The 57,671-nt window shown below is 37.3% G+C and carries 57 protein-coding genes and 1 pseudogene (1 of these 58 running past the window's edge); 21 read left to right on the plus strand and 37 right to left on the minus strand.

The window, feature by feature from the left end; genetic code table 11:
• The first annotated feature begins 75 nt into the window (after positions 1–75).
• Positions 76–984, plus strand: coding sequence for a glycerophosphodiester phosphodiesterase (locus ACP3VS_RS02015; protein ID WP_197149238.1), 909 nt, complete (start codon positions 76–78; stop codon positions 982–984).
• 532 nt (positions 985–1,516) lie between these two features.
• Here the strand turns inward: ACP3VS_RS02015 and ACP3VS_RS02020 are convergent.
• The gene (locus tag ACP3VS_RS02020; RefSeq protein ID WP_031418901.1) at positions 1,517–1,963 is read right to left on the minus strand and encodes a YlbF family regulator; all 447 of its coding nucleotides are present in this window, start codon (positions 1,961–1,963) and stop codon (positions 1,517–1,519) included.
• Positions 1,964–2,054: 91 nt separating this feature from the next.
• Between ACP3VS_RS02020 and ACP3VS_RS02025 the strand changes: the two genes are divergently transcribed.
• Positions 2,055–2,549: a PaaI family thioesterase gene (locus tag ACP3VS_RS02025; RefSeq protein WP_012293134.1), complete on the plus strand. Its 495-nt coding sequence runs from the start codon at positions 2,055–2,057 to the stop codon at positions 2,547–2,549.
• Here the strand turns inward: ACP3VS_RS02025 and ACP3VS_RS02030 are convergent.
• Both ACP3VS_RS02030 and ACP3VS_RS02035 read right to left on the minus strand, forming a co-directional pair.
• A complete protein-coding gene (locus tag ACP3VS_RS02030) occupies positions 2,533–4,002 on the minus strand; it encodes a UDP-N-acetylmuramoyl-L-alanyl-D-glutamate--2,6-diaminopimelate ligase (RefSeq protein ID WP_031418899.1) in 1,470 nt (489 codons plus the stop codon). The genes ACP3VS_RS02025 and ACP3VS_RS02030 overlap by 17 nt on opposite strands.
• A 148-nt stretch (positions 4,003–4,150) precedes the next feature.
• A complete protein-coding gene (locus tag ACP3VS_RS02035; RefSeq protein WP_012293132.1) occupies positions 4,151–5,290 on the minus strand; it encodes a CAP domain-containing protein in 1,140 nt (379 codons plus the stop codon).
• 146 nt (positions 5,291–5,436) lie between these two features.
• On the opposite strand from ACP3VS_RS02035, the gene ACP3VS_RS02040 reads away from it, so the two are divergent.
• Positions 5,437–5,838 carry a YugN family protein gene (locus ACP3VS_RS02040; protein ID WP_012293131.1) on the plus strand — a complete coding sequence of 134 codons (402 nt, stop codon included), beginning with the start codon at positions 5,437–5,439 and terminating at the stop codon, positions 5,836–5,838.
• 149 nt (positions 5,839–5,987) lie between these two features.
• The gene (gene ytvI, locus ACP3VS_RS02045; protein ID WP_080717426.1) at positions 5,988–7,049 is read left to right on the plus strand and encodes a sporulation integral membrane protein YtvI; all 1,062 of its coding nucleotides are present in this window, start codon (positions 5,988–5,990) and stop codon (positions 7,047–7,049) included.
• 15 nt (positions 7,050–7,064) lie between these two features.
• Here the strand turns inward: ytvI and ACP3VS_RS02050 are convergent, their stop codons facing one another.
• The 7 genes from ACP3VS_RS02050 to cyoE all read right to left on the minus strand — a co-directional run bounded on the left by ACP3VS_RS02050 (position 7,065) and on the right by cyoE (position 13,673).
• Positions 7,065–7,526: a DUF420 domain-containing protein gene (locus ACP3VS_RS02050; RefSeq protein ID WP_012293129.1), complete on the minus strand. Its 462-nt coding sequence runs from the start codon at positions 7,524–7,526 to the stop codon at positions 7,065–7,067.
• Positions 7,527–7,566: 40 nt separating this feature from the next.
• Positions 7,567–8,490: a cytochrome c oxidase assembly factor CtaG gene (gene ctaG / locus ACP3VS_RS02055; RefSeq protein WP_012293128.1), complete on the minus strand. Its 924-nt coding sequence runs from the start codon at positions 8,488–8,490 to the stop codon at positions 7,567–7,569.
• A 182-nt stretch (positions 8,491–8,672) separates the two neighbouring features.
• Positions 8,673–9,017, minus strand: a complete 345-nt coding sequence (locus ACP3VS_RS02060) for a cytochrome C oxidase subunit IV family protein (RefSeq protein WP_012293127.1) — start codon at positions 9,015–9,017, stop codon at positions 8,673–8,675.
• Complete coding sequence (locus tag ACP3VS_RS02065; RefSeq protein ID WP_008173951.1) at positions 9,017–9,643, minus strand: cytochrome c oxidase subunit 3; 627 nt, start codon at positions 9,641–9,643, stop codon at positions 9,017–9,019. Before ACP3VS_RS02065 ends, ACP3VS_RS02060 begins: the two co-directional genes overlap by 1 nt.
• Positions 9,643–11,526: a cytochrome c oxidase subunit I gene (ctaD, locus tag ACP3VS_RS02070; RefSeq protein ID WP_012293125.1), complete on the minus strand. Its 1,884-nt coding sequence runs from the start codon at positions 11,524–11,526 to the stop codon at positions 9,643–9,645. The genes ACP3VS_RS02065 and ctaD overlap by 1 nt, the downstream gene beginning before the upstream one ends.
• Positions 11,527–11,566: 40 nt before the next feature.
• Positions 11,567–12,655, minus strand: coding sequence for a cytochrome c oxidase subunit II (gene coxB, locus ACP3VS_RS02075; RefSeq protein WP_036167341.1), 1,089 nt, complete (start codon positions 12,653–12,655; stop codon positions 11,567–11,569).
• 100 nt (positions 12,656–12,755) lie between these two features.
• A complete protein-coding gene (gene cyoE / locus ACP3VS_RS02080) occupies positions 12,756–13,673 on the minus strand; it encodes a heme o synthase (protein ID WP_416277496.1) in 918 nt (305 codons plus the stop codon).
• Positions 13,674–14,009: 336 nt separating this feature from the next.
• Between cyoE and ACP3VS_RS02085 the strand changes: the two genes are divergently transcribed.
• Complete coding sequence (locus ACP3VS_RS02085; protein ID WP_012293123.1) at positions 14,010–14,933, plus strand: COX15/CtaA family protein; 924 nt, start codon at positions 14,010–14,012, stop codon at positions 14,931–14,933.
• A 50-nt stretch (positions 14,934–14,983) separates the two neighbouring features.
• Here the strand turns inward: ACP3VS_RS02085 and ACP3VS_RS02090 are convergent, their stop codons facing one another.
• The 4 genes from ACP3VS_RS02090 to ACP3VS_RS02105 form a co-directional block, all read right to left on the minus strand.
• Positions 14,984–15,172: a hypothetical protein gene (locus tag ACP3VS_RS02090; protein ID WP_012293122.1), complete on the minus strand. Its 189-nt coding sequence runs from the start codon at positions 15,170–15,172 to the stop codon at positions 14,984–14,986.
• 605 nt (positions 15,173–15,777) lie between these two features.
• Positions 15,778–19,212 (minus strand): pyruvate carboxylase, encoded by a 3,435-nt coding sequence (pyc, locus tag ACP3VS_RS02095; RefSeq protein WP_012293121.1) that lies wholly within the window; start codon positions 19,210–19,212, stop codon positions 15,778–15,780.
• 12 nt (positions 19,213–19,224) lie between these two features.
• Positions 19,225–20,406, minus strand: a complete 1,182-nt coding sequence (locus ACP3VS_RS02100; RefSeq protein ID WP_012293120.1) for an FtsW/RodA/SpoVE family cell cycle protein — start codon at positions 20,404–20,406, stop codon at positions 19,225–19,227.
• A gap of 62 nt (positions 20,407–20,468) precedes the next feature.
• On the minus strand, positions 20,469–20,750 hold the full coding sequence (locus tag ACP3VS_RS02105) for a YlaN family protein (protein WP_012293119.1): 282 nt from the start codon (positions 20,748–20,750) through the stop codon (positions 20,469–20,471).
• A gap of 182 nt (positions 20,751–20,932) precedes the next feature.
• On the opposite strand from ACP3VS_RS02105, the gene ACP3VS_RS02110 reads away from it, so the two are divergent.
• Together ACP3VS_RS02110 and ACP3VS_RS02115 are read left to right on the plus strand one after the other, a co-directional pair.
• The gene (locus tag ACP3VS_RS02110; RefSeq protein ID WP_426388331.1) at positions 20,933–21,433 is read left to right on the plus strand and encodes a peptidyl-prolyl cis-trans isomerase; all 501 of its coding nucleotides are present in this window, start codon (positions 20,933–20,935) and stop codon (positions 21,431–21,433) included.
• An 11-nt stretch (positions 21,434–21,444) separates the two neighbouring features.
• On the plus strand, positions 21,445–21,648 hold the full coding sequence (locus tag ACP3VS_RS02115) for a YlaI family protein (protein WP_012293117.1): 204 nt from the start codon (positions 21,445–21,447) through the stop codon (positions 21,646–21,648).
• Positions 21,649–21,699: 51 nt separating this feature from the next.
• On the opposite strand, the gene ACP3VS_RS02120 is transcribed toward ACP3VS_RS02115, so the two are convergent.
• The 5 genes from ACP3VS_RS02120 to typA form a co-directional block, all read right to left on the minus strand.
• Positions 21,700–22,494: an ABC transporter permease gene (locus tag ACP3VS_RS02120; RefSeq protein WP_012293116.1), complete on the minus strand. Its 795-nt coding sequence runs from the start codon at positions 22,492–22,494 to the stop codon at positions 21,700–21,702.
• The gene (locus ACP3VS_RS02125; protein WP_012293115.1) at positions 22,487–23,254 is read right to left on the minus strand and encodes an ABC transporter ATP-binding protein; all 768 of its coding nucleotides are present in this window, start codon (positions 23,252–23,254) and stop codon (positions 22,487–22,489) included. Before ACP3VS_RS02125 ends, ACP3VS_RS02120 begins: the two co-directional genes overlap by 8 nt.
• Positions 23,254–24,246: an ABC transporter substrate-binding protein gene (locus tag ACP3VS_RS02130; RefSeq protein WP_031418889.1), complete on the minus strand. Its 993-nt coding sequence runs from the start codon at positions 24,244–24,246 to the stop codon at positions 23,254–23,256. The genes ACP3VS_RS02125 and ACP3VS_RS02130 overlap by 1 nt, the downstream gene beginning before the upstream one ends.
• Before the next feature lie 230 nt (positions 24,247–24,476).
• Positions 24,477–24,875 (minus strand): YlaH-like family protein, encoded by a 399-nt coding sequence (locus ACP3VS_RS02135; RefSeq protein ID WP_031418888.1) that lies wholly within the window; start codon positions 24,873–24,875, stop codon positions 24,477–24,479.
• 29 nt (positions 24,876–24,904) lie between these two features.
• Positions 24,905–26,749 (minus strand): translational GTPase TypA, encoded by a 1,845-nt coding sequence (typA, locus tag ACP3VS_RS02140; protein WP_008173982.1) that lies wholly within the window; start codon positions 26,747–26,749, stop codon positions 24,905–24,907.
• A 138-nt stretch (positions 26,750–26,887) separates the two neighbouring features.
• Between typA and ACP3VS_RS02145 the strand changes: the two genes are divergently transcribed.
• Positions 26,888–27,073 carry a DUF5325 family protein gene (locus ACP3VS_RS02145; RefSeq protein ID WP_012293112.1) on the plus strand — a complete coding sequence of 62 codons (186 nt, stop codon included), beginning with the start codon at positions 26,888–26,890 and terminating at the stop codon, positions 27,071–27,073.
• A 39-nt stretch (positions 27,074–27,112) separates the two neighbouring features.
• Here the strand turns inward: ACP3VS_RS02145 and ACP3VS_RS02150 are convergent, their stop codons facing one another.
• On the minus strand, positions 27,113–27,907 hold the full coding sequence (locus ACP3VS_RS02150; RefSeq protein ID WP_012293111.1) for an inositol monophosphatase family protein: 795 nt from the start codon (positions 27,905–27,907) through the stop codon (positions 27,113–27,115).
• A 237-nt stretch (positions 27,908–28,144) separates the two neighbouring features.
• A complete protein-coding gene (locus ACP3VS_RS02155) occupies positions 28,145–28,342 on the minus strand; it encodes a hypothetical protein (RefSeq protein WP_012293110.1) in 198 nt (65 codons plus the stop codon).
• Between the two features lie 125 nt (positions 28,343–28,467).
• Here ACP3VS_RS02155 and ACP3VS_RS02160 point away from each other — a divergent pair, with 125 nt between their 5' ends.
• Entirely contained in the window at positions 28,468–29,103 is a 636-nt protein-coding gene (locus ACP3VS_RS02160; protein WP_031418885.1) for a YktB family protein, read from the plus strand.
• A gap of 101 nt (positions 29,104–29,204) precedes the next feature.
• Here ACP3VS_RS02160 and ACP3VS_RS02165 read toward each other — a convergent pair whose 3' ends face one another.
• The gene (locus ACP3VS_RS02165) at positions 29,205–29,492 is read right to left on the minus strand and encodes a UPF0223 family protein (RefSeq protein WP_012293108.1); all 288 of its coding nucleotides are present in this window, start codon (positions 29,490–29,492) and stop codon (positions 29,205–29,207) included.
• Between the two features lie 20 nt (positions 29,493–29,512).
• Positions 29,513–30,472 (minus strand): NAD(P)H-dependent flavin oxidoreductase, encoded by a 960-nt coding sequence (locus tag ACP3VS_RS02170; protein WP_031418882.1) that lies wholly within the window; start codon positions 30,470–30,472, stop codon positions 29,513–29,515.
• Positions 30,473–30,616: 144 nt separating this feature from the next.
• On the opposite strand from ACP3VS_RS02170, the gene ACP3VS_RS02175 reads away from it, so the two are divergent.
• Both ACP3VS_RS02175 and ACP3VS_RS02180 read left to right on the plus strand, forming a co-directional pair.
• Entirely contained in the window at positions 30,617–32,086 is a 1,470-nt protein-coding gene (locus tag ACP3VS_RS02175) for an aminotransferase class I/II-fold pyridoxal phosphate-dependent enzyme (RefSeq protein WP_031418880.1), read from the plus strand.
• 451 nt (positions 32,087–32,537) lie between these two features.
• Positions 32,538–33,134 (plus strand): annotated as a pseudogene (locus tag ACP3VS_RS02180) (methyltransferase domain-containing protein).
• A 47-nt stretch (positions 33,135–33,181) separates the two neighbouring features.
• Here ACP3VS_RS02180 and ACP3VS_RS02185 read toward each other — a convergent pair.
• Entirely contained in the window at positions 33,182–33,859 is a 678-nt protein-coding gene (locus ACP3VS_RS02185; RefSeq protein ID WP_012293104.1) for an LrgB family protein, read from the minus strand.
• Positions 33,852–34,298, minus strand: coding sequence for a CidA/LrgA family protein (locus tag ACP3VS_RS02190; RefSeq protein WP_031418876.1), 447 nt, complete (start codon positions 34,296–34,298; stop codon positions 33,852–33,854). The genes ACP3VS_RS02185 and ACP3VS_RS02190 overlap by 8 nt, the downstream gene beginning before the upstream one ends.
• A gap of 322 nt (positions 34,299–34,620) precedes the next feature.
• Here ACP3VS_RS02190 and ACP3VS_RS02195 point away from each other — a divergent pair, with 322 nt between their 5' ends.
• The 5 genes from ACP3VS_RS02195 (at position 34,621) to ACP3VS_RS02215 (ending at position 40,185) form a co-directional block, all read left to right on the plus strand.
• Positions 34,621–36,243 (plus strand): ATP-binding protein, encoded by a 1,623-nt coding sequence (locus ACP3VS_RS02195; RefSeq protein WP_230586121.1) that lies wholly within the window; start codon positions 34,621–34,623, stop codon positions 36,241–36,243.
• Positions 36,236–36,925 carry a response regulator gene (locus tag ACP3VS_RS02200; RefSeq protein ID WP_031418872.1) on the plus strand — a complete coding sequence of 230 codons (690 nt, stop codon included), beginning with the start codon at positions 36,236–36,238 and terminating at the stop codon, positions 36,923–36,925. The genes ACP3VS_RS02195 and ACP3VS_RS02200 overlap by 8 nt, the downstream gene beginning before the upstream one ends.
• 125 nt (positions 36,926–37,050) lie before the next feature.
• Positions 37,051–38,070: a tripartite tricarboxylate transporter substrate binding protein gene (locus ACP3VS_RS02205; protein WP_031418871.1), complete on the plus strand. Its 1,020-nt coding sequence runs from the start codon at positions 37,051–37,053 to the stop codon at positions 38,068–38,070.
• 94 nt (positions 38,071–38,164) lie between these two features.
• Complete coding sequence (locus tag ACP3VS_RS02210) at positions 38,165–38,641, plus strand: tripartite tricarboxylate transporter TctB family protein (protein WP_012293099.1); 477 nt, start codon at positions 38,165–38,167, stop codon at positions 38,639–38,641.
• A gap of 17 nt (positions 38,642–38,658) precedes the next feature.
• Positions 38,659–40,185 (plus strand): tripartite tricarboxylate transporter permease, encoded by a 1,527-nt coding sequence (locus tag ACP3VS_RS02215; protein ID WP_012293098.1) that lies wholly within the window; start codon positions 38,659–38,661, stop codon positions 40,183–40,185.
• Positions 40,186–40,237: 52 nt separating this feature from the next.
• Here ACP3VS_RS02215 and ACP3VS_RS02220 read toward each other — a convergent pair whose 3' ends face one another.
• The 5 genes from ACP3VS_RS02220 to pdhA all read right to left on the minus strand — a co-directional run bounded on the left by ACP3VS_RS02220 (position 40,238) and on the right by pdhA (position 46,041).
• Positions 40,238–41,020: an SDR family NAD(P)-dependent oxidoreductase gene (locus ACP3VS_RS02220; RefSeq protein WP_012293097.1), complete on the minus strand. Its 783-nt coding sequence runs from the start codon at positions 41,018–41,020 to the stop codon at positions 40,238–40,240.
• A 121-nt stretch (positions 41,021–41,141) separates the two neighbouring features.
• On the minus strand, positions 41,142–42,557 hold the full coding sequence (lpdA, locus tag ACP3VS_RS02225; protein ID WP_012293096.1) for a dihydrolipoyl dehydrogenase: 1,416 nt from the start codon (positions 42,555–42,557) through the stop codon (positions 41,142–41,144).
• A 5-nt stretch (positions 42,558–42,562) separates the two neighbouring features.
• Entirely contained in the window at positions 42,563–43,897 is a 1,335-nt protein-coding gene (locus ACP3VS_RS02230) for a dihydrolipoamide acetyltransferase family protein (protein WP_012293095.1), read from the minus strand.
• Between the two features lie 47 nt (positions 43,898–43,944).
• Entirely contained in the window at positions 43,945–44,922 is a 978-nt protein-coding gene (locus ACP3VS_RS02235; RefSeq protein WP_012293094.1) for an alpha-ketoacid dehydrogenase subunit beta, read from the minus strand.
• A gap of 3 nt (positions 44,923–44,925) precedes the next feature.
• Positions 44,926–46,041 (minus strand): pyruvate dehydrogenase (acetyl-transferring) E1 component subunit alpha, encoded by a 1,116-nt coding sequence (pdhA, locus tag ACP3VS_RS02240; RefSeq protein ID WP_012293093.1) that lies wholly within the window; start codon positions 46,039–46,041, stop codon positions 44,926–44,928.
• A 394-nt stretch (positions 46,042–46,435) separates the two neighbouring features.
• Here pdhA and def point away from each other — a divergent pair, with 394 nt between their 5' ends.
• A complete protein-coding gene (gene def, locus ACP3VS_RS02245; RefSeq protein ID WP_012293092.1) occupies positions 46,436–46,993 on the plus strand; it encodes a peptide deformylase in 558 nt (185 codons plus the stop codon).
• A 58-nt stretch (positions 46,994–47,051) separates the two neighbouring features.
• Here the strand turns inward: def and phnX are convergent, their stop codons facing one another.
• From phnX to ACP3VS_RS02270, 5 genes are read right to left on the minus strand one after another with little or no spacing between them, the layout of a single operon-like run.
• Positions 47,052–47,861, minus strand: a complete 810-nt coding sequence (gene phnX / locus ACP3VS_RS02250; protein WP_012293091.1) for a phosphonoacetaldehyde hydrolase — start codon at positions 47,859–47,861, stop codon at positions 47,052–47,054.
• A complete protein-coding gene (locus ACP3VS_RS02255; protein WP_012293090.1) occupies positions 47,851–48,951 on the minus strand; it encodes a 2-aminoethylphosphonate--pyruvate transaminase in 1,101 nt (366 codons plus the stop codon). Before ACP3VS_RS02255 ends, phnX begins: the two co-directional genes overlap by 11 nt.
• A gap of 13 nt (positions 48,952–48,964) precedes the next feature.
• Positions 48,965–49,951: an extracellular solute-binding protein gene (locus tag ACP3VS_RS02260; protein ID WP_426388334.1), complete on the minus strand. Its 987-nt coding sequence runs from the start codon at positions 49,949–49,951 to the stop codon at positions 48,965–48,967.
• Positions 49,948–51,579 (minus strand): ABC transporter permease subunit, encoded by a 1,632-nt coding sequence (locus ACP3VS_RS02265; protein WP_012293088.1) that lies wholly within the window; start codon positions 51,577–51,579, stop codon positions 49,948–49,950. The genes ACP3VS_RS02260 and ACP3VS_RS02265 overlap by 4 nt, the downstream gene beginning before the upstream one ends.
• On the minus strand, positions 51,572–52,324 hold the full coding sequence (locus ACP3VS_RS02270; protein WP_031418862.1) for an ABC transporter ATP-binding protein: 753 nt from the start codon (positions 52,322–52,324) through the stop codon (positions 51,572–51,574). The genes ACP3VS_RS02265 and ACP3VS_RS02270 overlap by 8 nt, the downstream gene beginning before the upstream one ends.
• Before the next feature lie 151 nt (positions 52,325–52,475).
• Here ACP3VS_RS02270 and ACP3VS_RS02275 point away from each other — a divergent pair, with 151 nt between their 5' ends.
• A complete protein-coding gene (locus ACP3VS_RS02275) occupies positions 52,476–53,243 on the plus strand; it encodes a DeoR/GlpR family DNA-binding transcription regulator (RefSeq protein ID WP_426388372.1) in 768 nt (255 codons plus the stop codon).
• 52 nt (positions 53,244–53,295) lie between these two features.
• Here the strand turns inward: ACP3VS_RS02275 and ACP3VS_RS02280 are convergent, their stop codons facing one another.
• A complete protein-coding gene (locus ACP3VS_RS02280; RefSeq protein WP_012293085.1) occupies positions 53,296–54,066 on the minus strand; it encodes a Cof-type HAD-IIB family hydrolase in 771 nt (256 codons plus the stop codon).
• 433 nt (positions 54,067–54,499) lie between these two features.
• Here ACP3VS_RS02280 and ACP3VS_RS02285 point away from each other — a divergent pair, with 433 nt between their 5' ends.
• The 3 genes from ACP3VS_RS02285 to ACP3VS_RS02295 all read left to right on the plus strand — a co-directional run bounded on the left by ACP3VS_RS02285 (position 54,500) and on the right by ACP3VS_RS02295 (position 57,510).
• Positions 54,500–54,709, plus strand: a complete 210-nt coding sequence (locus tag ACP3VS_RS02285) for a DNA-dependent RNA polymerase subunit epsilon (RefSeq protein ID WP_012293082.1) — start codon at positions 54,500–54,502, stop codon at positions 54,707–54,709.
• 5 nt (positions 54,710–54,714) lie between these two features.
• Complete coding sequence (gene rnjA, locus ACP3VS_RS02290; RefSeq protein ID WP_012293081.1) at positions 54,715–56,385, plus strand: ribonuclease J1; 1,671 nt, start codon at positions 54,715–54,717, stop codon at positions 56,383–56,385.
• A 321-nt stretch (positions 56,386–56,706) separates the two neighbouring features.
• Positions 56,707–57,510: a serine/threonine protein kinase gene (locus ACP3VS_RS02295; protein ID WP_012293080.1), complete on the plus strand. Its 804-nt coding sequence runs from the start codon at positions 56,707–56,709 to the stop codon at positions 57,508–57,510.
• Positions 57,511–57,559: 49 nt separating this feature from the next.
• Here ACP3VS_RS02295 and ACP3VS_RS02300 read toward each other — a convergent pair whose 3' ends face one another.
• On the minus strand, positions 57,560–57,671 hold the 3' portion of the coding sequence (locus tag ACP3VS_RS02300) for a TetR/AcrR family transcriptional regulator (protein ID WP_031418856.1). Its footprint extends 722 nt past the window's final position; 112 of the gene's 834 nt are visible here — the last part of the coding sequence; its start codon lies beyond the right edge, outside the window; its stop codon occupies positions 57,560–57,562.

The following is a 57,671-nucleotide window of genomic DNA, read 5'->3' on the forward strand; positions in this document are numbered from 1 at the left end:
ACGAACGTTGGGAGCTAGTCATTGAAACAATGAATTCACCATTACTTTAGAAAAAAATTGTTAAGGAGGACGAATATGGGGAAGAAAACTAAAATAGCAATTGCAATCGCAGCTGCAAGTGCGGCAGCTTGGGCGGGTAGTAAAGCTATTTCTAAACCACAGCAACGTGAAGGTAAACAAGCATTACAGTTTGATCGCACAATCATTCTTGCACACCGAGGCGGAGCTCATTTAGCACCCGAACATACTATGATCGCCTTTGACAAAGCAGCTCAGCTAGGCGTTGATGGATTTGAAATAGACGTACGATTAACAAAAGACGAAGAAATTATTGTTTTCCACGATGAAACAGTTGAACGAACAACAGATGGCTACGGCCTTATAGCTGATATGACATTGGCAGAAATCAATGCCTTAAACCACGGCTATCAATTTGAAGATTTGGATGGAGCCTTCCCTTATCGTGAGGATAAATTACAAGTAGTAACATTACGTGAGCTACTTGAGACTTACCCACATATGTTAATCAATATCGATATTAAAGATGCCCCTGAAACTTATGAAGGAAGTCTAATGCCTTCTAAGCTCTGGCGTTTAATTGAAGAACTTGGCGCAGAGGATCGTGTTGTTGTAACAAGTTTTTATGGTGAGCAAATAGATCGTTTTAACTTATATGCTCAAAATCAGGTGGCGCTTGGTGCAGGTGAATCAGATGTAAGAAAAGCATTTGCTTCCTTCTCCAGTCAATTCGGACATTTATATCATCCAAAAGTAGATGTGTTCCAAATTCCTCCTAAATCAGGGGTTATCGCTTTAGATTCTCCAAAATTTATTCAGTTTTTAAATAATCTCAACATTCCAGTTCACTATTGGACAATCAATGACATAGAGACGATGAAAAAATTAATTACTAACGGCGCTAAAGGGATTATTACGGATCGTCCTGATATAGCCGTAGAATTATTTCAAACTCAAGAGTCTTAACAAGGATTATCCTATGGAAAGCTAATGTTTTAAATAAACGCCTTCCTTCTTACTATTGATAAAAGCCATCGAGATACACGATGGCTTTTGTTATATTAAGTAATGTCTTTCATTGATAGACTGATTCTTCATGTTGTAATACCGCATCCGTTCAGTAGCCTTCTTAAGAATATATGGTCTGGCACTAATTGCGGCATGCCCACTGCCCATAAGAAAATTTGGTCATATGACTCTAAATCTCTATCCCATTTTCAGGTTTCATATTAGCCCTCTCTAAGTGATAATGCCCCTGGAAAGATGTCCACTCGTATTGAAAGCGACCATCTAATAGATCCCCCTTATTAAGTGCATGTGCATCTATAACTGCTGGTACTACCTCTTTTCATATACCATCTTCTGGTACGACTGCAATCCTATGTTTTTCATGTATATTGCCTCCTGCCATAATTGTATAGAAAAAGACTGTAAACAAACTCAGTTTTACTTCGAGTTGTGTACAGTCTAGTAGAGATGTGTTTTAACACATCTTCATTTACGCTGAGCATGAGCATGAACCGCCCGAGCCACATCCTCCTCCGCAAGATGAACCAGATGCAAAGAATGGATTGCTTACAGGAACTTTTACCGCTTCAGAGACTGTTTTCCCTACAAGTAGGCTAATCTCATCAAGCAAGTCCTGAAAATCGTTTTCAGCAATTTTTAAGGCAGAAACCTTTTCATTTAAGTCAAGCGCCCTCTTCTGTTGGCGAATCGACTTCATAATTGTATGGTAGTCCGGATGATATTTTCCGAAACGTTGTACATCTTCGTACTGTTCTTTCATGCGATTAAACGCGTAAATAGCTTCTACAATTTGTGTATCACTATAAACGGCATCATACGCTTGTCGGAGCGCCATCGCAGGTTCTGAGGAAAGAATCATCTCACAAAGCGCTTCCGCCTCATCTAAAATGAATACCCAGTCAGAGGTCATCATCATTTTTAATTCCCCCAATCTCTTTCCCATCATAACAGATTTTATGGTAATTTTACATTAATGAGATTATTAATGAAAGAGGTTTTTCCAATTGATGACAACATCCAAAGAAAAAATCGATCTATTATTAGGGGCAATTTTACAAGATAGTACGGAGGAAGATGAAGAAGTTCTTTTACATCTTTTAACCGGGCTCCGAGAAAAACAACAAGGCATTCATCGTCGCTTTATTAACGCTGCCTTACACATGGTTGGCAAGTTTGAGCCTGAAGTCAGTGAGGTTCGTATTCCCATTACACCAGTTATTCATAACACGATAAAGGTGCCACACGGCGGCATTATTGCGACTATAGCCGATGCGGCAATGGGTGGACTTGCTTCCCGTTCTGTACCAGAAGGATTTAATGTAGTAACTACAAATATGAATGTCACGTATATTGCCACAACAACGAATAAAGAATTAATTGCGCGTGGTCGTTTTGTTCATAAAGGGCGGCAAACACTTGTAATGGAATGCGATATTGAAGATGAGACAGGGCGCAAGCTAGCCATTGCTACGGGATCATTCTTTGTTATTCAGCGTCGGTAAGTAAACCTGTAAAATAGTCTTTGATACACTGTTGATCGGAAAAAGGGAATTTTTGATTTTTAATTTGCTGTGTTTGTTCATGCCCTTTTCCGGCAACAAGGACAATGTCCCCTTTTTTTGCCTTCGCTAACGCTTGATGGATTGCCACTTTACGGTCTAAATAAATTTCATAGTATTGTTGCTCTGTAAAACCAGCAATAATACTTTCATTAATTATGATTGGATCTTCATCTCGAGGATTATCTGTTGTTAAATAGATAACGTCTGCATATTTGCTTGCTACAGCGCCCATAGCAAAGCGTTTCGCTTTATCTCGATTTCCTCCACAACTAAAGACAAGATAAATCGTTTTCGAACGATCGAAGGTTTGTAACACCGCTTGGAGCGCTTCAGCAGTATGAGCATAATCTACATAAACATCAATTCCAACTGGGTTATCGATCTTCTCGAGCCTACCTTCTGGAAGCTTTAAGGACCACATATGTTCGATTATATCATCTATTGGAATTCCTAAGCGCCATACTGCCATCAATGCTGCAACCGTATTTTGCACATGATACTTCCCTACAAATGGGATTTCTACAATATGCTCACTCGCAGATGTTTGTAAGCAAAGCACTGTTTTGCCAACTGTTTCACTGACAATTTGGATATGTAAATCATTGTGATTATCAAAGCCAAATGAGCAGGATTTTTTCTTATCATAAATTCCAACAGAACGGCAAAAGTTATCATCGCCGTTTAATACTAACTTTTTAGATAAGTCAGCTAATCTTTTTTTCGCACGTTTATAGGCTTCTAATCCCCCATGATCTTCTAAATGATCTTCTGATAAGTTTAAAAACACTCCACAATCAATATCACAATGATCAAGTCTATGTTGCTGTAATCCCATTGAAGATGCTTCTAACACTACATGTGAGACACCTTTGCGTACACATTGTTTTAATATCGGATGTAATTCTTTAGCCTGCAATGTGGTAAGCTGCTCATAAGATGTTTGTTGCTTTTCGCCATCAAGATAAAACCCAATCGTTCCTATAACCGCTGCTTTTTTATGTAGAGCGTTTAAAAGTTGACTGACAAAGTGACTCACTGTGGTCTTCCCATTTGTCCCCGTTATTGCAATAACACTTAATGCTTCTGCCGGAAAAGCCGCTAGCTTTGCACTTGCATACGATAGAAATAAGGCTGTATTAGGAACCCATACAAAAGGAATTTCTTTATCAATAATGGGTAAAGAAATACTTTCCTCCGAGACAATTGCGGCTGCTCCACGGGCCAATGCTTCTTTGACAAAACGACTTCCTGAAGTTTTTTTGCCTTTTCGTACAATAAAAATGTCGCCAGGTTGTACGGCCTGTGCATAATCCTCTACGCCTGTAATTTCTGTTCGAATCGAACCTCCCGTCACGCTACATGGCCAGTCTTTCAATAACTCTGCTAATTGCAAGCCTCTTCCCCCTTTCAGTTCTCTATCATATGACGGCCTTTGTAACGGTGTGACGAAAAATGTTGAAGCCAATCGGAGCACTAACAAGCACAAAAAAATGAAGACAAGTCCATTCAGCGAAGGCTTGTCTTCATGTAAATTTATTATTTTATGGTGATTGGTCCTTATTCTCTTCCTCTACAGGTTCCTCACTTTCAGTGTCTTCATTATTTGACTCCTCATGATCCACCTTCTGTGAAGCAGGTTCTAGATAAATTTGTGTATAATAATCAACGAAAACGCCTGAACCAACTTGTGAATATTTATCATTTAGAAGAACTTTTCGATGTTCTGGTGAATTTGTCCAGCCATGCATTGCCTCAATCGCATCAAAATAGGCAGTTGCTAGATTTTCATTAGCATCGCTATAGTCAATGTTCTGTGCTTGTAACCTCTTTTTAAGATCTCCATAAGTGGGGGATTCATGTGATAAAAAATTTTGTACCTTCATATCTTCGCTATGCATTCTCGCTGTATTTTCCAATGATTCATTCATTTCTACAGGCAGCAACCCATGATGCTTTCTCGTTACATTTAGTAAATCATCGAGCTGTTTGGCATTCGCCCTATCAATTTCTTGCTGTAAAAATGAAGAAGGCGGTGTACGTCTAACAAGCTCTCCTTGATAACTCATTTCATATGGCTGGTGAAGGACAAGTGTTTCACTATCGGTATATCGGATCCCCTGTAACTCACTTGTTTCTCGATCAATATAAAGCTGAGCATAGAGTCCATCAAATTTGACCAGTAATCTTGTTTGCATATCTTCTTCATTCATCGAGAATATGTAAATATTATCACCAACATTGGCGGCTACCTCATAATCAATAATCGTCATGCGATAAATTTCATCGCGTTTTTGTCCTACTTTAAAAGGGAAAGCATTGATATCTTGCCCTGCTATGTAAACTTGCGTGACAACGTTATTTTCAACGCCAATCATAAAAAAGGTAGAAATATCTTTATTATAGACCCACCATTCATACCCAAACGAGGAGGGTTCCTTTCTTCCTGGTACCCCATATTGTTCCAAAACAGTTTGTGTGCCTTTCCCTATTAATGTTGAAATACCCGTTTGTGGACGTGTCATTGCTCCTATATCAGGCTGTTTTAGTTCTGTTTGAGGGATTATATTAGAATTGGTATTCGGGCCTTCTAGTGGTTCATTTTCCTTAGGGGTATTAAAAAACATAAAGCCGATTAATGCTATCGCACCACAAATCATTAATATGCGGAATAAAGCTTTCATATAGGACTCCTTTCATCACCATTATTGTAAGTTATTATATCAATTGTAATTGGGTTGACACAATGTTGTCATTGCAACAATGTCGAATATGCTCTATTATAAAAATGAGCGTATACTTTGTACGAGAACCTAAAGGAGGATTATACATGTATTTTGAAAATACTAACCTTGAAAATTTAACAGCTGATCAAGAGCTACTTGTCAGCATTATGAAAAAACATGGTTTAGAATGTGATGGCGGTTGGGATTATGAACGTATGACATTCGATAAACGTTTCGATACTCGTGAAGGTCGCTATTACCTACGCGTTTTCGCATATGCCATTTCTGGTGATGTTGGTGCTCACGATGCCATCCTTACTTTAATGAAGCCAGCACTTGGTAAGTACTATTATCCACATGGTGTTGAATATGGGGATGATGAAGTTTACCCAGCACACCTAGTGAAAAAATGTGAAGAAATCTTAAAAAAGGTTAAATTAGAATTAGATCAATTCTCAATCGAGCCTACAAATAAAAATAACTTTGAACCTGTTAACGCACGCTAATCTTTATTAACTGAAAAAGTGATAGCAAGTATCGCATTAAATAGCTTCATTGTTACGAAAAGACTGGTAGCCCAGTCTTTTTTATTTTGAGTAAAAATTTGATTTCTTCTCATACTACCTATATCTATAAGAAGATGTAGGTGAGAAAAATGTTGTCCTTTTTTAATCGTCCTTTTTTTCGTCATCCCATAATCGTTATCGCAATTGGGGTCTTTCTTCTCTGGTTCATTTCAATATCATTGCCGATCTTACTTGCCTACTTAACCGCCTTACTTTTAGAACCTATTATAGTTCGGATGAGCAAACGTTTTCGAAAAAAGCGTAAAATAGTGGTCTCGATCTTTTTTATATTTTTTTTAAGTATATCTTTATTATTATGTACGCTTATTATTTATATAAGCTGGAAACAATTTTCATCTTTTATAATTCATATTCCAGATTATCTGAATCAACTTTCTGCACTATGGATTCAAATGCAATCTAAATTGAGTAACCATACCTACCATTTACCTGTAGAGCTAGTTTCACAAATTCAATATATGATTGCAAGAGCTTTAGTTTCCACTGAAAATTTTGCACTCTCTTTAACAAACATCGATGTCTGGTCAGCCTTATTAACGTATATCCCTACACGATTATTTGATATTTTTGTCTATTGGATCGTCTTATATATGTTACTTTTGGAATTGCCAACCATCAATCAAAAAATATTAATGCCCATCCCTTTCCATTACCATCAGAAAATTGTATTTATTGGGCAACGAGTAAAACTAGCCTTATTTGGATTTTTGAAAGCACAATTGCTAGTAGGATTAGGCATTTTTGCTTTAGCTATCGCTGCCTTTTATTTTCTTAAAACGCCATTCCCTCTATTGTTAGCATTGCTGCTTGTCGTCTTGGACTTTATTCCTTTTCTAGACTCCTTTATTTTATTAGTCCCTTGGGCAATCTATCAAGTTTTTGCTGGCGACTATCTTTATGCCGTTGTATTAATTGTATTAACAGTAGGTCAATTTTTAGTTCGTCGTATGATTGAGCCTAAAATAATAGGTGATAAAATTGGACTTTCTTCTCTTTCAACTTTTATTGCCATGTTTATTGGATTCAAAATTTTTGGATTTTTAGGTATTTTAATTGGTCCATTACTTTTTGTAGTGGTACTCTCATTACTTCAGCCAACGACAAAAAACCTCCCACCTATAGAAAAATGAGGTGGGAGATTTTTATTATAAGCCTAAAATAGCTTTAATAACGGATGTTGTTTCGCCTGGTTCAAATAAAACATACAATAATAAATAAACAAGGACACCTGTTATAGCGACGAAGAACCAAATAATACTTGTAATTGGTCCGATACGACGGTGTAATTTTAGGTTTGTTTTAAGACCTGAAATAATACTAACTATCCCAAACACGGCACCAGATGTTGCTAAAATAATATGGAATATCAAGAAGAACGTATAATATGGTTTTAAATGTTCTCCACCACCAAAGGCAGTATTTCCAATAAACACCGTACGTGAAGCATAAATAATAAAGAAGATAAGAGCAGCAACACCTGCAGCAAGCATTACCTTTTTATGCCCTTCTACATTTCTTTTTATAATTAAGCCCCATCCTATTGCTACTAGTACGGCACTAATGACGATAAACGATGTACTAATAGTAGGCAAAATTTGCAATTCCATTATCAAAACCCCTTATACAAAGTAAATTTCTATTTTATAATTAATGTTGCTGTTGACTTTCCCACTTTTTTTGATGGGCTGCTAATGCATCAGCTGTAATTTTATCTGGATCCTTTTGTTCAGCACGATACCATTTTGTAAAGATGGCACCAAGTAATACACCAAAAATAAGCTCTTGTATGATTTTCATTAGTACGCCACCTAACTGCTGGTCAGCAACAGGTTTCATGTCTGTAAATAACTCAGGTCCTGATAATGATAGCCCCGATAACGTAGAAGCTGGAACACAGAGCTCCATTGCCTTTAACCAAGCTTCACCATTCGTATACGTTTCATACATGGCATTAGGCGCAAATATGATTAATCCGCAGGCAGGAGTAATTAAAACGGCATTTGCAATAATATAGCCTAATTTATGCAAGGGCTTCATTTGAGCTCTACCTGGGATATTTTGAATTAAAGGCCAGTACATAAATACAGCAGATAGGAATAAGACAAATGTATAGGTACCATGTAGCGTTTCATTTAATTTAATATAATCTAATACATCTGGTAAATGATAGAAGGAAAATAGACCAATAAACACAAACACGGCAACAACTGGTAGTGTTAATACTTTAAATATAGTTCTAACAACAGGTGCTTCAATGGCAACCTTCCAAACCCACCAAGGTATTCCTTTAATTAAGAAAATCGGTACTAGTAATAATAAAATAGCCATTTGAACCATATGCATTGTAAACATAATATGAGCCATTAAATCAACTGGAGATCCTTTAATGATATAAATGGTAATCATGGCTAATACGAAATAGATTGCTTGTCCCTTTTTTAAAGGTTCACTTTCTTTAAAATCCTGACGCCACTTTACTGTGACTAAAAAATAGATGATTGTTATAAAAACAAGAACCCCTATTAAATATGGGCTCCATAATGCTTGGAAACCAAATATACTAAGTGGCATATAGAACGCACTCCTTTAAACTTCAGTACTCCTATTATAAAACGCTTACAGCTATACTGCAATGAACGAAAGGTGAACAAATGTTAAGATTGCCAGTGTTTGCTTCTTTTTGCAACTATCACTAAAATTTAAAATAAAAAAAGCACGTTCGTACAAAGTAACGAACGTGCTTTATTTGGTGATTACCACCAAATAATTGTTAAGAATGCTAAGAAGAATGTAAATGCAATTAAAATCCCCATCCACATGAAGAAACCAATAACGCCACCGAAGTGTGTTTTTTTGTCTTCTAAGTGCATGAAAGAATACAGTTGAAGTACAACTTGAACACCCGCTAATAATAAAACGAATGGCATAATTAAGTATTTAGAAAAATCAGCTGCAACTACTGCGAAAGCGATAAAAGTAAAGAAAATCATAATCGCAAAGTTGAGTACTTGTTTACGCATATGAACGGCATTATGATGACGATCATACTCATATTGTGCCTGTGATTTAGCAACTATAGGTGTATCGTGTGAAGACATTATCCGATCACTCCCATCAAGTAAACTACTGTAAAGATGAATACCCAAACAACGTCGATAAAGTGCCAATATAAAGCAGCTACGAAGAATTTAGGTGCATTGTATAAGTTTAAACCACGTTTAGCATTACGAATCATTAAAGTTGCGATCCATACAAGTCCTAAAGTTACGTGGAAACCATGTGTACCAACTAAAGAATAGAACGCAGTTGCGAATGCAGACTGGTTAAATGTAAAACCAAGATGTACATAGTGTTGGAACTCATAAATTTCAAGAGCTAAGAAACCAAGACCTAAAGCTAAAGTAATTGCTAACCAAGTTTGCATTCCTTTAAAGTTAAAGTTACGCATATGGTAAATTGCATAAACAGATGTTAGTGAAGATGTTAAAAGTAACATCGTCATAGCAAATGCTAATGGTAATTCAAATAAACCTTGAGTTGTGAACTCCATGCCAGCTGGCCCTTTGTTCTTAAGCGCTAAATAAGTAGCGAATAAACTTGCGAAAAGTACAACTTCACAGGCAAGGAAAATCCAGAAACCAACGACTTTGTTTTTACCTTCCAGCGTTGCTTGTTCAGGATGATCTGGCCAAGTATGAGGAGTAAATTTAGTATTGAAATCCATTATTTATTTCCCCCTTTGCCATAAAGTTGTTCTTCAATTTCAAGAATTTCTTCTTTGTGTAAATGGAAGCCGTGATCATCTTTAACAGAGCGGACAATCATTGCGCCAAATGTAATTGCAAGACCTGCAATTAAAACATAAATTGACCAAGGTTTATCTGCATCAGGATTATAAAGTGCACCGAATGCTGCAATAAACATACCTAATGAAATAACGAATGGAATCGCTGAGTTATTTGGCATATGAATATCGCCTAGTGGCTCAGCAAATGTAACTTCTTTGTTACCTTCTTGTTTTTCAATCCACCATGGATCTAAACCACGAACAAGAGGTGTTTGACGGAAGTTGTAGAATGGAATTGGTTGTGGAATTGACCATTCTAATGTACGTCCATCGCCCCATGGATCGCGACCTGCTGGTTTGCCTTTGATAGACATTAAGCAGTTGATTACCATTAAGATAACCCCTACACCCATCATTAATGCACCGATTGTAGAGATATAGTTGAATTGATCCCAACCTTGACCTTCCATGTAAGTGAATACACGACGTGGCATACCCATTAAACCAAGGAAGTGTTGAACGAAGAACGTTAAATGGAATCCGATAAAGAATATCCAGAAAGTAATTTTACCAAGCGTTTCGTTTAACATACGGTTGAAGAAAATTGGCCAGTAGAAATGTGCTGAACCAAATAATGCAGTAACGATACCACCAACGATTACGTAGTGGAAGTGAGCTACGATAAAGTAAGAATCATGTAATTGGTAGTCAAGAGGTGCAGATGCTTGCATTACCCCTGTAACACCACCCGCAACGAATGACGGAATGAAACCAAGTGCATAAAGCATTGGTGTTGTAACTTTAATAGATCCACCCCAAATCGTTAGGATCCAGTTGAATACCTTCATACCTGTTGGAACGGCAATTGCCATTGTTGCAACGGCGAAGATAGCGTTTGCTGTTGGTCCAAGACCAACTGTAAACATATGGTGGGCCCAAACCATGAACCCTAAGAAACCGATTAAAATTGTTGCGAATACCATTGAAGAGTATCCGAATAAACGTTTACGAGAGAACGCTGGGATAATCTCAGAGAATAATCCGAACGCAGGTAATACTAAGATATATACTTCTGGGTGTCCGAAGATCCAGAATAAGTGTTCCCAAATAACTGTGTTACCACCCATTGTATGGTCAAAGAAGTTACCACCGAACATACGGTCAAATAACATCATTAATAAACCAATTGTTAATGGAGGGAATGCGAATAAAATTAATGCACTTGATACAAGAGCTGTCCATGTGAATAATGGCATACGCATGAATGTCATACCAGGAGCACGCATCGTGATAATCGTAACGATAAAGTTAAGACCCGAAATTAACGTACCTGCACCTGAAATCTGTAAACCAAGTACATAGAAGTCAATACCATGCCCTGGAGAATATAAAGATAGTGATGCATAAGAAGTCCAGCCCGCATCAGGAGCGCCACCCATAAAGAATGACAGGTGAAGGAATACTGCACCTAGGAAGAATAACCAGAACCCTAATGAGTTAAGGAACGGGAATGCAACGTCACGTGCACCAATTTGTAATGGTACAAGCATGTTCATAAATGCGAATAGTAATGGAGTAGCAGCTAGGAATAACATCGTTGTTCCGTGCATTGTTAATAATTCATTGAAAAAACCAGCTGACACGAAATCGTTATTTGGTTTCATTAACTGAATACGCATTAATAACGCTTCAAAACCAGCGATAGCGAAGAACAATGTACCGGCTAATAAATACATAACTGCTAACTTTTTATGGTCAACAGTAGTAATGTAATCCCAGACAGTTGCTCCAAAGCCCTTTTTCTGTGTGTATGAGCTCACAACTTTTACCTCCCTCAAAATTTGTTACATAGAACGGAAATTATTTTTCAACTGATAAGCCCATGATATAAGTTGCAAGAGCTTCAATTTCTTCGTCAGATAAATTGCCGTATATAGGTGCAGTACCTTCAGCATTCATCATCAAGTTACCTGGTTTAAATTCCTCAGGGTTTTTAATCCAAGCTTTTAAGTTTTCTTCATTGTGTTCTAAGAAACCAGCAACACGGTTACGGTCACCAAACGTAGTTAAGTTTGGACCTGGTGTACCGCCTGCTCCTGAACCAGAGATAGCATGACAGCCTAAGCAGCTGTTAGCAAAAGTTGCTTCGCCAAGATCTGATGATGCTTTGTCAGCAGTCTGTCCTTCTGTTGCTTTCATGGCATCAACCCATGCGTCAAATGCATCTGGGCTTAAAGCTTTTACTTTAAAGTCCATTAAAGCATGTGAAGGTCCACATAATTCAGCACATTTACCATAAAATACGCCATCTTTTAGGTCTTTAGATTCTTTATCAAATACTAAATAGAATTTGTTTAAGTTTTCTACGTTTGTATCCATTTTACCGCCTACAGCAGGAATCCAGAATGAGTGCTTAACATCGGCAGCTTTTAAATTAAAGTAAACTTTTTCACCTGTTGGTACTACTAGCTCTTGAGCCGTTATAATACCTTGGTTAGGATATTCGAACTCCCACCAGTACAATTTTGCTGTTACATTGATTGTTAGGGCAGTTTTGTTCCCCTCTTCATCTACCTCATCCATTGCAGCAACATCTGCAAATTTATAAGTAGTTGTAACAACTGGTACAGCGATAATTAATAATAGAATAATTGGTATAACTGTCCAAATCACTTCTAACGTATGACTACCCTCTACTTGCTTAGGGATAACATTTTCACCAACGCGTGAACGACGGTATTTCAGGAATGCAAGTAAATAAATAACGGATACTATTACCACTACTAGCGTCATAATTACAGTAGTTAACAGTAATAAATTTAATTGTTGTTTACCTACTTCTCCAGATGGTTTTAGTGTAGAAAGATAATCTTCACCACAACCTGAAAGGAAAACCATCATCACTGCTAGAAGTGAAAAAAGACGCCATTTTTTAAGCCCTTTCATCATAGCTTAATTAAACCCCTCTTTCTTTGTTGTATTTTCATGTGTACATAGGACATTAGTTCTGTCTATATGAATTCTTTTAAAAAAGAAAGAATTCCTAAATTTAGCTAAACACCGCAAATATTATGATGGATACAAATAGTATGGTCATATGATTCAATGAATAAATAAACATTCTGTTTGCCCATTTCATATCATCTTTTGCTGTAAAGCCTTTCAGAGCTAGTATTAACCAACCCAAGTTCAATGCAGTAGCAAGAGTTAAAAAGCCAATTCCAAGCTCCGGTAAAAGGAAAGGTAACGGTAATAATAAAAGAATCCAGAATAACATTGAGTACTTTGTACGTTTAAATCCCTTTATAACTGGTAGCATTGGTATTTTAGCTGCACGATATTCCTCTGTACGTTTCATAGCAAGCGCGTAGAAATGTGGTGGTTGCCATGCAAACATAATTAGAAATAAGGCAAGTGCTCCTGGACCTAAAGCAGGCTCAACTGCTGCGAATCCAATAATAGGAGGAATAGCCCCTGAAATGCTTCCTACAACCGTGTTACTAACATGCTTTCTCTTTGACCACATTGAATACAGAACGACATAAGCAAATATTCCTGCTAGTCCCCACATGCCGGCTGCAAACGATGCCGCAAATAACAAAATTTCACCTACAATTAAAAATGAGAGGGCAATGGTCAATACAAAATTTGGCTTGAATCTGCCAGTCACTGTCGGTCTTGCCTTCGTTCTTTTCATGATCGGATCTATATCTTGATCAATAAAGTTATTCATTGCACCTGAGCCACCAATGATTAATGCCGCACCCAGCATGGTGAATAAGATGACATCCAGTTCTTGCAAGAAGTGTCTACTAGTAAATTGAAAAGCCAGCCACATCCCTGTAAACGTTGTGACAAGATTCGAGTTTACAATGCCAATTTTTATTAGTGCTAAGAAATCTTTTACAACTGATGTTGTTTCTGGACCAGTATTTCTAGTAGCCGCCAGCGTACGACCGTTTGACATACTACCTCTCCTTTCATTTTTGTAAGCATATTCCGCTAACAATAACTATAGCGAAATTTGCGATTGATTTCTAGACATTAAGTGAAATTTAGATGAAGTTGTAAAAATTAGTTTTGTCTAGAAATATAATTAAAAACAACATATCTATAGTAAATCATTTTCTAAAATGAATTGTGAAGGTTAAAGCACGAAATTATGAACAATTTGTGAAATGGAATCGACATCTAGTACTCCCTTCCCTTTACAAGTTGTTTTTTAAACGTATTTTCGATATTATCTAGTAGCAGAAACATTACGTTCTTGTAATGTTGATAGATAAAGTAGGTGACTCATTTTATGCAACACAATAGATATTTAAAGTGGTTTGCTGTTGCCGCTACGGTAGGGATGCTCCTTATTTTATTAGGTGGGGCTCTCGTTACGAAAACAGATAGTGGCTTAGGCTGTGGTCGAAACTGGCCTGATTGTAATGGATCTCTTATTCCAAAGGAGATTACACCGGAAGTCCTTATTGAATTCTCACATCGTCTTGTTACTGGAGTCGTATCTATTTCAATTCTTGTGTTAACAGTTTGGACATGGCGTAAGCTCGGACATATTCGTGAAGTAAAACTTTTAGGTTTTTTAGCAATGTTTTTCTTAATTGCGCAGGCTCTTATTGGAGCTGCTCAAGTACTATGGGGGCAAGGTGATTTCATCTTAGCACTTCATTTTGGTATTTCTCTTATTTCCTTTGCCGCGGTTCTGCTTCTCTCTATGATTGTATTTGAAGTCGATCGGAAATTTGATGCCGATAACGTATTTATTGGTAAAAAGTTACGTTGGCATACAATTGCTGTCACAATTTATTCTTATTTGGTCGTTTATACCGGTGCGTTAGTTCGACATACAGATTCGAGCTTAATTTGCCCAGACTGGCCATTTTGCTATAACGAAACACCATTAGCATCTCCAAATAACATGTACGAATGGGTGCAAATGGGACATCGTTTAGCTGTTCTTATTATTTTCATTTGGATTGCATACATAACTTGGCACGCTGTGAAAGAATATAAAAATCAACGTGTGGTTTACTATGGTTGGATCATTGCTTTTACTATAGTATTTTTACAAGTGATTGCTGGTATGTTAGTAGTCCTAACTAAACTGAACTTAACAGTCGCTTTAATGCATTCATTATTAATTTCTCTCTTGTTCGGTCTATTATGTTACATGATCATGCTCGTTGCTCGTAGTAACTACAATGAAAAAATGAAATAGTTTAATAAAAAAGATTCGTTACAGTATTTGTAACGAATCTTTTTTTATTCTTATCGTTGTTTCTTCATAGATTCAGTTCCTATAATTCCTACTATTAAAATAATCATAGATACTAGGGCGTAGTCTTTAAAGAATGATGTAAATGGAATGTCAAAATATCTACAAATCACTGTTACAAGACGACCACCTAATAGTATTAAACCAATGACAAACATCCAATTAAATAAAGCTTTAGGCATGGTTAGTGTCCTCTACTTTCATAGCTGTCCAGCTAATGTTGATGACCTCTTCGATGAGGTATCCTTCTTAACATGTACTCCCCAATCAATCCTTGAATAAGTTTTACCATAACATGGATAGATGTAATATATTCCCCTTGTTCCTTTAGTTAATATATTGCTCAAGGCTTGTAATAAAGATCTTCTCCATCACCTGGCAACTTATCAAAAGGAATGTTATTAGCAGTACTAGTAGCGCAGTATTACCTTCTGGGTGTATCTCTTGATATGCCCTCCATAAAATGAGCTAATGAATCATAAGCAACATGTGTTTTTGCGAAATGATATGAAATTAAAGCTGTGCTAATGAAAGTACATTTGCAATTTGGGCTAAACTCGACTTCACATAGCCAATATCACTGAACGTCCTTATAGTTACATCAAATAATTTGCTGTTTCCTTGCTTCCTGAAAAAAGGTATTTTTATTAATTTCCATAAAATCTCATTGATTACTCAAACATCTCTTAATCAATTAATCAAATTCTATATAATTGTTCTCATTTCTACAATTAAAAAAGGTATGCAGATATTAAAAAAGCATCTACATACCTTGTATTACTATCAGTTATTCAACTTCAATCAGCAAATCACCTGTTGAAATAGCATCTCCTGCACTTGCATAAACCTCTTTAACGATACCATCTTTTGGTGCTTGGACAGTTGTTTCCATTTTCATTGCCTCTGTAATCAATAGATGATCACCACGTTTTACAGGACTTCCTTTGGACACAACGACCTTCAATACAGTACCAGGCATTGTAGCACCAATTTGATTTGGATTACTTGGATCTGCCTTTAATGACAGATTGCCATCTACTTCCACGGTCATATCTTGAATGACCAATTCACGGGATTGACCATTTAGCTCAAAGTACAGGACACGCGTTCCATTATGTTGCGGTTCGCCGATAGAGACCAGTTTAATAATCAGCGTTTTTCCTTTTTCGATTTCAACTTCAATGATTTCACCAAGCTTTAAGCCGTAAAGGAATGTAGGCGTATCAAGAACTGAAATATTACCGAAAGATTCTGCCGTTTTCGCATACTCTTCAAAAACTTTTGGATAAAGGGCATATGCCAATACGTCCTTTTTTGAAACCGGACGATTCAATTTTTCTTCTAGCACTGCCTCCAATTGTTCAAATTGAATAGGCTCTAATAATTCACCAGGTCGAACTGTAATAGCTTTACGGTCTTTTAGCACTACTTGTTGCAATGCTTTAGGGAATCCGCCGTGTGGCTGTCCTAGATAGCCTTGGAATAATTCAATAACAGAGTCTGGGAAATCAATCGTTTGACCCCTTGTTAATACAGTATTTTCATCTAAGTCATTTTGTACCATAAAGAGTGCCATATCACCTACTACCTTCGAGGAAGGTGTTACTTTGACAATGTCCCCAAATAATAGGTTCACACGGGAATACATACGTTTAACTTCTTCCCAGCGATCGCCAAGGCCCACTGCTTTTGCCTGTTGTTGTAGATTACTATATTGTCCTCCAGGCATCTCATGTACATAGATTTCAGAGTGTGGGCTAATCATGCCACTTTCGAAATCCTTATAATATTTACGTACATCTTCCCAATAATAAGACAATCTTTCCAATGCATCGATGTCTGCACGGAGCTCACGTTTACTGCCCTTCATGGCATAGTAAAGTGAGTTTGCACTTGGCTGAGATGTGAGACCCGCCATTGACCCTAATGCTGTATCAATGATATCTACACCTGCCTCAATGGCTTTTGCATATAAGTAAATACCATTACCACTAGTGTCATGGGTATGCAAGTGGATTGGCAGACTTGTCGTCTCTTTTAATTCGGAAATTAAACGATATGCTGCTTCTGGCTTCAGTAAACCAGCCATATCTTTAATAGCTAAAATATGAGCACCAGATGCCTCAAGTTCCTTGGCCATGTCCTTATAATATTGCACAGAATATTTCGCACGAGTATCATCCAGAATATCGCCAGTATAGCAGATTGCCGCTTCCGCAATTTTCCCTGATTGTCGTGCTGCATCTATAGCTACTTCCATTCCCTTAATCCAGTTCAAGCTATCGAAAATACGGAACACATCAATACCCGATGCAGCTGATTCTGCGATAAATTCACGGATTAAATTGTCAGGATAGTTCGTGTAACCAACAGCATTGGCACCACGCAACAACATTTGGAATAATACGTTTGGAACTTGCTCACGTAGTTTTGCTAAACGCTCCCATGGGTCCTCCTTTAAGAAGCGATACGCCACATCAAACGTAGCACCGCCCCACATTTCCAAAGAGAATAATTGATGCATCATACGAGCTGTTGCATCTGCAATTTGATACATATCATGCGAGCGTACACGAGTAGCGAGAAGAGATTGATGAGCATCACGGAAAGTAGTATCCGTTAATAGCACATCATCTTGTGCTAAAATCCATTGCACTAAGCCATCTGCTCCCTGTGTATCTAAAATTTGTTTCGTACCGGTTGGCGGCACAATTAAACGATCTATTTTAGGAATGTTCGGTTGAACAAAAATGGGCTTTGATTGCTTTTCCACACCTGGGAATCCGTTTAACGTTACATTACCGATATAGCTTAACAGCTTTGTCCCCCGGTCTTGACGTACTGGGAAATGGAACAGCTCTGGTGTAGTGTCAATAAAGCTTGTATCAAAGGCACCGGATAAAAATTTCTCATGTGTCACAACATTATTTAAAAACGGAATATTCGTTTTGACGCCACGAATACGGAATTCTTTTAAATTTCGGTCCATTTTCGCAGCAGCTTCTTTAAAATTCATGCCAGATGTAGAGATTTTTACGAGTAAGGAATCATAGTATGGTGTGACAACAGCACCTTGGAAACCATTACCGGCATCTAAACGCACTCCAAAACCACCACTAGAGCGGTAAACCATTAACTTTCCTGTATCCGGCATAAAGTCGTTAGCAGGGTCCTCTGTTGTTACACGAGCCTGAATTGCATAGCCGATCATTGGCATATCTTCTTGCTTTGGCATATGAATTTCTTCGCTGAACAGGCTATAACCTGCTGCTACCTTAATTTGGGTATGAACAATATCTACACCTGTAATCATTTCTGTAATCGTATGTTCTACTTGAATGCGGGGGTTTACCTCGATGAAATAAAAATCGTCCCCTGCGACTAAAAATTCCACTGTCCCTGCATTTATGTACGAGACATTCTTCATTATTTTCACAGCAGCAGCACAAATACGATTTCTTAGCTCTTCGGAAATCGAGTTAGAAGGAGCAATCTCAACTACCTTTTGGTGACGACGTTGGATTGAACAATCACGTTCATATAAATGCACAATATTGCCTTGCTGATCACCAATAATTTGTACTTCAATATGCTTTGGTTTTATAATGGCCTTTTCAACATACACCTCATCAGAGCCAAAAGCAGCTTTTGCTTCTGATTTTGCGCGTTCATAGGCAGAAGCAAGCTCCTCGGCTGCATGCACAAGACGCATGCCACGACCACCACCGCCAAGCGCTGCCTTAATCATAATTGGATAGCCAAAAGTGCTAGCAAATGCCTCTACCTCTGCTAAATTGGCTACAGGGCCATCTGTACCAGGAATAACAGGAATGTCAGCCGCAATGGCTTGCAAACGTGCTTTAACCTTATCCCCAAACATATCTAAATGTTCAGAAGTTGGTCCAATAAAGATAATACCCTCTTCTTCACAGCGACGTGCAAATTCCACGTTTTCTGATAAAAAACCATACCCAGGATGAATCGCATCAACATCTGCATCTTTTGCGATGGCAATAATACCTTCAATATCTAAATAGGCATCAATTGGTTTCTTGCCCGCTCCCACTAAATAAGCTTCATCAGCTTTAAAGCGATGAAAAGCACCACTATCTTCTCTTGAATAGATAGCAACAGTTTGGATATTCAGCTCCGTACAAGCACGGAAAATACGAATTGCAATTTCTCCTCGATTGGCTACAAGGATTTTGTTGATTGATTCCATAGATATCCCCCTTTATGATTGTGTTTTTTTCCTCTCTACCTTTTCAAACATAGAAACATTGATTAATATTCCCATTGCTAAAGATAGAATGATTATAGATGTACCGCCATAGCTTATAAAAGGTAACGTTACACCGGTTAACGGGATTAACCCAGTTACACCCCCAAGATTTATAAACGATTGCCAGCCTATCCAGCTCGCAATACCTGCCGCAATCATGCGTGCCATTGGATCCTTTGTTCGCAAAGCAATAGAAAAACCTTTATACACGATAAACCCTAAACCAGTCAGGACGATTAAAACTCCCCATATCCCTAATTCTTCCATAATTATAGCCATAATAAAATCTGTTTGTGGTTCAGGTAGGTACCCTAATTTTTGAATGGATTGACCAAGTCCTCTTCCTTCTAAGCCGCCTCCACCAATTGCATAATAGCTATTGGCCACTTGGTGACCACTACCATTTTCATATTCGAACGGATTTAAATAAGATAAAATTCGCCCTTTTCGGTTATCAGTTAATAGTTCACCCTTGAATAACAAAAGTATGCCAAGGATTGCAGCACCGAATGCCGCCAATACACCAAAAAATTTCCAAAAGGTCTTAAAGGGAATACCACTGGAAGCTACGACGGATACGGCAATACCACATAAAATAATAACTGCCCCTAAATCTGTTTCAAATGCAACACCAGCCACTACTAGAATCCATAGAAAAATGGGATAAAAGATTTCCGTCGGTTGAAGTTTTTCAAATGTATATTTTTGTGATTTGCGATAAAAAGCAGCTGCAAAATATAAAATTATAAATAGTTTTGCATATTCAGATGGCTGAAAGTTTCCTAAACCAGGCACACGTATCCAACTTTGTGACCCTACATCTTCTGCACCATGCCCTGCTACCTTTAGCCAAGTAAATAGAACAGCTAATATGATAGTAAGTATCATCATAATATTCTTATTCGCATAATGCTTATAAGGGAAAAATGCTGCCACAATAAAACCTAAAGAGGCAACTATTAAATTGGTGATTTGCTTTTGGTAAAAGTAATCAGGCGCTTCTCCTTCACGTACAATAGCTACCATCATACTTGAACTATAAATCATAATTAATCCAAATAAGCTCAATAATAGGACAGTAAAAAATAAGGGGTAATCAAAATTTTGTGCATAACGTTTTAAGTATTGTTTCATCTGAAAAACCTCGTTCTAGTAAAAAAACTCAAAGCGCAAAAAAGCGTTTGAGTTTTTTCTTTTTATTTGTCTGTATACGCATCGTGTAGTACAGAAAGTTCTTTCTCGAGTGAATCGAGAATTTCCTTGCCTTTTTCACGTTCAATCAGACCTAGCTTCACAGCAAAATCAATTTCACGAGACAGGCCGAACATTTGTGTATCTAATACTTCCTCATATAAAGGGCATTGTGGCATTGTTAAATGATCCATTTGTACTCGAATAAGGCGAGCAATCTTATCTGCATCAGCAATTAAAAGCTCCAAAGCCTTTTCTTGAAAAGAAGTTTGTGATTTCGTATCCATGAGGACGCCCCCATTATCTGATATTTCTTCGATTCTATCTTAATAAAGTTTATCTTTTAGTCGTTAAAAATGCAAGTGTCTTCATTGGAAAATACCGAATTCCAATTTTATTTCTTTATTATTTTTAGGCATTAGCGTTATACTATGTCATGGATATACAAGATTTGAGGAGGATTTCTATCATGGAAACAATAATTCCTATCAAGGGCGCAGTATCATATCAATTAACATTAGATCCCACTGTTTGGATTTTCGATGACCGTAAATTAGATTTAAAAACATATTTCACGACACAAGATGTTGAGGAAGATTCAGACATCAAATATATGCGTGAAGTTGGTGCTCACTGGTCTCGTGAGATTATGGAAGGAGCTACATTTCCACCTACATTAAAATCAGAGCGTAAATTTGACCGTAAAGGAATGGAAACAGGCACATTTGGTATTGAATTAGGTCATTTCTTGAAAAATGCTGAAATTAAACCTGAAGCAACAAAGATTATCTTTGAATGTGAAAATGGTCAGGAATATCCTTTTTCTATTGAAGAAGCCTATAAACTTATTTTAAAATATAGCCAAGATGGCAAACCACTCTTAGAGGATGGTCCTATCCATGTATTAATGAGAGATTGTTCAAATCTTGACAATCCTATTAAAAACGTATTAGCCATTCGCGCTGAATAGGGGGGAATGCAATGCGCGTAAAATGCGTAATTTGCGATACGATTCAAAATATAGACGATAATTTACCTTTAGCTAAAAAATTACGTAATCGTCCAATCCATACTTATATGTGTGACAATTGCCATGATCGTATTAAAGAAAATACGGTTGCACGTTTAGAAACAGGTAATTTCCGTTTTTATAGAACTTCACCACAAATGGATAAAGAATTTTAATGTATAAAACCAAAAAGAGGTGCCTCCCTTAGGAGACACCTCTTTACTATATTAGCCATTATTTTTAATAACCGACTTTTCTATCAACTCAACCACCTGATACATAATCGTTGCAAAAAATGCAATGATAAGCAAGGACATGAGCACAAGGTTAAAATTAAACACTTGGAAGCCGTAGATAATTAAATAGCCAAGACCTTTAGAGGCAACTAAAAACTCACCAACAATAACCCCAACCCACGATAGTCCCACATTCACCTTCAAGGTTGAAATTATGGTCGGAAAGGATGCTGGTAAGATGACTTCTCGAAAGATTTGCCACCTAGTTGCACCGAATGTTTGTAGGACTTTACTGTAATTCGGATCAACACCTTTAAAGGCCGTATATACTACGATGGTCGTAATAATAATGGAAATTAAAGCCCCCATCGCAATGATGGAAAAATAACCCGGGCCTAGTGCAACAATAAGAATAGGTCCTAGCGCCACTTTTGGCATCGCATTTAAAATAACTAAATAAGGGTCGAGTACCTTCGATAGAAATGGTGACCACCACAATAGGATAGCTATGAGCGTCCCCAGTAAAGTCCCAGCAATAAAGCCAATAACCGTTTCCATTAATGTCACACCAACATGCAATGTTAAAGTTCCATCAATTACTTTTTCGATAAATGTATGCCAAACTTGTGTCGGTGAACTAAAAATTAAACGGTCAATCCATTCTAATCTAGAAAGCAGCTCCCAACCTCCAAAGAAAAGAAGCAGAATAATAAGCTGATATAGCCGTACAAAGCGTTTTTCTTTTTTCAGCATTTGCTGATATTGTTTAAATAATGTGTTATCCAAGGCTCTCCAGCTCCTTCCAAATGATTTGGAATACATCTGCATAGGTCGGATGCTGTCTTACCTCAAACGGTGACAATTCACGAAGTTCTTCAGGTATTTCAAACACTTTATGCAATGTCCCTGGATTGGCAGAAAATAAAAAGACACGCTCACTCATAGCTATTGCCTCTCCAATATCATGTGTCACAAGAATTGCTGTCTTTCTATAGGTCTTTAATGTTTCTACAACTAAATCCTCAAGCTTTAATTTTGATTGATAATCAAGAGCTGAAAATGGTTCATCTAACAATAAAATTTTAGGGTTTACTGCTAAGGTGCGAGCAAGTGCCACACGTTGTCTCATACCCCCTGATAATTCTCGTGGATAATTGTTTCCCACATTTGGTAATCCTACTTCTTGCAAAAGAGCATTGGCCGTTACTTTATGCGTATTATTGCTTCGCTCCATAATTTTCAAACCAATAGTAACGTTTTCTTCAATCGTTTTCCACGGAAATAAATAGTCCTGCTGAAGCATATAGCCAATGCTTGATTGATTATATGCCGATAGTTCCTCACCATCTATATAGACCTTGCCTTCTGTTGCTGGAAACAAACCAGCGATTATTGATAATAACGTCGTTTTGCCACAGCCACTAGGCCCGATAAACGACACAAACTCTCCTTCACGAATGGCCAAGCTAATATCACGTAATACTTCCTTTGCCTGGGTGCTTGAAAAATAACTATGGTGAATATTCTCTAGCTGTAAAAATTCCATTACTCAGCAGCCTTTTTAGCAAAAGTTGTGTTCACAAGTTTTTCATACTCCACACGTTGAGGAAGTTCACCTGCTTCCTCCATTATTGTTTGCAAGTTATCCCACTCCCCCTCATCGAGGATTGGGTCTGTTGCATAAGAGCCTTGTGCTTTATAACGCTCGATTACTGTTTCAATAATCGCAACATCTACATTTTCAAAATAAGGTTGAATAATTTTTGCCACTTCAGCGGCACTCTCTTGCTGTACAAAATCCTGTGCTCGCTGCAAGGCATTTGTAAAGGCTTGAACTGTCTTCTTATCATCCTTTAAATAACTGCTTTTCGCCATAAAGGACGTATAAGGCAAATTACCAGACTCAGTGCCGAAAGATGCTACTATATAGCCTTTCCCCTCTTTTTCAAATACGCTAGCTGTTGGTTCAAATAGCTGCACATAATCACCAGTACCCGAGGCAAAAGCTGTAGCAATATTCGCAAAATCAATATTTTGTATAAGGGTTAAATCATTAACAGGGTCAATGCCATGCTTCTTCAACACGAATTCCCCTGCCATTTGCGGCATTCCGCCTTTACGCTGACCTAAAAATGTAGAATCCTTCAATTGATCCCATGAAAAATTATTTATTTTTTCCCTTGCAACTAAAAAAGTACCGTCAGTTTGGGTTAACTGAGCAAAATTCTGAATGGGATCATTCGCCCCTTGTAATGTGACGTAAATGGAAGTTTCTGACCCGACTAAAGCAATATCAATACCATCTGACAGCAATGCCGTCATAGTTTTATCGCCACCAGCTATCGTTTGTAGCTCTACAGAAAGACCCTCATCCTTGAAGAATCCTTTTTCAAGCGCTACATATTGAGGTGCATAAAAAATCGAACGAGTTACTTCTCCAACTTTGACTTTTTCTAGCTCTGCTTTATTACATGCTGTCAAAGAAAGGAGTAACAAAGCAATGACACCTATTAGAAAACCTTTTGTAAGCCAACGCATTCCCTTTCCTCCTTGATGTGATGAAAATAAGCCTATCGACATTAACTTATTCACATCTGAAGAATTCGGTGCCAACCATTTTATATTGATTTTGTAATTGTGTAGCATTAGGTATGCAATAGGATTTTTTTGAAGAAGTTTTTAGTTATATAAAAAAAGCCTTAGCAACTACTGTGCTAAGGCTTTTTGATAAACGATTAAAGCTCTAAATACATAATACGTACTGCCTTTTATTGATTGGCAGCTTGTTGCTCTTCTCTTTTTTCACGCCATAATCTTGTTTTATAAACAATTAAAATTAAGGCGGCTACAATCAAGCCCTCAATCATTGGCAAGAATAGAGCGAAGAATGTTAGCATGATACAACCCAAAAAGAGGAACGCATAAATAATAATGTTTTGAGATAGTTTTAATTTCTTGGCAAAGCCAAGCTTATAGACAATGGCAGAAAGTGCAAATACAAGAAGAAATACAACATAGCCTGCAATTTCATAGCTTGGTAAATTTTCGTATAAAAATCTAGTTATACCCGCCATTCTTCCAAAAACTCTTGTTGTTTCCTCGGAACTTGTCTGTGCAGCAACTTGAATAACATTTAGTTCACCCAATAAAGCGGACTTAATATCCAAGACTCCTCTTCCTTTCATGTCAGCGAAAATTATTGTTCTGCGTTACGTAATTTTTTCGCTGCTTTCTCACGTTCATTTTTATCTAGAATTTTTTTACGCAGACGAATAGATTCTGGTGTAATTTCTAAATACTCATCATCACCTAAGTATTCAAGCGCTTCTTCTAAAGATAAAATACGTGGTTTTTTAATAACATTCGTTTGGTCTTTATTTGCTGAACGAATGTTTGTTTTTTGTTTCATTTTAGTGATGTTTACAGTGATATCAGCGTCACGAGTATTTTCTCCAACGATCATACCTTCGTAAATATCTGTACCTGGCTCCAAGAACAGTGTACCACGATCTTCAATTTGCATCATACCATAAGTTGTTGATTTACCAGTTTCCATAGAAACTAGCACACCTTGGTGACGTCCACCAATTTTACCTGGTAGTAATGGTTGGTAGCAATCAAACGTATGGTTGATAATACCAAAACCTTTTGTCATTGACATGAATTCAGTCGTATAACCGATCAAACCACGAGCCGGTACTAAGAACGTTAAACGAACTTGACCACTGCCGTTATTCACCATATCAAGCATTTCACCTTTACGTGTACCAATAGATTCAATAATTGAACCAACATTTTCTTCCGGTACATCGATTTGAACGCGCTCAAATGGTTCACATTTTACACCATCGATTTCACGCACGATTACTTGTGGTTTTGATACTTGTAATTCAAAACCTTCACGACGCATATTTTCGATAAGGATCGATAGGTGAAGCTCACCACGACCTGAAACTGTCCAAGCATCTGGAGAGTCAGTATCTTCAACTCGTAATGATACGTCCGTTTGTAATTGAGCACGTAAACGCTCTTCTACTTTACGAGATGTAACCCATTTCCCTTCACGACCTGCAAATGGAGAGTTGTTTACTAAGAATGTCATTTGTAAAGTTGGTTCATCGATACGTAATGGCGTAAGCGCTTCTTGGTGCTCAACAGGACAAACTGTTTCACCTACGTTGATATCTTCCATACCAGAAACGGCGATTAAATCACCAGCTTTTGCTGTCTCTACTTCTTCACGTTTTAAACCGAAGAAACCAAAGATCTTCGTTACACGGAAGTTTTTCACTGTACCATCTAATTTCATCAGTGCAACTTGTTGACCTACAGAAATTGTTCCACGGAATACGCGGCCAATTCCGATACGTCCAACGAAGTCATTATAGTCAAGTAAAGCTACTTGGAATTGTAATGGGTCTTCTGAGTTATCAACTGGTGCTGGGATAGATTCAATAACTTTTTCAAATAGACATTTCATATTTTCTTCTTGTTTAGATGGATCAGCGTCTAAAGAAGCTGTACCATTTACACCTGAAGCATAGACTACAGGGAAGTCTAATTGATCGTCATCTGCACCTAGCTCGATAAATAATTCAAGTACTTCATCTACTACTTCTAGTGGACGAGCTGAGTCTTTGTCTACTTTATTAACAACAACGATTGGTGTTAGACGTTGTTCTAATGCTTTTTTTAATACGAAACGTGTTTGAGGCATACAACCTTCATACGCATCGACAACTAGTAAAACGCCGTCTACCATTTTTAAAATACGTTCTACCTCACCACCAAAGTCAGCGTGTCCAGGCGTATCAAGGATGTTGATACGAGTTCCTTCATAGTTTACTGCTGTATTTTTAGCTAAAATCGTAATACCACGTTCGCGTTCAATATCATTAGAGTCCATTGCACGTTCTTCAACACGTTCGTTTGAACGGAATGTACCTGATTGTTTTAGTAATTGGTCGACTAAGGTAGTTTTACCATGGTCAACGTGGGCGATTATTGCGATATTGCGAAGATCTTGACGTAAGTTTGTCATTATTCCACTCCATATTCTTTTTTCGAATGTTTAACTGTGATATTATAGCACAAGAAGGATAGAAATGTCCTTATTAGAATTTCCATCATTCTAAAAAATATATTTGATCGATAAATTTTTTATATAGGAGGCTAGGCTATGAATCGTGCAAAATTCGTAATGGCTATTTATGCATTAGCAGCTGTTTTAGCAATGTGTTCAATTGGCTATTCAGTGGCGGCTAGTAGTGTACTTGGTGCAATAGCAGGTATTGTCGCTACTTGTGTCATTTTCATGACAGCCTTTAAAATGAAGCGTAAACTACGTATGCAAGGTTTACTTTAGTTAAAAAAAGGAGCTGTCTAGTAACTAGACGGCTCCTTTTTATTCATAAGGTACAATATATTTTTCCAATAATTCTCTATGAATGGAAGGATTAGCGATAATAAAAGTGTCTTGATGCAAGAAGTCAAAGCCCTCTCCATGCAAATTTGTGGCAATGGCCCCAACCTCTTGAGCAATAATGGTACCACCTGCTATATCCCACGGTGATAGGCGCATGGAAACGTAAGCATCCAACTTCCCACTAACAACAAATGCGATTTCCATACAAGCTGAGCCATAGGAACGCGTGCCCCTAACTTTGCGGACCATTTCAATGACCTTTTCATGATGAATATGTCGATTAGGTGCTACCCAATGTGCATTGATGCCGATGACTGATTCCTCCATCGTAACGGATTGAAGTTTCCGCAATGGAGAATCGTTATACCATGCGCCTTGGCCTTCAATCGCATAAAATAAATCTTCACGCATGACATCAAATATGTACCCTAACTTGCCTACCCCATTAATAAAAATACCTATTGAAATCATAAAGTGACGATGTTGTTTGACAAAATTCATTGTGCCATCTATTGGATCAATAATCCAAACTACACCATCTAATGACTCTACCTTTTCTCCCATTCCTTCTTCGCCTAAAATTTTGTGGGCTGGATTAAAAGCTTTAATTTGGTCGATAAAAAATAACTCAGTCTCTCGGTCAATATTTGTTACCAGGTCATTGGCACCTGATTTTGTCTCAATGACTAAATTATACGAGAAGGCTTTTCGAATACGCCTTCCAGCTTCAAAGATTATACTTTTCGCAAATTCATCTATTTGTTGTAAATCCAATTAAAACCCACCCTTCGAATATAAGAAAAAGCCTTTTCTTTCCTCACTCTTTATTCATTTAGTTTCATCTGTTCCATCTCTTTACAATGTCTTTATAGCGATATAAAACATGAATTTCGAGAATTACTGAAATTCATTTCGCTTAATATAGTATCTATTTTACCCTTTGTCACAATAAAAATCACCTGCTGTCGGAATATTCAGCAAGTGATTTTTTAAATGGGTATAAGATTTTGATTACGCATAGGCGTGCAAGCTTTCAAGTTCCATCTGGATTTCTCCAAGACGTTTTTTACTTTTTTCAATTTCAATTTCGTTTTTTTCATTCATCGCTGCAAACAGCGAAGCTAATTCATAATCTAATTCCAATTGTAAAATGTGTTCATATTGCTTTTCAATGTCAACTTTACGTATAATTTTTACGATTGGTTTCATAAAAACACTTCCTTTTTTAAATTTTTTTACAAAAACTTTTCTAATTCGATATAGTTCTTGTTATAAGATTTTTTCCCAAAATCAGCGTAAAATAAACCTTATAAAACGAAAGGAGTAAAATAAAATTGCCTAAAATAAAGTGGACAAACAAAGATTTTAATGTTTTTAAAATAGACGGTTTAGAACAAAGGATGAATGCATTAAACGATCATGTACGCCCAAAATTCCATCAGCTTGGTGATGATTTTGCCACCTATTTCTCAAGCCAGCTAGGTGAAGAATTCTTTCCTCATGTTGCCAAACACGCTCGAAGAACTGTCAACCCTCCACAAGATAGTTGGGTTGCCTTCGCCCCGTATAAAAGAGGTTATAAATCATTGCCTCACTTTCAGATTGGTCTATGGCACTCACATTTATTCATCGTCTTAGCTATTATTTATGAAGCTCCTCAAAAAAATGTAATGGCAGAACGTTTACTCGCTCATCCATCCTTATTTGAGCAGCTATCTGATGACTTTATTGTGTCTGGTGATCATATGTCCCCAGAGGCCATTTCACTTGAAGAGGCGAAAGAAGACAAGCTTAAGGAATTGCTCTTACGTCTGCGAGATGTAAAAAAAGGTGAGTTTTTAATTGGTCGCCATATTCCAAAAGACCAAGCAACAAAATTAACTGCCAGTGAATTCCACCAGTTAACGGAACAAACATTCAACAGCCTGCTACCTTTTTACAATGTCATCGTTGGGAAGGACCTAAAATAAGCTTTAACCTAATGTTATTTGTTGAAGTAGTGTATGCCAAATGTCGTTTTTTAACACCCTAAAATAAAAAGCGGATGTGAGTTTTTCTCACATCCGCTTTCTTATCGATTTTTTTTAGGGACTATTTTTATAATTGTACCATCTGCGGCTTCTTTTGTTTGTTTAACAACAGGATAGCTAATATAGCCACTCGCTTCTTCAAATTCACGAAAGATTGTTTTTTCCTCAGCCTGTGAAGGAACAATTTCCTTAAAGCGGCGATATTTAGCCATCATAACCTCACGCTTGATGCCCTTTTCATGAGCTTGTTCAATTCCTTCAAAAAATTGAACAACATCCACAATCTCCTCTGTAGACCAATCTGTTGAAAACGGATAAGAATATTCCATTCGACAAAACCACCTTTACATTATTGCCCCCATTTTAACCGGATACTTTCCGCTTCTGCAACCATTCGATTGATTAATTCCTCAACGGTTGGAATATCATGAATCATCCCTGTTACTTGTCCAGCCCAACCAAAGCCTTGCTTTTGTTCACCATCATAAATAAAACGCTTATTCGCTGAACCACTTATATATTCCTTTAACGCTTCATAGGTTGGCTCTTTTTTCTCAATATCTAAAATTTTTGCCGTAAACTCATTTCGTAAAGCACGAGCAGGTGCACCAATAGAACGTTTTATAATCGTTGTATCAGCCTCTGTGCTTGCTATTAGTGCCTCTTTATAAGCTGCAGAAGCATCAACACATTCTTTAGTTGCAATAAAGCGAGTACCCATTTCAATTCCTTCAGCTCCCAATGCATGGGCAGCCATCCAGCCTCGGCCATCGCCAATCCCCCCTGAAGCAATAACTGGGATTTTTACACTATCAACAACCTGTGGGACGAGCACCATCGTACCTACATCATCTCTTCCAAGATGTCCGCCACCCTCTTGTCCAACAACCATTACAGCATCTGCTCCAAGCTGCTCAGCTTTTTGTGCTTGTCTACGTGCAGCTACCAGTACCATTTTTTTTATATCTGTACCTGCTAATAAATCAAAAATGGGTGCAGGATTACCTCCAGTCATCGTCACAACAGGTACTTCTTCTTCCACTGCAACGAGAACCATTTCCTCATAGCCTGTACCATGCATACCAATAGCAAAGTTTACGCCAAAAGGCTTATCTGTTAATGTTCGTACTTTATGAATCTCTGCTCGCAATAAGTCAGGGCTTCGTAAACTCATTGCTGTTATTTGACCTAACCCTCCAGCATTCGACACTGCTGCAGCTAAATCAGCATAGGCTAAATACGCTAAACCACCTTGAATAATTGGGTATTTTACTTGTAAAAGCTCTGTCACCCGTGTATTCCAACTCATAATACCTCCCCTTTCATTCGGTATTAATTTCTCGATATCCTTAAAAAATCCTTTTATTTTTTATGAAAAGTCTATTTTTTCGTGTCGTAAGGTGCTATAATTCATTTGTTTTCTTAGATAATTAAAAGTGAGGTGGTACCTGCGTTGTCACAACTAGAGACTCCATTGTTCGACGTATTACTTAAACATCGGAACAGACATCCCATTCAGTTCCATATTCCAGGCCATAAGAAAGGGCAAGGGATGGACCCTGCTTTCCGAGAATTCGTCGGCGACAACGTTTTATCAATTGATTTAATTAATATTGCTCCACTAGACGATTTACATTCACCAAAGGGTGCTATTAAAGAAGCGCAAAATCTTGCAGCAGAAGCTTTTGGTGCTGATCATACATTCTTTTCCGTTCAAGGTACTAGTGGCGCCATCATGACGATGATTCTGACCGTCGTTGGTCCAGGCGATAAGATTCTAGTGCCACGGAATGTCCATAAATCTATTATGTCGGCGATCGTTTTCGCTGGTGCCATTCCTATTTTTATTCATCCTGAAGTCGATAGTGAATACGGGATTTCTCATGGCATATCCCCTGAAGCTGTCGAAAAAGCGTTAAATGCTTATCCTGATACAAAAGCTGTGCTAGTTATTAATCCAACTTATTATGGCTTCACAGCAGATTTAAAACGTATTGTCGAAATCACTCATAGCCGTGATATACCTGTAGTAGTAGATGAAGCCCATGGTGTACACATTAAATTCCATGATGACCTTCCTTATTCAGCAATGGAGGCAGGTGCTGATATGGCTGCTACAAGTGTTCATAAGCTTGGTGGTTCAATGACACAAACATCCATTTTGAATGTTCGAGAAGGACTCGTTTCAGCAAAACGTGTACAAGCTGTTTTTTCTATGCTAACAACGACATCAACATCCTATCCATTGCTCGCTTCCCTTGACACAGCTCGACGTCAATTAGCGATTCATGGATATGATTTAATTGACGATGCACTACGTTTAGCAAAGGATGCACGTAAACGAATTAACCAAATCCCACATTTAAAATGTGCAGGCAAGGAGAAATTACATTCATCTGCTACTTATGATATGGACCCTTTAAAGCTTCTTATAAGTGTCAAAGATTTGGGTATTTCTGGGCATCGAGCTGAGGAATGGTTACGTTATAATGCCAATATCGAAGTAGAATTGTCTGACCTTTATAATATTTTATGCTTAGTGACATTAGGAGATACGAAAAAAGAAATTAATCTTTTAGTAAATGCATTATCTCGTATGTCAAAAGCATTTGATTCGGAAGCTGCTATCACAGAGGCTGTAGTTAATGTCCCAGATATTCCAGCGCTTGCTATGTCACCCCGTGATGCTTTTTATGCTGATACTGAGGTAGTTCCACTTGCTGAAGCAGATAACTGTATTTGTGCAGAATTTATTATGGTATATCCTCCTGGAATTCCAATTTTTATTCCCGGGGAAATAATTACTCAAGAAAATATACTTTATATTCAAATGAATATTGAGGCGGGGTTACCAGTTCAAGGACCAGAGGATACAACATTAAAAACGATTCGTGTTATAAAAGAAAGAAAACCTATTATTTAATCTTAAAAGCTAGCTCTTCAAGGAGAGCTAGCTTTTTCATTATTTATAAAAAGCAGAGGTTGCGATCGCTAAAATCGGAAAGGCTAACCACCAAGAATGCCATAAAAAAGTCGCCAACTATTTTATTCAGTTCATCCAAGGAAATTTGAAACAGTTCACTTTACTTAATGAAATTATCTATATCAGGATAACCTTTTCCTAATTTCTATTTAGACACAACCTGCGGTGAAATCTGTCAGTACTCTGCCACTTCATCCTGAGTATAGTGATGTTGTTCCCTTAATTTCTGTAAACAATTTTCCAAATCACCCATAAAATTTACCTCCTAACTATTATTACATAATAGATCACAATTAACTTAGAAGCCAGAATTTATTATTAGCTTTTATAAGCTAAAAGTTAGAATAACGAATGCACATTATCTACAATATAGAAAAGGAGGAATGGATTCATGAATACATGGAATCGACGTTTTCTAGGATCCGAATACGTTTATGGTGAACAACCAAATGCCTTTATTAAAGATTATGTAAATTATTTAAAAGAATGCCCTAATATCGCAGCCTATGCAGAAGGTGAAGGACGCAATGCTGTTTTTTTAGCCTCAATGGGCCATACTGTCACTGCCTATGATTATGCACAAAGTGGTCTTACGAAAACAGAACAATTAGCACAGAAACATCATGTGTCAGTTCAAACTATGCTAACTGATCTACTACTGGATGACCTACCTGTGGAGAAATAAGATGCGGCTATTATGATTTTTGGTCATTTTCAATTACAACAACAGCAGGCTGTCATCCAAAAGATTATCGATTCAGTCAAGCAAGGTGGGCGGATCATGATGGAATTATATTCTATTTATCAGCTCCCCTATGCGTCTGGTGGTCCACAGCAGCTCGATTTTTTATATGACCCCATTCATGTCCTGCAATGGTGTCAGTCTCACAAAATTATCCATTTTTTCACAGGAGAGCAAATACGCCATGAAGGGACGTTACACACTGGACTAGCCCATACTATTCAATTCATTATTGAGAAAAAATAAATGAGTTGTCTCAAACCATTTGAGACAACTCCTAAAATGAGAATTCTTTATAAAAATAAATACACAAATAATGGACAGAAAAAAGCCCCAATAATAGCCGTTAGGCCCATCGATAATGAACCAACTGATAATTCCTGTTCTCCATATTCCCTTAATTTCACAAGTCCTACACCATGAGAGGCACTCCCCACTGCGACCCCTCTACTAACCGCCGAGTCGATTTTGCCATATTTAATAACTAATGGGCCTATAATAGCCCCTACAAACCCTGCTATCATCACAAAAACAGCTGTTAATGGCGGGATACCACCGATTGTTTCGCTGACCTGCATCCCAACAGGCGTTGTTAGAGATTTAGGCAAGGCTGTCAGCATCCAGCTAGATTTTACACCAATCGATCTTAACAACAAAAAAATAGTTATTAATCCTGTCACCATGCCGATGATAAGTCCTGATAAAATAGAATATTTATATTTGATAATAATTGCCCGCTGATTATAAAGAGGATAGGCAAGTGCAACTACAGCTGGCCCAAGCATTTTCTGAAGCCATTCTCCACCTACCATATATGTAGCATAGGGGATTTTAAAAACTAGTAAAATCACTGCACTAACGACGGTAGTCGTAACTAAAGGAATCATAATAGGATGTGGATATCGCTGATAAAGCTTCGTAAATAATATGAACATAATAATAGTGCTCAGGACAACAATTGCTTCAATCAACCGTTAACTCACCCTTCCCTTCTTCAACAATAGATTCTGTTCCTTCTTTTTTCTTTAATTCTTTCTTCTCAATTATTTGCGTCAGTAAACCTGTGACATAAATAGAGATTAATGTACTAGCAATAACGGCTAGAATTATAAGCAAGCCAGTAATTGACATGAGTTCTGGGTAATCAATAACACCCACTGTTGCCGGTATGAAAAACAACGTTAAAACGCCAATTAAAAAACTTGCGCCATCTTGAATATATTCAACCTTAATGATTTTAAAAATGAGTGAAAGTACCAATAACAGTAATCCAATGACACTCCCTGGAAGCGGTATGTGTAAATAAGTAACAATCCCTACCCCCATATAATAAAAAATGGTCAGTATGCCAATTTGAAAAATGATTCGAGCAACTCGCAACAAAATTGTAGCAAAATTTTCGTTCAACATTTCGCCACTTTTCACCCCCTATATCGTTCATTCTACATCTGTAGGAATTTTCTGTCTATTGTAATTTTAGAAAAATAATAATCAGTTACAAAAAGACTAAAAATGATTCTAAGTTTTTACATATACAATTTTTAATCGATATTTAGGGTGAATTGTCACTAAGGACTATTCAAATAGCTTTTTTTACCAATGAAAAATCTCTATTCATCCCCTTTTCTTTAATCACTAGCTAGCAAATTCCAGAATTTTTATATATAATCTGAAATTACAAAAGATACTCATTTTTCAAACAATCATATAAGTCTCCAGAATACACAATAAGGTGGGATCTTCTATTATCTTTAAAACATTAAAACTTCAAACTCGCATTTCTTATTACAGCAGCTTTTTAATATTTCTTATTGTCACTTTAGCTGGTCTACTCTTCTACATAACAATTTCTGATGCACTGCAAACACAAATTGGTAATCGAGCGCTTTATTTGGCGGAAACAACTGCTAGTAGGGGCGACGTAATAGAAGCCTTTCACACCGACAACCCATCAGAAAGTCTGCAAAAAATTAGCAATGATATTATGGTTGCTGCAAAAGCTACTTATGTTGTAATCGGTGATAAAAATGGCATTCGCTACACCCACCCTCTCGCAGACCGTATTGGCAAATCCATGGTAGGTGATGATAATGACAAAGCATTGATCAACGGTGAATCTTATATTTCAATCGCCGATGGTTCAATGGGACAATCTATACGTGGGAAAGCGCCTATCTTTGATACGAATGGAGCGATTTTAGGCGTTGTGTCAATTGGCTATTTAACAAGTGAATTGGATAACTTATATTTTTTATACTTGGATAACATTTTTTATACAATCATTATTGCACTCACCATCGGTATTATTGGCTCTATTATTTTATCCCGTAATATTAAAAAGCAAATTTTTAATCTGGAGCCAAATGAAATTGCCAATCTATTAACAGAAAAAAATACTTTAATAGAATCAGTACGTGAAGCTATTATTACGATCAACGATAAAGGCAAAATTACAACATTAAACAATGCCGCCGCCAATATCTTAAATTTACCCGATTCTGCTTCGATTATTGGACATAATATTAAGCAACATATCCCAAATACACACCTACTAAATGTATTAATGAATGGTGAGAAACAGCTTGATAAATTAATGATTATCAACGGTGATGAAATTATCGTTAACCGTGTTCCTATGAGAGTGAATGGTAAAATTGTCGGTGCTGTAGCAAGTTTCCGGCTACAATCAGAAATTGAGCAAATGGCGATTGAATTATCACAAGTAAAACAATATACAGAAGCTTTACGTGCACAAACACATGAGTTTAATAATATCCTTTATACCATTTCTGGTCTTATTCAATTAAATGCATCCGATGAAGCTTTAACAATTATTCATAATGAGGTACAAGGACATTCATCGTTAACACAATTTATTACAAATCGTGTAAAAGACCCATTCTTAAATGGTTTAATTATCGGATTTTTTAATCGTGCTCGTGAATTAAAGATTCAACTAATATTTGATGAAGATAGTTATTTAGAAACCTTCCCTGAAAATATCGAAAAAGGCCTTATTATTTCGATTATGGGCAATTTACTAACCAATGCTTTTGAGGAGGTCGAAAGAAATAAGGAGCAACAGCCAATTGTAAGGCTTTTTATCTTTGATAATGGAGAGGAAATCATCTTTGAGGTCGAGGATTCTGGCAATGGCATAGCACAAGAAAAACTAGATGTATTATTTTCAGAAAATATCTCAACTAAAGATAGGAAGCATCGAGGCTATGGGTTAAAGAAAGTAATTTCTAGCATCCATGATTTAAACGGCACACTCGCTCTTGGGGAAGGCGATTTAGGAGGTGCCCTATTTATCATATCTATTAGTAAAAGGGGGACTATTAACAATGACTGATATTGAAGTGCTAGTAATTGAAGACGATGTACGTGTAGCAGACGTACATCGTCGTTTTTTAGAGAAAATTGAAGGATTTACAGTAATTGCGTGTGCAAATACTGGAGAAGAAGCTTTAGATTGGCTTCAATCATTTGCACCACAGCTAATATTACTCGATGTATTTTTACCAGATATACTTGGCGTGGATCTAATTGATAAAATCAAAAAAATTAGCCCAACCAGTAGCATTATTTTGATTACCGCAGCCACGGAGGCTCATATTGTACAAAAAGCGTATCGTAAAAATGTTACTGACTATATTTTAAAGCCATTTACATTCGATCAACTAAAAGAAAGTATAGAAAAATTCCGTTTCAAGCATCTACTCCTGCAAAATAATGAGAAATTTACACAAGAAAAAATTCAATGCCTTTGGCCCAAAACTGCTTCATCCATCCCAGAGGATACACAGCTACTATTACCAAAGGGCATTGATCTAACAACGATGAATCATGTCATCAACTATTTAAGCACAAGGAAAGATGGTAGTACAGCTGAACTGTTAGGAAAAAATATTGGTGTTAGTCGTTCCACTGCTCGCCGCTATTTAGAATTTTTAGTCACACAAAAGCAGGCCTATATCGAACTAACTTATGGCACAGTTGGTCGTCCTGAACGGCGATACTTTATTTTCTCATAAACTTTATGAACAAAATGACGTTAATCCACAATATCACCACAATATTTTCACAATTCTGATATAAGTTATAGTTATGATAGCGCTCGAATGATAGCGCTATCATTTTATTTTTAAGGGGGATTTTTATGTGGAGGAAGATTTCAAAAGTTATGATAGCTGGCTTACTATTTACTAGTTTAGTTGGCTGTTCATCATCAAATGGAGAAACAGCTGAAGGAAAAAAAGCAAATAATTATCCGAAAAGTAATATTACCATTGTTGCTCCATCAGGGGCGGGGGGTGGTTGGGATTTAACAGCTCGTGCAGTAGCAAAAACGATGAATGATACAGGTTTAATTAATAAATCCATTCAAGTTGAAAACAAGCCAGGCGGCGGTGGTGCTGCCTTTATGGCAACATTTGCTACAAAGGAAGCAAGCAATGATTATATGTTAATGGTTAAATCACCGCCAATTCTTATTAATCATGAAAAAGCTGAAGGAAATAGTAAATTTGGCTACAAGGACACTACACCCTTAGCACAATTAACGCGTGACTATGGTGCAATTGTTGTTAAGAAGGATTCTCCATTCCAAACGCTTGAAGATGTATTAAATGCTATAAAAGATTCGCCAAAAGATGTTACTTTAGCAGGTGGCTCTGCACCGGGCTCTATGGATCATCTAGTAGGAATTATTCCTGCCTATAAAGCTGGCTTAGACTTAAAAACAATTAAATACGTTTCTTACGATGGTGGTGGTGAAGCTGTAACCGCGTTACTAGGCGGCAACGCTGACGTCATTGCAACAGATGCTTCGACAATTGCTACTTATGTTAAATCAGGAGATGTGCGTGTATTAGCCGTAAGTTCCTCTGAACGTTTAGAAGGTGAGCTAGCAGAAGTTCCTACATTTAAAGAGGCTGGTATTGATGAAGAATTTACTATTTGGCGTGGTATTTTTGGTCCGAAAAATATGAGTGAAGATGCGGTTACCTACTGGTCTGAAAAATTACAAGCAATGGCTGAATCAGAAGAATGGCAAGCTGAGGTGTCACGTAATGGCTGGCAAGCTGAATACCGCAATGCTGAGGATTTTACAACTTACCTAGACAATCAGAATAAAATCATCGTAGAACTATTGACAGCTCTTGGTATGCAAAAGTAAAGAATAGCCTGTGTCGAAAAAGAGCACAAGTATTTCCATCCAATAAGATTTACTTGTGCAACCTTAAATTATTATCAACGGAGGTGTATAACGATTGAATTACACATTTGATAAAACATTTAGCATTATCCTCTTAGCTGTTAGCATTTTATTTATCTTTCAAGCAACGCAAATTTCTGATAGTGCTTATGGATCTACAGTCGGTCCTAAAATATTTCCACTAGGTTTAGGTATTATTTTAGGTTTATTAAGTCTTCAACTATTTTATGAATCATGGAAAAATGCTGTAAGGGAGAGAATTACAGGAGGACCAACTGCACCTTCTAAAACCTCATCTACTGAGCTCAAGAAATTTTTAATCATTTTTGTTAGTGCGATTGCCTATGTATTCTTCCTAGAAAAAATAGGCTATGTGATCACAACGTTTTTATTTTTATGTATTAGCTTCCAAACGATGGAACGAGCTAAGCTTATTTATTCCATTATTATTGCCGCTGGATTTTCATTGGGTGTCTATTATTTATTTACAAGTTTACTAGGAGGTTCATTGCCTAGTTTCCCAACTTTTTAATGTAAAGGAGTGAACATATGTCTACATTGCAATTTTTAGCTGATGGATTTGCTATTGCCCTTCAATGGCAAAATCTTTTATTCGCTCTTGTTGGTGTCATAATTGGAACAGCAGTTGGTGTCCTTCCTGGCATAGGTCCAATGAGCGGCGTTGCTTTATTAATCCCAGTAACCGCAACCATTACAGCGGGATTACCTACGGAGGCCGCCGCTACAAGCTCAATTATTTTACTTGCAGGGGTTTATTATGGAGCCATGTATGGTGGTTCTACCACTTCGATTTTATTAAATACACCTGGTGAATCCTCATCAGTTGTTACTACATTGGATGGCTACCAAATGGCTAAGCAAGGACGTGCTGGAAGTGCTCTTTCTATTGCAGCAATTGGTTCCTTTTGTGCTGGGGTTATAGCATTACTTGGTCTAATACTATTAGCGAATCCATTATCAAAATTAGCCCTTAAATTTGGACCAGCAGAATACTTTTCATTAATGTTACTAGGGCTTGCTGCAGTAAGTGGACTTGCAGGCCGCTCTATTACAAAAGCTTTAATTATGACTGCCTTAGGACTTATGCTCGGTACAGTTGGCATTGATGCTGTATCCGGAATCGAACGCTTTACATTTGGTCAACCTATGCTGTTCTCAGGTATTGAATTTTTAACAATTGCCGTTGGTTTATTTGCGTTAGGAGAAGTATTTAAAACGATACTTGAAAGAGATGAGGAAGATGGTCAATTAGCAAAAATTAATCGTGTATTACCAACAAAGCAGGATTTAAAAGAAAGCGCTATCCCTATCGCTCGCGGTTCACTACTAGGATTTTTCATTGGCGTTTTACCTGGCGCAGGCGCAACACTTGCCTCATTCTTTTCTTATATTACCGAAAAGAAATTCAGTAAAACACCTGAGAAGTTTGGAAAAGGCCATATTGCCGGTGTTGCTGGACCTGAATCAGCGAACAATGCTGCATCAGGAGGCGCAATGATTCCATTGCTAACATTAGGTATTCCTGGTTCAGGTACAACTGCTATTTTAATGGGTGCACTTATTATGTATAATATTCAGCCAGGTCCATTATTATTTGATGAGCATCCTCAAGTCGCTTGGGGATTAATTGCCAGTATGTTTATAGGAAACTTTATGTTATTAGCCTTAAACATGCCTCTCGTTCGTATTTTTGCAAAAATCATAGAAACTCCGAAAAAATATTTATTGCCCATTATTGTTGCGATTTCAATTTTTGGTGTGTATGCAGTACAATTCGCCACTTTTGATTTATTTTTATTATTAGCTTGTGGTGTGCTCGGTTATCTATTTGCTAAAAATGACTATCCAGTAGCACCTTTAGTACTAGCACTTGTCCTAGGACCGATGATTGAAAATAATATGCGCCGTGCATTAACTATTTCTAATGGTGATTTTTCTATTTTTATAGTAAAGCCTTTATCATTACTATTTTTAATAGCTGCTATTGCTTGGTTACTTATACCACTATTCATGAAAATGCGTGGTAAAAATGTTCTGATTAACGAAGAAGGATAATCCATAAAATCCACTACACATTCTATTAATGAAAGTATAGTGGATTTTTTCACTATAATGCGTGACCAGAACCACCATCAATATTCAATGAGGTCCCGGTAACATAGCTAGCTGCATCAGATACTAAAAACGTAATGACGTTAGCAGCTTCTTGTGTATCACCTACACGACCAAGTGGAATAGATTGTCCTACTTTACGAGAATAGTCTTCCCACGATAAACTAGGATCTTCCTTCTTCCATTTTTTTTCGATTTGATCACTGCGAATAAGCCCAATACATACAGAATTTACACGGATATTATCCTTACCTAAATCCTTACTCATCGCTTTTGTCAAGGCAAGTCCCGCAGCACGGCTAACAGTTGTAGGAAGCGAGCTTGCAGGGGGAGTCTTAGCCATCACCGCAGTCACATTAACGATTGCACCGCCACCAGCCTTACGCATATATGGCGCAGCATATTTTGAGCAATGAATAGCCCCAAATACCTTTAAATCTAAATCTGCTTGCCACAGCTCACTACTCACAGATTCAAAAGGATTTGCTGAAGCTGTCCCAGCATTATTAATGAGAATATCAACGTGTCCAAAATGTTCAACTGTACGCTCAATTAGATTCTTACAATCTTTTTCTTTAGTAATATCCGTTGGAACAATTAAAACATCGATACCCGTTTCATTTTTAATACACCCAGCTGCCACCTGTAGCTGTTTTTCTCCACGTGCACAAAGGACAACCTGTGCACCCTCTTTTACAAGTTGCATGGCCGTATAATAGCCAATACCTTTACTCGATCCTGTTATAATTGCTACTTTCCCCTTTAAGCCTAGTTCCATTATATTCACCCCAAATATTTTCGAATATTCTTAACAATATATTTACTTTAACAAAATTATAGATAATATACAAAAAACGGCTACAAAGCATTTGCTTTATAGCCGTTTAAACGGTTTTACATTATTTTTTTGCTACAATGTGAATTGGGTTGCCAAGTAATACTTCAGCAGTTTCCATTGTAATTTCACCTAATGTTGGGTGAGCATGAATTGTTAATGCGATATCTTCAGCAGTCATTCCGCCTTCAATGGCTAAGCCCATTTCAGCGATCATATCAGATGCACCAGCACCTACGATTTGAGCACCGATTAATAAACCATCTTCTTTACGAGCAACAAGCTTCACGAAGCCTTCAGATTGGTTTAATGCAAGAGCACGACCATTTGCTGCGAATGGGAATTTCGCGGCAGTGTATTCGATACCTTCTGCTTTTGCCTGTTCTTCGTTGTAACCAACTGTCGCCATTTCTGGATCTGTGAAACATACAGCAGGTACAGCAAGATAGTCAACAACTGATTTTTCACCAGCAATTGCTTCAGCAGCAACTTTGCCTTCATAAGAAGCTTTATGTGCAAGCTGAGGTCCAGCAACGATATCACCGATTGCATAGATATTTGAAATATTTGTACGACATTGTTTATCTACATTGATTAGACCGCGTTCACCGAATTCAACGCCGATTTCAGCAAGGCCCATTTCATCAGTATTTGGACGACGACCTACAGTCACTAATACGTAATCAGCTTCAACTTTTTTCTCTTCTCCGCCAACTTCATAAGTTACTACTACGCCGTTTTCTGTTTCTTCAACGCCTTTTGCAGATGCGTTTACTTCGATTTCAACGCCTTTCTTTTTAAGGCCTTTTTTCACGATTTGAGTCATTTGTTTTTCGAAGCCAGCTAAAATATCTTTTCCGCCTTCAATAATTGTTACTTGTGAGCCAAGGTTTGCATATGCTGATCCTAACTCTGTACCAATGTAACCTCCACCGATTACCACTAATTTACCAGGAACTTCTTGTAAAGAAAGTGCACCAGTAGAATTTAGTACGCGCTCAGAGAATTTGAATGTAGGAATTTCAACTGGACGAGAACCTGTTGCAATAATGACATTGTTAAATGTGTAAGTTTGAGCAGATTCACCATTGATGATACGCACTGAATGAGCGTCAACGAAATAAGCTTCACCTTGTACAATTTCAACTTTGTTCCCTTTAAGTAAGCCTTCAACACCGCCAGTCAATTTTTTAACAACGCTGTCTTTAAATGCTTGTGCTTTTGAGAAGTCTAATTTCACATCAGAAGCGATGATTCCCATGTCATCTGAATGCTTAGCTTGCTCAAAACGGTGACCTACTGAAATTAATGCTTTTGATGGAATACAACCTACGTTTAAGCACACACCACCAAGTACATTTTTTTCAACGATTGTTACTTTTTGGCCAGTTTGAGCTGCACGAATTGCTGCTACATATCCTCCAGGACCTGAACCAATGACAAGAGTATCTGTTTCGATTGGGAAATCTCCTACTACCATTTTTGTTACGCCTCCATTAATAATAATTCTGGCTCACTTAACAAACGCTTCAAGTGATTTAAAGCATTTTGCGCAGTGGCTCCATCGATCATACGATGATCAAAGCTCAATGATAATGCTAACACAGGTGCGGCTACAATTTCACCATTTTTTATTACAGGTTTTTCTGAAATTCGACCAATACCTAGAATTGCTACTTCAGGATGATTAATTACTGGTGTAAACCATTGACCTCCCGCAGAGCCAATATTCGTAATAGACATAGATGCACCTTTCATTTCATGTGGTGCAAGTTTACCTTCACGGGCTTTAGTCGCTAACTCATTAATTTCATTTGACACTGCAAATACAGACTTGCGATCTGCATGCTTGATTACTGGGACAAGTAAACCTTTATCAGTATCCGCTGCAATACCAATATTGTAGTAATGCTTTTGGATAATTTCTTGTGTTGCATCATCTAATGAGCGATTAAATTCTGGGAATTCGCGTAATGTTGAGATTAGTGCTTTCACTACATAAGGTAAGTATGTTAATTTAACACCTTTTTCAGCTGCGATATCTTTGAATTTTTTACGATGCGCTACAAGAGCTGTTACATCGACTTCATCCATTAGTGTAACATGTGGAGCTGTTTGTTTCGAGTGTACCATTGCTTTTGCAATCGCTTTTCGAATACCAGACATTTTCTCACGAGTTTCTGGGAATTCCCCTTCAAGAACAACTGGTGCTGTTGGAGTAGTTTCTTGTTGAACAGCTTCTTCAACTGTCACATCAGTTGCTGATTCTGTCTCAACAGTACCTCCACCATTTAAGAAGTTTGTAATATCCTCTTTCAAAATACGACCATTTTTGCCTGAACCTTTTACCTCACGGATGTTTACGTCGTTATCACGTGCAAATTTGCGAACAGAAGGCATCGCAATAACACGTTTTGTTTCATCAACAACTGTCTCGGCTTTTTCAGGAGCTTTCTCTGGTGCTTTCTCCTCTTTAGCAGGAGCTTTCTCTACGTTCTGACCAGATTCAGCAGTTGCTTGAACTTGTGCTTCTGTTTTCTCTTCAGCATGACTATCACCTTTTAGCTTTAAATCTTCATAGCCAGGTGCATCCAAACGGATTAAAACATCGCCTACAACGGCAACTGTTCCTTCTCCTACTAAAACTTCCTCTACTGTTCCTTCAACTGGTGAAGGAATTTCTACTACTGCTTTATCATTTTGTACTTCACAAAGAATATCGTCTTCTTTTACTGTATCTCCAGCCTTGACGAACCATTTCACGATTTCGCCTTCGTGAATTCCCTCGCCAATATCCGGTAATCTGAATTCAAATGCCATGTGTACCCATCCTTTCTATTTACTGATGTTCAAGTTTAGAAGCTTCATTAGAATGTTAAAACTTTTTTCGCTGTTTCCATTACATCTTTGTAGTTTGGTAACCAAACACCTTCAGCTTGTGGGAATGGGTACACAGTATCTGGTGCAGCCACACGAAGAACAGGCGCTTCTAAGCTTAGAATTGCGCGCTCAGTAATTTCTGCTACTACATTTGCCGCGATACCTGCTTGTTTTTGTGCTTCTTGTACAACGATTGCACGACCTGTTTTTTCTACGGACGCAATAATTGTTTCGATATCAATTGGTTGAATTGTACGTAAATCAATTACTTCAACAGAGTGGCCTTCTTTTTCAAGTTCTTCTGCAGCCTTTAAGCTTTCATGAACCATTAAACCGTAAGCAACAATTGTTAAATCTTTACCTTCACGTTTTACATCCGCTTTTCCTAGTGGAATTTCGTAAGCTTCTTCTGGTACTTCTTCACGGAATGAACGGTAAAGTTTTAAATGTTCTAAGAAAATAACTGGGTTGTCATTACGAATAGATGAAATAAGTAAACCTTTTGCATCGTAAGGTGTTGATGGTACAACTACCGTTAAACCTGGTTGTGCAGTCATTAAGCTTTCTAAGCTATCTGAGTGCATCTCAGGAGTATGCACTCCACCACCAAATGGTGAACGAATTGTTACTGGTGCGTTATATACGCCGCCACTACGGTAGCTCATACGTGCTAACTGACCACTAATTGAATCCATTACTTCATAAACGAAGCCGAAGAACTGAATTTCAGGAACTGGACGGAATCCTTGTAGAGAAAGACCGACTGCTAAGCCACCAATACCTGATTCTGCTAACGGCGTATCAAAAACGCGGTCAACTCCGAATTCTTTTTGTAGGCCTTCTGTCGCGCGGAATACCCCACCGTTGACACCTACATCTTCCCCGAATACAAGAACGTTTTCATCATTCTTTAATTCTGTGCGAAGTGCATCTGTAATTGCTTGAATCATCGTCATTTGTGCCATAGGTTATTTCGACTCCTTCTCTTTATAGATTTCATACTGTTCTTTTAAATTAGATGGCATTTCGCCTTTATACATGTTTTCCATTAACTCTGTTACTTTTTGTTTTGGAGCAGCATCAGCTTTTTTAATGGCTTCTTTAATCTCTTCTTTTGCGCGCTCAATAACTGCTTCTTCCTTCTTCTCATCCCATAGACCTTTAGCTTCTAAGTATTTACGGAAGCGTACAAGTGGGTCTTTTTGAGCCCATTCATTATCTGTATCAGAAGTACGGTAACGCGTTGGGTCATCCCCAGCCATTGTATGTGGGCCATAACGATAACACATTGTTTCAATTAACGTTGGACCCTCACCATTAATAGCACGCTCACGTGCATCACGAGTTGCAACGTATACTGCAAGCGCATCCATTCCATCTACTAAAATACTTGGTAAACCTGCAGCCACACCTTTTTGAGCAATTGTTTTTGCAGCAGTTTGGAGTTCACGTGGTGTTGAAATTGCATATTGGTTATTTTGGACAATGAAGATTGCTGGAGATTTAAATGCACCTGCAAAGTTAATACCTTCATAGAAATCCCCTTGTGATGAACCACCATCACCTGTATATGTTACGGCAACAGCCTTTTTCCCACGCTTTTGAATACCTAGTGCAACACCTGCTGCTTGAATATATTGAGCACCGATAATAATTTGAGGTGCTAAAACATTTACACCCTCAGGAACCTGGTTCCCCATGAAATGACCACGAGAGAATAAAAACGCTTTATCTAAAGGTAAGCCATGCCACACGATTTGTGGAACATCGCGATATCCTGGTAAAATCCAATCCTCTTGTTCTAATGCAAAGTGTGAAGCAAGCTGAGAAGCTTCCTGACCTGCCGTTGGTGCATAGAAACCTAAACGGCCTTGACGGTTCAGTGAGATTGAACGTTGGTCTAAAATACGTGTGTAAACCATACGTGTCATTAGTTCAACTAATTCTTCATCCGATAATTTAGGATCTGCCTCATTATTTATAATTTCGCCTTCTTCATTCAAAATTTGAAACATTTCAAACTTATCTTCGATTTCAGTTAGCGTTTGTTTAGCATCAAAAATATTATTGTTTTTCTTGCTCATTTGTCACATCTCCCTTTCAGCTGTATTAAAATAAATCACCTTTTTGACTAGTACAACTTATTCTTGACACTCAGTATACTGAATAAAATACTGTCGGTCAATCATATATTACGGCTATAAACAAAGATTTTTTCTAGAATAACATTTAATTATCTCTGTCCTATACTGTATTACTAATAACGAAATTCTGTATTAGAACACCATATTTACACCTTGTAATTCTTAAGTTTTTCAACAGGTTTTCCAATAGTAGAATACCCCATTCTAGAAAATCTAATAGCATTCGAAAAATTTTTTGAGTATATTCAAATAAGGTCTTTTTTCATGTGATTGTTTTTAGACGTGATGTATACTAATTAATAGAGCACTACAAAGATGAAAGGAAGATTACTATATGATTTTAATGGATGATATTATCCGCGAAGGTCATCCGACTTTACGCACGAAAGCTGAGGAAGTTAAATTCCCTTTATCTGATGAAACAAGGCAGCTCGCCGAGGATATGCTGCAGTACTTAATCAATAGCCAAGACCCAGAAATGGCAGAAAAATATAATTTACGCAGCGGCATAGGCTTAGCTGCCAATCAAGTAAATAGTCTACAGCGTATGTTTGCACTTCATTTGCAAGATGATGCTGGTGAACAATTAAGCTTCGTAGCCATAAACCCCAAAATAGTCAGCCATTCAGTTGAAAATACATACCTTTCTGCTGGAGAAGGTTGTCTTTCAGTTGATCGTAATGTTCCTGGATACGTCCCACGCCATGCACGCATTACAGTAAAATTTAAAACTATAGATGGGGAAGAGAAGAAAATGCGCCTTAAAGGATTGCCTGCCATCGCCTTTCAGCATGAATTAGATCATTTGAACGGTGTCATGTTTTATGACCGTATTAATGAGAAAAATCCATTTGCTGAAATTCCAGATTCAATTCCTTATGAACGTGATTAAAAGCAAATCAACAAAACAAACCTCAGCAATTGTGCTGAGGTTTGTTTTTTCTTTGTTCTCAATTTCTATCGTTCGTTTCATTTGCTAGCTCTTCATTTATCGTATTAATTAATATAGGTAGGTCTTTCATCGTTTCAATGGTATAGTGTGCACCAGTCATCTCAAAAATACGTTTTGTTTTTTCAATGGCTTGTTGTTGTTCTTCAGCAGTTAAAGCTAGGAACTCTTCTTCAGACAGTCCCATTTCCGAACTTCCAATAATAACACCAACAGCCCAAACACCTGCATTCAGCGCCTCTTTTATATCTGATGTTGTATCGCCGACCTTTACTACTTGCTTGGTTGATTTCGCTCCTAATGCCTCCATATTTCTGAAAATCATATACGGATAGGGTCGCCCTTTATCACTAACCTGTGTCGGAGTTACTAAAAAATCTGGTTGATAGCCCTTCGTAGCAGCCTGTTTTGTTACGACTTCCATCATGAAATCTGTGTAGCCTGTAGTAGAACCAAATCGAATACCCGCTTCTCTTAATTGCTGTACAGTCGCGGTTACATGCTGAATAGGATCTGTGTAGGTCGCCAAAGATTCCATTAGCTTTGACTCAAATTGATTGTATAGAAGATGTACATCTTCCTCCGTAAAATGCTGGCGATGAACTCGTTTCCATTCTTCATTAATCCTTGGCATTTCAAGCATCGTACGAATATGATCAATTTTCAGCATGCCCATAGGTTTACGAGCTTCCTCAAGGGTTACTGTTACACCAGCATCTTCAAAAATCGTTAAAAAGACATTTACAGGGGCAAAGCAACCAAAATCAACTGCTGTACCTGCCCAATCCAAAATAACTGTTTCAATTTTCATTATTTTTCACCACCATATAGTTTTCAATGACTTCACATAAGGCCTGCATATCTTCCTCATATATATCTCCAATATTTCCAATACGGAATGTATCTACATCTGTCAGCTTACCAGGATAGATGACAAAGCCTGCCTTTTTCATTTCCTGATAAAAATGTTCAAAAGAAAATTCTTTATGTGGGAACAAATACGTTGTAATAATCGGTGATTGTAGCTCTTCAGAAATATATGCCTCGAACCCTAGTACCGATAAACGAGAACGCAGTAATAGATTATTATCAGCATAACGTTGGTAACGTGCGTTAACTCCTCCTTCTTCCACTAACTCTTCTAACGCCTTAGCAAATGCCGCTACTACATGTGTTGGGGAAGTAAAACGCCACTTCCCATCCTTTTTCATTACTTCCCATTGACTATATAAATCTAAGGCTACACTGCGCGCTTGTCCTTTGCATTTTTCTAATATATTTGTTTTAGCAATGACGAACCCAAACCCAGGAACACCTTGAATACATTTATTGGCACTACTAATACAAAAATCAATATGCAAGTCGGATAAATCCATTGGCACACCACCAAAGCTACTCATAGCATCTACGATAAATGTTTTGTTGAAAGAATAAACAACTTCTCCTATTTCTTTAATTGGATTTAAAATACCAGTAGTTGTTTCACAGTGTACAACCGCCACATGTGTAATACTTGCATCTTTTTCTAGTAACGCTTGAACTTCTAACGATGATGGCTGTTTATCATAAGGGACACTATAAACAACTAGTGCCAATCTTAACACTTTAGCCATTTCTACAATTCTTTCACCATAAGCGCCATTCGTTATAATTAGCAATTTATCATCTTCACCCACAGCAGTTGTTAGCACCGACTCTACAACAAAACTGCCACTACCTTGCATTAGTACTGCTGTATAATGTGGCTCATCGACTTGCGCTAAATTTAAGAGTTGCTTCCGTATCACTTGTGTCACATTTTTATAGTCGTCATCCCACGTACAGCGATCCTTTAACATTTCCTGTTTGACTGTCTTAGTAGTTGTTAATGGTCCTGGTGTTAATAATTTATAGTTGCTCATCTTCTACAACCCCTTATTTTTGCGCTTCTTTAAAGAAAGCTTGGTGTTTTTCTAGTAATTCTACTGTTAAGGTAGTATCCCACTTTTTAAGGTGTGCCGGCACATGCTCTGCCTTTACCTGCTCTCCTTCATAAAGCGCTACAGGGTATTGCTCCAATAAACCATTTCGAGCCTCTGTTGCAATTACCTTTGCCATTTCTTTAGCTAAAGTTTCATCTCCTTCTTTATCTACCACAGCAACTGATTCTGTTAGCGTAAAGTTCCCTTCCACTGGGTCTATATATTCTATTGGTAGTCCTTCTTTTTTGGCATCAATAGCTTGAATACGTAAACCAAATCCAGCTGCTACTTCTCCTGTCTTCACTTTTTTTATTGGTCCTGATCCAGAGCTTTCAATATGAGGTCCAGCATTTTTAATTAAATCCGCCAAAATCCTTTGTCCCTCTTGCTCACCATATTCTTTAATAATGGCTTGTACTAATAGCCAACCGGTTGAAGAGTCCATAATATTAGGGAATGAGAGTAAATCCTTAAAGGCAGGGTCCGTCAAATCTTTTATCGTTGTTGGAACCGGCAAGTCCTTTTGCTGCAAAACACCTGTATTAATAAAAATAGATCCAACATTTCCTAAAATCGGCAATGCATATGTAACACCGCCATCAAGAGGTTTTAAATCCGAAGAAATATCTGTAAACATGGATTTCGAGGTTTGGGCGCTTTCTATAAAATAAGAAGCCATCGTTACGATATCCGCTTCAATATCTGTTCCTTCAGCCATCATTTTTCCACCCAACTCTGAAGTACCGAATGATTGAATTACATATTTTCCTTTATAGCCTTTTTCGTCTAATGTAGATTCCATTACTTCAATTGCCTCATCATCTGCATTTGAATAAATAATTATTTCATCTTTCGAACCTGCTTCTCCCCCTCCACATGCAGTTAATATTATTGCTGCTGCACTAACTGTCCCTAACATCATGATTGTTGATTTTTTCATTTTGAGATCTCCTCCACTTTTTCTTGATGTGCTGTTATATAATCACAACCTAATTTCACAATGAGGTTTGTACATAAAATGAATATCGATAGTACGAAAATATCTGTATATTTTGCAAAATGCTGAAGCTCTTTTATTCTTGTCGAAACAAGCATAGTCTTTGTGCTGACAAGGAAAATAACGCCACTGACCGTGACCATTGCATTTAAAAAATAGTAGCTAAACATTTGATAAATGGTCGATTTAATATTTGGCAAGATAATGCGTATGACTGTTTTTAACCAAGAATCCTTTAATAGCTCCGCTGTCACTTCCCAGGTTGGGTCCATCTTTTGCAATGAATTTTTAGCCATTAAATAAGGAGTTGTAAAAAAATGCACAATATTACATGCGATAATGATAAGAAATGTACCCTTTAATGAACTTCCATTAAAGAAAAACAAATACGATAGACCAAGCACCATTCCAGGAACTGTGTTAGTAATCATTGAGGCAATATCTAAGCTTTTCCTTCCTTTCAATGGCGTCCTTGCATTAAGAAGAGCCGACATAAATGTAATCATTACACCTAAAACAGCTGTTAAAGCCGCAACGATAAGTGAATTAACATACACCTTTATTAAATCTTTCTCCGCTAACACATTTTGCACATGTTCAAATGTAAAGCTGAAATCATAGGGATAACCCTTCGTAAATGGAACGATAAACATGGTTGAAAAAATGATAAATACGACTGCAACAGAGGCAATTGAATAGGCAGTAAACAATGTGTCACGAAGACGATGTTTAACAAGTTCACTTCTCCCCGCCTGTTTATAATGAAAATTAAAACGTTCTAAAATGGTTAACATGAGGACACCCAATATAGCTGGGGCAAGCATTAACACTGAAATAACTGCCCCACGCTCAAAATGCACAATCGAACCTAGCATAGCTTGATAAAGTTCAGTGGCAATTACCCTGTAATTACCACCTACTGATGCAGGGATTCCGAAATCTGTAAAGCTTAAAATAAATGTTAAAATAAACGCACCACCAATCGTCCCAAGCATCGGACGTAATACCGTATGATAAAAACGACGGAGCGGACGATCATGCATTAACATAGACACTAGCAAAAATCGTTTATCGATATATTGCATAGAGTTTTGCATTAGAATAAAAGCGACTGGCAATGTGTATAAGATGTAACCTATCACCAAACCGTTATATCCATAAATCGTGAAAAGTGGTTGTCCAGCTAATCTTGTTAGAATTCCTTGATTACCAAATGTATAAATCAACACGAAGCCATAGGTGATAGTCGGCAATAGCATAGGCAACGTAATTCCTATTTGTACTAGCTTTTTTGTATGGCGATGCATCGTTGTAAAATGAACAGCATAGGCCAATAAAAAAGCTAAAATGGTTGTAATGACAGATGCCACAAAAGAAACTTTAAAGCTATTGAAGAAAGCATCACGGATTTCTACATTTTTTAAAGCATCTATATAATGTTGAACGGAAATATCATTTCCTACTTTTAAAGAGTGCCAAAACATATAAATCAATGGCACTATTAAAAAAAATAGGAGAAATAATAGAATCGGCAGAAAGATTAATTTCATCATTTTATTCGTTTTAAGCATATGTTTCTCCAAACAATTGATAGATATTATTTCGCTTAATATGAAGCTGCTTTAAAATAAAATCCTCAATAAATGAATTTTTCGGTGCTGCTACGATTTCATGTGGTGTACCGAATTGAGCGACTGTTCCTTCATTAATGATCAAAACTTTATCCGATAAAGTTAGCGCTTCTTCTGGATCATGTGTCACAATAATTGTCGTCAAATTAAATTCACGAGCAATTGATTTAATACGCTCCTTGATAGATTCCTTAATGACCCCATCAAGTGCGCTTAACGGCTCATCTAACAAAAGTATGTTGGGTTGCATAACAAGCGTTCTAGCAATAGATACACGTTGCTTTTGACCACCTGATAATTCATGAATCTTTTTTTGCAAATGCGGAGTCAGTTCTAAAAAATCAATATATTCCTGTACATCTTCTTTGGACATTTGCTTATTTTTATTTTTCAATCCATATACAATATTGTCGTAGGCATTTAAATGAGGGAATAACGCAAAATCCTGAAAAACAATATTGAATCCTCTTTCTTGCATGGATTTCTTCGATATATCTTGCCCATTGTAGAGCAGCTGACCACCCGTTTGCTCTGTAAGCCCTAAGATGATATTAAGCAAAGTAGTTTTACCGCAGCCACTCGGCCCTAATAAAGATATGATTTCACCTGATTCGATGGTTACATTGATATCTACTAAGACTTGCTTATTTTTATAGCTTTTTGAGATATTTTTCAGTTCTAACAAATTGGTCACCTCTCTCAGTTCTTAGCTTTAGTATAGGGGCCATTTGTAAAGGAAAATACGCCTTTGTGTAAATGTTGAGTAAATTCTGACCAATTGTTGACAAAGTTATGTATACTTTGAGTAAATATCTATTAGAGGTGATGAAATGTATATGATTGAAAGACAACAACAAATATTACAATTTGTAAGACAGCATAAGGTTGTGAAATTGGTAACACTCACGAAAGAATTTAATGTCTCAATGGAAACAATTCGTCGCGATATTCAACAGCTAGTGCAAGACAAGAAAATTGAGAAGTTTTATGGAGGTATTAAATATATTGAACCTGTAGAGGGACTAATTGATCAACGACTACATGAACAGTTAACAGAAAAAATTGCCATCGCCAAAGCAAGTGCTACTCTTGTTCAAGATGGAGAATGTATTTTTATCGATAGTGGAACAACTACATATCAAATGACACCATTTTTATTGGACAAGGAAAAATTAACAGTCGTGACAAACTCATTACCTGTAGCTTTCGATCTAATCGGCTCTAATATTGAAGTTATACTGCTCGGTGGAAAAGTGCGTCACTCTGAAAAATCCGTTACATCGAATGAATTTCTCTTCCACTTCGAACATCTAAATATTAATAGGGCTTTTATTTGCGCTAGTGGGGTATCTCTTGAAAAGGGGATTTCCGACTTTAATCTAGAAGAAGCTATTACGAGAAAAAAAATTATTTCGATTTCTCAAACCGTCTATGTCGCTACTGATTCTTCAAAATTTAACAAGGATGTAGCTATTCAAGTATGTCCTCTTGAAGAAGTAGATGTCATTATTACAGACGACACACTGTCTAAAAAAACGATTCAACATTTTTCCGATAAAGGGGTTGAAATAAAACTAGTGAACATTTCTGAAGAACACCAGTAATTTAACCAAAAAAACAACTAGTTGCTACGATTGTCAACTAGTTGTTTCTTTATTATATGATAGCAAGCTTGCGCATTATTTTAGCGAGACCATCTGCATCTACATGATCGGCAATATGATGTGCAATAGCCTTCACTCGTTCATGACCATTTCCCATTGCAACACCGGTCCCAACCGCTTGAAGCATTTCTATATCATTAATACCATCTCCAAAAGCAATGGCATCCTTTAATGTGATGCCCATTTTATCCAATACTTTTTCAATCCCTACCGCCTTCGAACCGCCCTTTGGCAAAATATCACAAGAATACGGATGCCAACGGACAAATTGGACATTCGGAAACATTTCACAATATAAAGGTTCATCTTTTTCTTCCATAAATATAAGTGTTTGATATACATCATTCTGCATATAATAGGATGAATCTAATTCTGGATACGGGTATTTAAGTGTATCCAAGCTTTCTGCTACCATCATATGGTCACTGACAGACGCAATCATACGTTTGTCATCTAAAAACACTACCGGTTCATTGCGAGCTTCACCAAAAGCAATAATTTTAGCTAATTCATCTTTTTCAATTCCGTTCGTATAGACAACCTCACCCTTATAAACAACATACTGTCCATTGAAAGTAACATACGTATTAATATCAAGTTCTTCTAATAATGATTCAATCATAAAAGGTGCACGACCTGTAGCAATCGCCAATTCATAGCCATTGCAGCGTGCTTCCAAAAGAGCATTTTTTGCAGATTCAGGTAATTTTTTTTCGCTGTTATAGAGAGTGCCATCAACATCAAAAAACAAAATTTTATTCATTTTATAATCCCTTTCTATAAATAGTACCCATCAAGGTGAATGACTTTACACAGACAATAATTTTGATTATAATGATCCTAAGGAGTGATGTGCCATGCTGAAGAAACTAAAACGGAAATTGTTGAAGCAACTTCGCGGCGTACTCGGAAAAAAATCAATTGCCTAACATTTGCCCTTCATTATTTGAAGGGCTTTTCTTTATTTTAGAGGAACTGCGTGATAATATAAAGGAAATGCATTTATTTGGCTATACGCAACCACTGTCTCACTACTTCCTATTCATTTTATAACATAGTGCACAACCGAAGTATTGAGATACAAGGACTACAAACGTACATTTCTTCTTATAAGAAATTCGTTGTTTTCTTGTAGCACGTGTGTGGTAGTAGTCAAAGGTGCAATAAAATTGTACGCAATTAAAGGAGAGCAAACTATGATTTACAAAGTTTATTATCAAGAAAATGCAAATGAGATTCCAGTTCGCGAAAATACTAAAAGTCTATATCTTGAAGCTGCTTCAGAACGAGAAGTACGTCAAAAGTTAAAAGACCGTAACTACAATATCGAGTTCGTCCAGCTGCTTGAAGGTAACTATTTGGAGTACGAACAAGCAAGCCCGAACTTCGTCTTGGAGGAAATTTAACAAACATGAAGTTTGTTAAAAATGACCAAGCAGCTGTTTTCGCGCTCGGCGGACTGGGCGAAATCGGCAAAAATACTTATGGCGTTCAATTTCAAGATGAAATTATTTTAATTGACGCTGGCATTAAATTTCCAGAAGATGACTTACTCGGCATTGACTATGTTATTCCAGACTATACGTATTTAGTACGTAACGTCGATAAAATCAAAGGACTATTTATTACACATGGACATGAGGATCATATTGGCGGTATTCCTTATCTTTTACGTCAAGTGAATGTTCCAGTCTATGGTGGTAAGCTCGCACTTGGCTTATTACGTAATAAATTAGAAGAACATGGCTTGCTACGTACAACTAAACTCATCGAAATTAAAGAAGAAGATGTTATTAAATTTAGAAAAACATCTGTTAGCTTCTTTAGAACAACTCATAGTATCCCTGATGCTTATGGAATTGTTGTTAAAACACCACCTGGTAATATCGTTCATACAGGTGACTTTAAATTCGACTTTACACCTGTTGGCGAACCAGCCAACCTAACAAAGATGGCCGAAATAGGACGAGATGGCGTACTTTGCTTACTATCAGATAGTACAAACGCTGAAAAGCCTAATTTTACAATGTCAGAGCGTACAGTTGGCAAAAGTATCGATGAAATTTTCCGTAAAGTGGATAGCCGAATTATTTTTGCTACATTTGCGTCAAATATTCACCGTTTACAACAAGCAACAGACGCTGCTATCAAATACGGAAGAAAAATTGCTGTCTTTGGTCGCTCTATGGATAATGCGATTACAATTGGGCGCGAGCTTGGTTATATCAACGCTCCAAAAGATACATTTATTGATGCTCAAAGCATTAATCGACTTCCAGCAAATGAAGTAATGATTTTATGTACAGGCTCACAGGGTGAACCAATGGCTGCATTATCACGTATTGCCAATGGTACTCATCGTCAAATCCAAATACAACCTGGTGATACAGTTATTTTCTCTTCTTCACCGGTTCCTGGTAATACTGTGAGTGTTAATAAAATCATCAATTTATTGTTCCGTGCGGGTGCAGAAGTTATTCATGGTGCATTAAACAATATCCATACTTCTGGTCACGGCTCACAAGAAGAACAAAAATTGATGCTACGTTTAATGAAACCTAAGTTTTTTATGCCTATCCATGGCGAATACCGTATGTTAAAAATGCATACACACTTAGCAGAAGATTGCGATGTACCACTTGAAAATACATTTGTTATGGAAAATGGCGATGTGTTAGCACTAAGTGCCAATGAGGCACATGTGGCTGGTCGTATCCCTTCTGGTGATGTTTATATCGATGGTAATGGTATTGGAGATATTGGTAATATTGTGTTGCGCGATCGTCGCATTCTTTCTGAAGAAGGCCTAGTTATCGTAGTCGTAAGCGTAGATATGGAAAATCAAAAAATTGTTTCAGGTCCTGATATCATTTCCCGTGGCTTTGTCTACATGCGCGAGTCAGGTACGATGATCAATGAAGCTCAAAAAATGCTTAATCGTCATCTGAATGAAACCATTCAAAGCAAAACCCCTCCTCAATGGACAGAGCTTAAAAACGAAATTACAGACGTTTTAGGTCCTTACCTATTTGAAAAAACAAAACGTCGTCCAATGATTCTACCGATTATTATGGAGGTTTAGCCTCATGGAAAGAAGCTATGTAATATGTACATAGCTTCTTTCTTTTTGCTAATTGTAAATTTACTTAATTTTTTTCTTTTTTTGAAACCTCCCTTTTTATTTTTGCGTATATAGTAATAACAACATCCAAAAGGAGCGTTTTATGCTAAATAAACTTCTTCAATCCCTACTCAATGGTAAATCCAAACGTCATTATTCTTCATCAAGCAGTCGTCGCAGATATTCCAAACGCCATAATTATTATGGCCATAAGCATTATAAACGTAGTTCTCGTAAAAGCTCACGTAGTTTTTTCAGCTCTTTGAGTTTTTTCAGTAGCTAATGTGGTGGAAACGACTTTCAGAAAAAAACTTTGATTATGCTGTAGAGCTTTTCATAGCTGAGCATCCAGATTTCACGTTTAAAAAATTTCTTGGCTTTGGCTCATATGGTCGTGCGTACTTAATTGAAAATTGCTCATCAACAGGTCTGTTCGTCTTAAAATGCCTGCGTCCCAAGCATCGTCATCACCAAAAGACCATACATAAATTCAGGCAGGAAATTCAAATTCTACAGCAATTATCATTGCCGAATATACCTAAAATCCATTCGACTGGAACTATCCAAGATATGCCTTATTTTATGATGGACTATATAAACGGCCAAACCTTTGAACAGCTTATTTTTCAAGAAGGTGTTAAATTTCCTGTCGCTCAGTCACTTGAAATAACCAAACAGCTTTTAGAACAAATTATCCTGCTACACAATCACGGAATTGTCCATCGAGATTTACGTATACCTAATATCTTATTGGTTGATCAACAATTACACATTATAGATTTTGGTCTCGCAACGACATTACAAAAGGCAGTGGAACTTTCTTCTATACAAAACCCGAAGCGAGCTGAAAATCATATTAGCGATCTATATTTCGTGGGCCATTTTCTATTGTTCTTACTTTATTCAGACTTTAAGCCACGTAAAAAGAAAGAGGACACGTGGCAACAAGAATTGAATTTACCGATAGAAGTGAAGGATTTTCTCGAACGATTATTATGGATTCAAGACCCTTTTAGTAGTGCATTAGAAGCTTACCGATCTCTGCCACATTTAATAAATATTTCCATACATTTGAAAGAAAAATAAAAAAATAGAATTGTTCACCGATCTAAAGTGAGCAATTCTATCCTATAATTTAAATATTTAAGTATTTTGCACATACATAAGCAATCCAATGATACGCAGGGCTAAGTCGTAGATTTTCTATTAGCCCCTTTACGATGGCTTTACTGTATGTTGGCTTTTCT

The sequence above is a fragment of the Lysinibacillus sp. VIII_CA genome (assembly GCF_049943995.1).
GTDB classification, from domain to species: Bacteria; Bacillota; Bacilli; order Bacillales_A; family Planococcaceae; genus Lysinibacillus; species Lysinibacillus pinottii.

Coding starts and splice junctions, on each gene's coding strand:
- ACP3VS_RS02015 (WP_197149238.1), top strand. CDS start 76: ATGGGGAAGAAAACTAAAATAGCAATTGCAATCGCAGCTGCAAGTGCG.
- ACP3VS_RS02020 (WP_031418901.1), bottom strand. CDS start 1,963: ATGATGATGACCTCTGACTGGGTATTCATTTTAGATGAGGCGGAAGCG.
- ACP3VS_RS02025 (WP_012293134.1), top strand. CDS start 2,055: ATGACAACATCCAAAGAAAAAATCGATCTATTATTAGGGGCAATTTTA.
- ACP3VS_RS02035 (WP_012293132.1), bottom strand. CDS start 5,290: ATGAAAGCTTTATTCCGCATATTAATGATTTGTGGTGCGATAGCATTA.
- ACP3VS_RS02040 (WP_012293131.1), top strand. CDS start 5,437: ATGTATTTTGAAAATACTAACCTTGAAAATTTAACAGCTGATCAAGAG.
- ytvI (WP_080717426.1), top strand. CDS start 5,988: ATGTTGTCCTTTTTTAATCGTCCTTTTTTTCGTCATCCCATAATCGTT.
- ACP3VS_RS02050 (WP_012293129.1), bottom strand. CDS start 7,526: ATGGAATTGCAAATTTTGCCTACTATTAGTACATCGTTTATCGTCATT.
- ctaG (WP_012293128.1), bottom strand. CDS start 8,490: ATGCCACTTAGTATATTTGGTTTCCAAGCATTATGGAGCCCATATTTA.
- ACP3VS_RS02060 (WP_012293127.1), bottom strand. CDS start 9,017: ATGTCTTCACACGATACACCTATAGTTGCTAAATCACAGGCACAATAT.
- ACP3VS_RS02065 (WP_008173951.1), bottom strand. CDS start 9,643: ATGGATTTCAATACTAAATTTACTCCTCATACTTGGCCAGATCATCCT.
- coxB (WP_036167341.1), bottom strand. CDS start 12,655: ATGATGAAAGGGCTTAAAAAATGGCGTCTTTTTTCACTTCTAGCAGTG.
- cyoE (WP_416277496.1), bottom strand. CDS start 13,673: ATGTCAAACGGTCGTACGCTGGCGGCTACTAGAAATACTGGTCCAGAA.
- ACP3VS_RS02085 (WP_012293123.1), top strand. CDS start 14,010: ATGCAACACAATAGATATTTAAAGTGGTTTGCTGTTGCCGCTACGGTA.
- ACP3VS_RS02090 (WP_012293122.1), bottom strand. CDS start 15,172: ATGCCTAAAGCTTTATTTAATTGGATGTTTGTCATTGGTTTAATACTA.
- pyc (WP_012293121.1), bottom strand. CDS start 19,212: ATGGAATCAATCAACAAAATCCTTGTAGCCAATCGAGGAGAAATTGCA.
- ACP3VS_RS02100 (WP_012293120.1), bottom strand. CDS start 20,406: ATGAAACAATACTTAAAACGTTATGCACAAAATTTTGATTACCCCTTA.
- ACP3VS_RS02105 (WP_012293119.1), bottom strand. CDS start 20,750: ATGGATACGAAATCACAAACTTCTTTTCAAGAAAAGGCTTTGGAGCTT.
- ACP3VS_RS02110 (WP_426388331.1), top strand. CDS start 20,933: ATGGAAACAATAATTCCTATCAAGGGCGCAGTATCATATCAATTAACA.
- ACP3VS_RS02115 (WP_012293117.1), top strand. CDS start 21,445: ATGCGCGTAAAATGCGTAATTTGCGATACGATTCAAAATATAGACGAT.
- ACP3VS_RS02125 (WP_012293115.1), bottom strand. CDS start 23,254: ATGGAATTTTTACAGCTAGAGAATATTCACCATAGTTATTTTTCAAGC.
- ACP3VS_RS02130 (WP_031418889.1), bottom strand. CDS start 24,246: ATGCGTTGGCTTACAAAAGGTTTTCTAATAGGTGTCATTGCTTTGTTA.
- typA (WP_008173982.1), bottom strand. CDS start 26,749: ATGACAAACTTACGTCAAGATCTTCGCAATATCGCAATAATCGCCCAC.
- ACP3VS_RS02145 (WP_012293112.1), top strand. CDS start 26,888: ATGAATCGTGCAAAATTCGTAATGGCTATTTATGCATTAGCAGCTGTT.
- ACP3VS_RS02155 (WP_012293110.1), bottom strand. CDS start 28,342: ATGAAACCAATCGTAAAAATTATACGTAAAGTTGACATTGAAAAGCAA.
- ACP3VS_RS02165 (WP_012293108.1), bottom strand. CDS start 29,492: ATGGAATATTCTTATCCGTTTTCAACAGATTGGTCTACAGAGGAGATT.
- ACP3VS_RS02170 (WP_031418882.1), bottom strand. CDS start 30,472: ATGAGTTGGAATACACGGGTGACAGAGCTTTTACAAGTAAAATACCCA.
- ACP3VS_RS02190 (WP_031418876.1), bottom strand. CDS start 34,298: ATGTTGAACGAAAATTTTGCTACAATTTTGTTGCGAGTTGCTCGAATC.
- ACP3VS_RS02200 (WP_031418872.1), top strand. CDS start 36,236: ATGACTGATATTGAAGTGCTAGTAATTGAAGACGATGTACGTGTAGCA.
- ACP3VS_RS02205 (WP_031418871.1), top strand. CDS start 37,051: ATGTGGAGGAAGATTTCAAAAGTTATGATAGCTGGCTTACTATTTACT.
- ACP3VS_RS02215 (WP_012293098.1), top strand. CDS start 38,659: ATGTCTACATTGCAATTTTTAGCTGATGGATTTGCTATTGCCCTTCAA.
- ACP3VS_RS02220 (WP_012293097.1), bottom strand. CDS start 41,020: ATGGAACTAGGCTTAAAGGGGAAAGTAGCAATTATAACAGGATCGAGT.
- lpdA (WP_012293096.1), bottom strand. CDS start 42,557: ATGGTAGTAGGAGATTTCCCAATCGAAACAGATACTCTTGTCATTGGT.
- ACP3VS_RS02230 (WP_012293095.1), bottom strand. CDS start 43,897: ATGGCATTTGAATTCAGATTACCGGATATTGGCGAGGGAATTCACGAA.
- ACP3VS_RS02235 (WP_012293094.1), bottom strand. CDS start 44,922: ATGGCACAAATGACGATGATTCAAGCAATTACAGATGCACTTCGCACA.
- pdhA (WP_012293093.1), bottom strand. CDS start 46,041: ATGAGCAAGAAAAACAATAATATTTTTGATGCTAAACAAACGCTAACT.
- def (WP_012293092.1), top strand. CDS start 46,436: ATGATTTTAATGGATGATATTATCCGCGAAGGTCATCCGACTTTACGC.
- phnX (WP_012293091.1), bottom strand. CDS start 47,861: ATGAAAATTGAAACAGTTATTTTGGATTGGGCAGGTACAGCAGTTGAT.
- ACP3VS_RS02255 (WP_012293090.1), bottom strand. CDS start 48,951: ATGAGCAACTATAAATTATTAACACCAGGACCATTAACAACTACTAAG.
- ACP3VS_RS02260 (WP_426388334.1), bottom strand. CDS start 49,951: ATGAAAAAATCAACAATCATGATGTTAGGGACAGTTAGTGCAGCAGCA.
- ACP3VS_RS02265 (WP_012293088.1), bottom strand. CDS start 51,579: ATGCTTAAAACGAATAAAATGATGAAATTAATCTTTCTGCCGATTCTA.
- ACP3VS_RS02275 (WP_426388372.1), top strand. CDS start 52,476: ATGATTGAAAGACAACAACAAATATTACAATTTGTAAGACAGCATAAG.
- ACP3VS_RS02280 (WP_012293085.1), bottom strand. CDS start 54,066: ATGAATAAAATTTTGTTTTTTGATGTTGATGGCACTCTCTATAACAGC.
- ACP3VS_RS02285 (WP_012293082.1), top strand. CDS start 54,500: ATGATTTACAAAGTTTATTATCAAGAAAATGCAAATGAGATTCCAGTT.
- rnjA (WP_012293081.1), top strand. CDS start 54,715: ATGAAGTTTGTTAAAAATGACCAAGCAGCTGTTTTCGCGCTCGGCGGA.
- ACP3VS_RS02295 (WP_012293080.1), top strand. CDS start 56,707: ATGTGGTGGAAACGACTTTCAGAAAAAAACTTTGATTATGCTGTAGAG.